Below are 57,007 nucleotides of genomic sequence, written 5' to 3'. Positions count from 1 at the left end.
AACAAATCAGACAATCCTCGCTTTAACCAATGGCGAATATAAGCTTAAATAACATACATTTAAATGTTAATTGAACTTAATTTAATCATTAAAGTGACGAAAAATGCAAAGTCATCAGCAATTAATGCACTGTCAACCATTCTGACAAGAAAAACATCAACAAAAGTGGCCTTTTTTACGTTTTAAATTCTTACATTTTTGCTATCATCGCGTTCCAATTTACAGGAGCCGTCGAACGTGAACCAAACTCAAGATTTCAAACTGATCGCCATTGAAGGCAACATTGGCGTAGGCAAATCCACCCTACTCCCCAAACTGGCTGACCGGTTAAGCAATCTTGATGACAGGCCGTGGCGATTGATCATCGAAGAGGTGGACACCGATCCGGAATTTCAACGTCTGCTGAAGGCGTTCACCAACGATCCGTCGCAGCGAATCAACTTCCAGCGCTACATCACCAACAAGCGTGCCGAGACCTGCCAGGATCTGGATCCGGGCTTTAATTACATCATCGAACGCTCTCTGTTTTCCGACCTGGTTTTCTGTCAGGCCAACCTGGCCGAGGCCTGCCGCCCCGACGGCAAAGACCTGGATTACTACTACGACATTCAGGACAAGCTGGAAGACTACCCTCAGGTCAGCGCCGTGGTGTACCTGAAATCCGATCCTATCGTCTCCTACGAGCGCATGCTGAGCCGAGGTCGCGACGCCGAAGTGGGTACCCCACAAAGCTACATTCAGTTGATTTCTGACTGTCACAACACCTTCCTGCCGCACATCTGCGACAAGTACAACACCCAGCTGCTGACTGTTGACTGGACCCATTTCGGCTGCCCGGAAGGTTTGGCAGAGCAAGTGATTGAGGTGTGTCAGGTATTGAACGCCGATTAGAATGCATTTTCTAAGACGTTCGCGTCTACTGGGGGTGTTGACCGTTTAAGTCAATCCTTCCCGATGAAATTCAGCCGCCTTCTGTCAGGCGGCTTTTTTTATGCCTGACGGCTGATCACCAGTTTCAGCTGATGGGCCTTGCCCGGTGCCAGGGTGATGCCATCGCTGCCCAGTGCCGCGGTCTCGACACACAGCATCGACGCGGCGGTGGCCGCCCCCATGTCCTGCGGCAGTTGCTGGCCGGGATGCCACACCACCACCGAGTCCATGCCGGTCTGATCCAACAAGATACTGTGCTGGGCCGCCGCCATCACCACCTGAGGCTGGGCTCCCGGATAGATGCGATCCAGAGGGGGACAGACCTGCAGCGGACCGGTATCGATGACACTCTGGCCGCTGAGCTTGTCCCGGTAGCGATCGCCGACACCGTATACCGTGGTTTTACTCACCTCCCCCACATTAAAGTAGCTGTGCAATGCGGTGGAGAAGCGCCAATGATGATGATCACAATTGTGGCCGGTGAGGGACAGCTCCAACTGGTGGCCGATGGTCACGTCCAGTTGCAGTTCAAACGCAAACGGCCAGTAATCCGGACTGACGTCATCGTCAGACAGAAACAGCGACAAGGTGGTGCCGCGACTGGTGTCGGACACCGCGTCCAGCTGCCACATCTGAGTTCGAGCAAACCCATGGGATGGCGCCCCCGGTATCTGCGGGTGTTGGCCGAACCACGGCCAGCAGATGGGTATGCCCCCGCGTATCGGCCGTGTCTGGTCCAGGCGCGCGGCATCGCTCAGCCACAACCACTCACTGCCGCCACGGGGGCGGTAACTGAGTAGCTGGGCCCCGAACAGGCTGATGATGGCATCGGCAAACGGGTTGCGAATGATCAACACCGGCAGGCCTCCCTTCAGGAAGGCCTTAGAAACCGAATCGGTGATCTGCTGTTCTGAGACTGGGTATAGCGCAGCTTGCATGGGTACCTCTTCAATGCCGCCCAAGCACTGAGGATAGACCCAGTCGCCCTATCCCGCTAAACCTCAACCTGCCCGGATGCCGGTTACGCCGCTGTCCATCACGCCGGTCAGCGAGGCAGTCAATCCCTTGATGGTGGTAACTTGATTGGCCAGTTGCGCCCCTTGCTGTGCCACCTCCTCCGCCACTCTGTTGGTGTCCACCACGCCGGAGGACACCTCGGCACTGGCGGTATACAGCTCTTCCACGGCCTGGGCCTGGTGCTTAATAATGTCGGTCAACTGGGTCACTTCCTGCTGGGTATTGCTCACCTGAGCGATGATGCCGGAGATCTCCGAGGTGGTGGACTGCATCACCTGCTGGCCATGATTGACCTCCTTGCGACTCTCTTCGAGGATAGTGCGAATCTCCAGGGCCGCGCCGTTGCTCTTGGCCGACAACTCCCGCACCTGTTCCGCCACCACCGCAAACCCCCGACCTTGTTCTCCGGCGCGGGCGGCTTCGATGGCAGCGTTCAGCGCCAACAGGTTGGTCTGCTCCGCGACCGAAGTAATCAAATCCGCCACGCTGGTGATCTTCTCGTTGGCGGTGAGGATGCGATCGATGGCATCGGTGGACGCCTGCAAGCTGGAAGAGCTGCGCTGGGCCTGCTGGTTGATGGTGTCACTGTGGTGCTGCAAATCGGAGACGAACTGATCAGAGCGGTTCATATCTTCGGTGAGCTGCTGTAACTGGGCAGTCATCTGCTCAGAGGCACAGGATTGACCGCTGCAGTTTTCATTCAAGGTGTCCACATGCTCATGCAAAGAGTGGGACTGGCCATCCAGATCCGCGGCTAACTCCATCAACTGATTGACGTTAACCTTCACCTGCTGCATCACCTCATTAAGCTGCTGCTGGCCTTGACGGGCTTGCTCCGCCGCCGCCGACATCTCCAGCTGTGCCTGCTCGGAGTCGATCAACGCCTTGCGACGCAACCTGGCGGTAAACCCCTGAGCGGTGGCGATCACCAACAGTGGCACCACCACACCAGAGAGCATCTCTATGGTTTGTGCCCGCCCCGTCAGCGCCATGTCGGGAAAGGCCGTCCCCTCCAGAAAACCCACCACCATCGCCAGGGTGACACCGCCGATCAGCAACGACCACAGCGACGCCATCAGCGACGATGCGCACAGATAAAACGCAATGATCATCACCGGCACCCACAGGCTCTGACTGGAACCGATAAAGCCACCGGTCTGATAGATCATATTCAGGCAATGCAGGCTCATGCCAAAGAAACCCAAATTCAGGGCCAGCACCGGCGCACGGAAAAAGCGGATGGTCAGCCCCGCCGCCAACTCGACAATAATCAGCAATATCGAGGTTTGAGTCAGCACTTCATGGCCATTGGCGGACCATTTGATGAGGCTGTACACGCCGGTTAGAAAAGAGAGAAACAGGAAAAAAAGGGCGGTATCAACGTAGCGTGCTTGTTCGTTGGTCCATTGAGCGTCTTGAGGTTGAAAACAGTGACGCCACAGCGTTACAGGGTTCATGATGTTTTTCCTTATCAGTCTGTTACCCCACCTCCTCAGAGTAATCAAATCAAACCAAAAGAAATAGAGTAAAAACTCTATTCAAATTCATCCGATGATAAAACTTCTTTGTTGATCACACTTTGATTACTTTTCATTGCGTTACTGAATCAAAGCCACAAAAAAAGCGGGCCGAAGCCCGCTTAGTGTGATGCTTGCCACACCCTTTACATGCGATAACTCAAAGTCAGCATGATCAGGTGAGCGTTGTAGTTCTGGCTCAGCTGGCCCAGAGTCGTCAGGCCGGTTACCCCTTGGCCCGGATAGTTTTCCACCGGAATCTCGGCATAGTCACTGTCCTGGTAACGCTCATACTGGTAGCGCAAGCCCACGGTGGCGGCGGCGCTGATGGCATAGCCGGCGTTCACCGACACGCTGTGACTGTCGGACTCATAGTCATCCTCAAACGGCTGACCACTGGTATCGACATCACTGCCGGAGTAGCTGTACTGGTAATCCACGGACAATTGAATGCCCTGAGCCTGCAAACCGGTGTAGGCCAACGACACGCCCGCATAGCCAAATTCATCGTGATTCTCGGTGGCCCAGGTGGCGTAGCTGCCACTGTCGCTGCCCAGTTGTTCGTTATCAATCCACTGCATGCCGCCAAAGGCGGTGATCGATACGCTGGACAACGCTTGCCAGTGGCCGCTGAGATCCCAGCCATAATCCTCGGACTCGGTCAGGCCGATGTCGGTATCGGTGTAGTCGTCCATGGCGTAGTAAGTGCTGAAGTCCAGAGACACAGTGTCCAGTGGCGTATGGCTGATCTCCAGCTCCAATTTGGTTCGGTCTCGATCCGCCAGGTAATACTTGCGCATCAGCTCATTGCTTTCGGTCGAGGTGGCTGCCCCGGCCTGATAGCGAGAGCCGTCACGTTGACCGAAGCTGGCTTTCACCCGCATGTCCCAACGGGCCGCAGCTGACCAGTGATAGCGTGCCCAGGCCGTCAGCTCATCGGTGTCCTCGCGGTCGCCGGCACTGCGCTCGGTTTGCTTGTAGTCCACACCACCGCTGAGTTTGTGACCGGAGGCCAAACGGTAATCGCTCGCGACCTTGTAGGTGGCGTAAGTGCGATCCACAGCCTGAGTCTGCTCTACGGTGCCGCTGAGGGCATCGAAGCGCAGCTGATCAAACTCATACAAGGTGGAGGCGTTATCGCGGTCGTTGTAGATCATCGATGCCCGCAGCGTCGATTTCGACGACAACCGGCTTACCAGCGCCAACTGCCCATCCAGAGTATCGACCTGAAGATCCGCCGCGGTCACTCCGGCCGGTACTCCGGTCAGAGTCACCAGGTCCTGATCCTGAGTCTGTCTGCCGCTGGCCACTCGGCCACTCACCTGAGTGGCCCCAAGACGATAGCGGCCCTTAAGGTACACAGAGTAAGCCTCATTGTCCGGCGCCCCGGCCTGAGACGGAATGGCAGCGCCTTCGAGAGACAGGCTGTCGATGTCGTTGTCAAACCAGCTGCCTTTGACGCCGGCTTCCGCCAACCAGGCGTCTCCACTCACATGCACTGCCGCCGTCAGGTTCTGGGTGGAGCTGTCGATGGGGGCCACAATGTTCTGCGCTTCAACACCGCCATTACTGATGCTGCTGCGCTGGCTGCCTTTGCGGGATTCGCTGGTCATCGACAGGTAGCTGCCCCAATGACTGCCCATGTACTTGGCATTGAAACCCAGCTGCTGGCGCTCTTTGTCCAGTTGCTGCTGTACCGGCGCCGACTGACGTACCAGGGTGTCACCACTGGCCAACAGATCACTGTGGGCGCTGGTCGAATCGACACTGTATTTCTGATCCAGGCTGGCACCCAGTTGCCATTGACCGGCTCGGCCCGCGGTGACCGCCAGATCGCCGCGTTTGCTGCCCAGTTCCTTGGCCTCGACGCTAGTACGAATACCAGACTCGCTGCGATGCAGCAGATCCGCGTCTACCGAGGCGGCAAAGCCATCTTCATACCCCAGGGCGTTGGCGGCATGATCGTCGTTGCTGATGGCACTGCCCAGGCCAAGGCCGACGCTGCCTTGAATGCTGTCGCTGCTGACGCACTTTTTGCATGCCCAGGAGTCGGTTTTGGCCTTGCTGGTGTTGGCCGCTGGCACACCAAAATCGAAGGCGTTCGCCTGGCCACACAAGGCCAGCAAGGTGGCAGCCACTACACTGATTTGAGTTTTCATTTTAGTTCTCCCTTAAAACTGAAACGCCTGACCGGACGGATGGTTCGAGCCGTGGATCTGGCTATGACAGTTCAGGCAACCCTGGCCAGCAGTCTGAATGCTGCCATTGCCACCGGGAACGGTGCTTGGGTGGTTGGACTCGGCGTGACACTGTTTGCACAGCATCGGTACCCGGGTCTTCAGCATGCCTTCGTTGACGCTGCCGTGAGCATCGTGGCAGTTAGCGCAATTTTCCATTACCGGCGCGTGCTCCCACAGGAAAGGACCGCGCTTGTCGGCGTGGCACTGATAGCAGGTGTCGTTCAGCATCGGTTCATTCAACGCCGATTCCGCCATGGAGCCATGAGGGTTGTGGCAATCGCTGCAGCTCATCTCATCCCACTTGATCGGGTGGGCAGAACGTTTGTGGCTGTCCGCTTTTACCTTGGTGTGGCATTGCTGACAGGTGTCGTTCTGACCGCTACGGCTGAGCACCGGGTCTTTGGCGATGTGCAGCTGATGACAATCGGTACAGGCCACTTCCTCCGAGACGTGGGCGGAGCCATGCCAGTCCATCCGCTGGCTGTCATCGTGACACCCCAGGCACACACTGTTCTGCATGTCGGCGGTTAATGGCGAGTCTTTACCGAACGTCAGCATCGGCTCATTCTTACCCCGGTGTTTACCCTGAGGCCCGTGGCAGGCTTCACACTGCAGACCGGCCATGGGGCCAGCGACGGTGTTGGGATCGCCATGGACACCATCAAAAATGGCATCCACACCCTCGGTTTTGCGATGGCACATCATGCAACCATCGGCCCCTTTTTTGGAGTATTTGCCCTGTTCAAATTTCTGTTGCAGTTGCAACAGCACATCCTGTTGCTGAGCCTGGGCCGCGCCAGCGGTACCCAATGCCACCAGTATCATCGCTCCAAAAGCGGTCACTGTTTTCATCATCATCTCTGCCAAGCTGTTTTTATCGAAATTAAGGCGATTGAACATCATCGATCCTGCCGCCCATTGCCCAAGACGGTAATGGGTTAGAGACGTAAATACTCTGGGGCTTTTCACAGTGATCGCGGTTTTGCCAACGGGCTAACACAATTTTTTCGGCCTGATGTCACTCGGCGGTTGCCCTGGTTAGATATGCACTAGCAAGCGACAGGAGTTTGAGCTAGTTAACTGATCTTGAAGAAATTATTATCGTAGACTCGCATATGACAATGACGATATAGTCATTCGCACACTCAAGAGGAGAAGCCTGTGGCCTGGGTATGCAACAACTGTAATGTTCTGATCGACGACGACGCGTTTTCCCAATGCTGGCACTGCTGCACCGCCCGCAGCCATGACACCGAACGGCCAGACGTCGCCACCATGCCTTTATGCCTGCGCTGTGACATCCCGCTGCAGGCGATGCCAGTTACCCCATCGCCGGCGCTGCAGACTCTGCTGCAAGCCCTGAGCCTGAAGCAGCCACTGCAGTTGTACGCCTGTCGTCGCTGCGGCAAGGTGGAGCAGTTTCTGTCGGAAGAAGACCGGGATAACCTGGTGGTAACCGGCGACTAACCGCCGTGAATCGCCTCGGCCAATAACCGTGCGGCCCGCGGAATGCTGGGACCGGCCTGTTTGGTCACCGCCGAATCGATGTAACGCACCTGATCCAAGCGCACCGCATCCACCTTTTCGGCCTGCTCTCTGGCCCGAACCTCTGCCACCGTGGTGGTGCCACTGCCCGCCTGAGGCCCGTCAAAAATCGGGCCGCCGGCATCGGGCCACAGTGGCATCAACATCACCTGAGGGTTGGCCGCCACCACCTCACTCCAGCTCACCGCCGGAGCGATGCCCGGCCGCTCAGCAAACACCGGCTCACCACCCACCAATCGAATCAGTTCGGTCATGTAGGAATCGGCACCCGGCACACATTTATACAGGTAGTTGATTTCATAATAGACACGCACCGGCGGCTGATTGGCATACTGGCGCGCAACCTCGTCTAACTGTGATTGAATCTGCTCGACCATGGCATCGGCCGCCTGGGGCACGTCCAGGGCCTGACCCAGGGCCCGAATCTTTTCATAGACCTCATCCAGGCTGCGCTCCTGCATGTGAATGACCCGCACCCCTTGTTGCTGCAATGCCTGCTGCAACTTTCGTTGTAATCCCGTTGCCGTGAGCACCAGGTCCGGTTTCAGCGCCAGCACCGCCGCCACATCGATGTCGGTAAAACCGCCTACCACCGCCAGTTCTCCACGAGCCACACGCTGAGGAATGCTATCGGGAAAACGGGCATAACGGGTCACGCCCACCAGACTTTGCTCCTGGCCCAACTCGGCCACCGTATGGCTCCAGTTCGGCGCCAGCGACACCACCCTTAACTGAGCCCACACACTGGCCGGCGCAACCAGCACCAGCAATAACAACAGGCGACCACGCCATCGATTCACAAACATATCAGGCTCCCGATTTTCCAAGCGTCAGCATACTCCGCCGACACCGCAGACCGCAGCGTCGAAACGGCAAAGTCAGAGCCATTGCACAGTTCCGGCAACCGGCACAAAACTCTGTTAAAACCCACAGTGATTGCATAACGAAAGGCTCGGACAATGAGCCATTGAATTGCATTTAGGTAAAAGGGCATTCCGTTGAGCACCCTGATACATGCCCAGGCTTTGAGCAAACGCTACGGCGACAAATTGGCAGTAGACCACATCGATCTGGCCATCGAACAAGGCAGCTGCTTCGGACTACTGGGCCCCAATGGCGCCGGTAAGTCCACCACCCTGGAGATGCTGGAAGGCATCACCCCGCCGGACTCGGGCACCATCCTGTTTAATGGCCAGCCTCTGAGCCGGGCGTACCAGCACGCCATCGGCATTCAGTTTCAATCCACCGCCCTGCCCGACTACCTGAGCGTGCGTGACTGCCTGAAACTGTTTGCCAGCTTCTACCCCAAGCCGGTAGCGCTGGAGCCATTGCTGGAGCAGTGTCAGCTCACCGAGGTAGCGGATCAGCTGCATTTCCACCTGTCCGGAGGCCAACGTCAGCGACTGCTGCTGGCCATGAGTCTGGTCAACGACCCGCAATTGCTGTTTCTCGATGAACCCACAACCGGCCTGGATCCCAATGCCCGCCAGGCGTTTTGGGCCCTGCTGCAGAAAGTCAAAGCCCAGGGCAAAACCATCTTGATGACCACCCACTACATGGAGGAAGCGGAGCAACTTTGCGATCGCATTGCCATCATGGATCGGGGGCAGATCATCGCCGAACAGAGCCCACTGGCTTTGATTGAGGATCACTTCTTTCCCCACCTGGTGTCGCTGCCTTCGGATCGCCGTTTGCCGGAACCGCCCGCCGCAGAAATTCGAGTCCATCGCCAGGGGCCGCAGTTGTTGCTGGAGTGCAGAGACACCGACGGGGTGCTGAAATGGCTCAGTGGCGCCGGGGTATCGCTGCAAGGACTCAATATTCGTCAGCCCAACCTGGAAGACCTTTTCTTGAAACTCACCGGGAGCACGTTGCAGTCATGAACGCCCTGCTAGCATTGATTCACGCACGAAACCTGGAGTTTGGGCGGGACAAATCCGCCCTCGGCTGGTCGCTGCTGTTTCCTCTGGTGTTGGTCATCGCCCTTACCCTGGTGTTTGATGACAACGACAAGCCTCTTTATCAGATCGGCGTCGTCGGTCCGGCCAGCACCGTCTCGGCGCTGCGGGATCTGCGCCACATTGAGCTGATTCCCTACGCCGACAGTGCATTAGCTAAACACAAGGTGGCCCGCCACCTGGTGGATCTCGCCATCGAAGGCGACCATTACTGGGTCAACCCCGATTCTGCCCGGGGCTACATCGTCGAACAGCTGTTGCTGGCCCGGGCGCCCCATTTGACCAAACAAACGATTCAGGGCCAGGCCGTGCGTCATGTCGAGTGGTTGCTGCCGGGCATCATCGGCATGAACATGATGTTTTCCGCCCTCTATGGCGTCGGCTACGTCGTGGTCCGCTATCGGCGCACCGGCGTGCTCAGGCGGATGCAGGTCACCCCACTCAAACCCTGGCAGTTTCTGACGTCGCAACTGCTTAGCCGGCTCGGCACCATCGTCGCCACCTCGGCGGTGGTGTTTACCCTGGTGTGCCTGCTGTTCTCGATCCCCATCGTTGGTAATCCGTTGCTGCTGCTGCTCACCACCACCCTGGGATCGGCGGCGATGATCAGCCTCGGTCTGCTGGTGGCCAGCAAAACCCGCTCCGAGGAGTTCAGTAATGGCATGTTGAACCTGTTCTCCTGGCCGATGATGCTGCTGTCCGGAATCTGGTTCAGCCTCGAGGGTAGCCAGCCCTGGGTTCGGGCCCTGGCCGATCTGCTGCCACTGACGCACATGAATGACGCCAACCGGGCGGTGATCATCGACGGCGCCGGCCTCGGAGCCATCGCCCATCACTTGTGGCCACTGGCGCTGTTTACCCTGCTGGCAATGGCGCTGGCCAGTTGGCGCTTCCGCTGGAACTGACCCCCTAATCCACAGCGGGAGAGCTCGTCTCTCCCGCGCCGCAGCCGCATCTGCCATCTCCCACCCACAGACTGGAACATCACTTACAATCGCTGTCCTTTGTCTCGCCCTCCTGCCCCATTGACGTTCCCGCTGCCGGTGATAGCTTGAACACAGCCAGCCATGGCAAAGAACTAATATTGAAAAGGATTTTCAAATGAAGCATTCAGGAACCGGTCACATTTACCGCCCTTACGCCCGCCATTATGGTTCGGTGCTCCCCCTCCTGAACACCACACCGCCCACCACCTGCTGCGCCACGCAATCAGCCACGGCATGAGAGTCGCCATGAAATCATCCCTGCTTCATTACGCAAAAGAGAGTGCCAGCCTGGTGCTGATGGTGGTCATCGGTCTGGGGATCGGCATCGGCGCCAAAGCCGGCTGGGATCGCTACCAGCGCGGCCCCGAATTTATCATTACCGATACCAGTGCCCATTTTAAGGACGTTAACGCCCCTATTGTGGTTTACACCACCCAATGGTGCCCCTACTGTAAGCAAACCAAGGAGTATTTGACCGCTAACGGCATTGGATTTTTGGAACGGGATGTCGAGGCCGGCAACGCCACCACCGATGCGCTGTACGCCTCACTGGACTCCAGCGGCGTACCCAAGATTGTGGTCGGCGACATGATCATCAACGGCTTCAACCGCCCCCTGTTGCAACGGCAACTTCAGAAACACCACCTGCTCAGGCAGTAACACGCACCGCATCGGTGGCCGCATCAACGGCCCTGTTAACCCTGATTTAACCCCGGCGGCCGTACAGTCGAAACCCTAATCATCAATTGGGTTTCAGACCATGAAGTTCTCCACCCTGTGGCTGACGCTGATTGTCGCCGGCTTAAGTGGCTGTCAGGCCCTGTCGCCAAAGGATCATCGCCCGTCGATGGATGCGGCCATCGCCAGCCAGTCACACTGGAATTCGCTCCCACAAGGCCAGGCCAGCACCAGCCTCTATGAACTGGTTCCGCTGCCGCAACTGACCCCACTGATTCAAACCAGCCTCAGTAACAACCCGGACCTGGCTCAGACCCGGTTGACGCTGTCGATTCTCTACGCCAACCGCCGCCAGAGCCTCGGCGCCAGGTTGCCGACGGTGGACTTGAATCTGCAGGGCCAGGACCAGGAGTCTGCCGATACCAGTTATCAAGCCGGCATCACCGTCGGCTGGGAACTGGATATCTGGGGCAAGTTGACAGACGCCGATGCCGCCGCCCGTCTCGACAGCGCCGCCGGTGCTGCCGACCTCCAGGGCGCTCGGGATCTGCTGGCCGCAAACGTAATACGAGGCTACCTGCAACTGGCACTGCAGCAGCAGTTAATGAATGTCGAACGACGGCGCCTAACGGTGCTTGAGCAAAACGAGGCGCTGATCTTAAGTCGTTACGCTCGAGGGCTGGGCAGTCTCTATGAGCTGGACAACGCCCGCAGCAACACCGCCGCCAGCCGGGCCACGCTGACCACCGTCGGTGAACAGCTGGCCCAGGCCCAACGTAACCTGCGTCAACTGCTCGGTGACCGGGATGCAGACCTGCCCACCCCGGAGGCGTTTCCCGATGTGATGCTCCCTCTGGCCAAGTTTCCAGAACAGGACCTGGGGCGCCGTCCCGATCTGATCAGTGCCTACCTCGGCACCCAAGCCGCCAGCAAGCGGGCTTCGGTGGCGTACAAGTCCATGCTGCCGTCGTTGAGCATCAGTGCCACCCTGGCTGATCAGGGCGCCAACCTGTCCGATTCTCTGTTCGCCAGCCCGGTATGGTCTCTGCTCGGGCAGTTGACCGCCCCCCTCTATCGCGGTGGCCAATTAAAAGCCGCCGCCGACATTGCCGAGCTGACCGCTGAACAACAGTACTGGTCTTACCGCTCCACCCTGCTCGATGCCGTACTGGAAGTGGACGCCGCCCTCAGCAAAGAGCGGCAGCTTACCCTCAGCCAGCAGCATCTTGCCGATGCCGTTACCAGTGCCAAACGCAGCAGTGCCAGCTACCAACAGCGCTACCGCCAGGGGTTGGTAACCATGCAGGATTTGCTCAGCATTCAACAACAACAGTTTGATCGCGAAAGTCAGTGGATCACTGAAACCTATAACCGTTTGGTCAACCGAGTAGACCTCGGGCTGGCCCTGGGACTCGGAGTCCAATCATGAAAACAAAACCCGTTACCCTGATCGCCACCTTGATTGGCGCCGCCTCCATCGCTGGCGCCCTGGCGTTCAACAGCACGCCTTCCGATGCCCTGTTGGCGGAACCCTCCGAATCTCCGGTGCTGGTGCCTGATGTGAGCATCACACTGATTCAGCCACAAACGGCCCAAAGCAAGGTCATCGGTTTTGGCGAAGTCCGGGCACATCATCAACTTAGCCTGTCGGCCCAGGTCAGTGGCCAGTTAATGCTCTTGGAAGACGCGCTTGCCAGTGGCAACCGGGTCCGGGCCGGCCAGCTGTTGGCGCAACTGGACGACAGCGACTATCGACAAGCCCTGGCCGCGGCAGAAAAACAGCTGGCAGACGCCGAACTGGCGCTGCTGGAGGAACAGCGCCAGGTCGAGCAGGCCAAGCAGGAGTGGCAGAACTCTGGATTAAAAGGCCAGCCGGATTCGCCATTGGTACTGCGGCAACCGCAATTGAAAGCGGCCCAGGCCAGCGTCAGCCAGGCTCAGTCTTCCGTGGTCGTCGCTCGCCGTGACCTCGAACGAACGCGCATCAGGGCGCCGTTCGACGCCATCGTCGTCGACCGAAACGTCGAACCGGGCAGCCGAGTTCAGGCCGGGGATGTGGTCGCCACCCTGTACAGTACCGATCGGGTGGAAATCCGCCTGCCACTGTCAGAGTCTCAATGGCACAACCTGCCTGTTCAGACACCGAAGAACTGGTCTGTCACCCTCACCAGCGTCGACGGCCAAAGTCAGTGGCAAGGCCGGGTCATTCGTCGCGAGCAACACTACAACAGCGACGATCGCCAACGTTCCCTCATCGTCGCCGTGGACCATCCGCTGGATCAAACGGTTCCCCTGTTAACCGGTACCTTTGTTCAAGCCGCCATCCCCGGTCGTCAACTGCGCAATGTATGGCAGGTCCCCAGCACCGCACTGACCACTCAGGGCCAGATATGGCTGGTTCAGAAAGACAATACACTGCGGCCCCTTGATGCACAGGTTTTGTTTCATCAGGAGGATCTTAGCTATCTGAAAGCCACCTCAGGTCCAGATTCGGTCAAGGTCGTGTCCCGCCCCGTCAATCGCTACCTGAGTGGTATGAGAGTCAATCCGGTTGAGGAGACGTCACTGTGAATCAACCGTCCAGAGGAATCATCGCCTGGTTCGCCTGCAACCCGGTCGCCGCCAACCTGTTGCTCATTGGCATCATTGCCCTGGGGCTGCTGTCACTGACCCAGATTCGTAAAGAGGCGTTCCCGCCGCGCAACCCGGATCGCGTCACCATCAGTGTCAACTACGACAGTGGCGAAGCCGAACAAGCCGAAGAAGGCATCGCCATCAAGGTCGAGGACGCATTGGAAACGCTAGAGGGGATCAAGCGCATCACCTCGACCTCGACGGCCACAGGTAGCACCGTCGTGGTAGAAAAGCGTTCTGACTATGACCTCGATGCTCTGCTCGCCGACATCAAAATCAAAGTCGACGCCATCTACAATTTTCCGGTCGATGCGGAGAAACCGGTGATCGACAAGCAGCGCATGGAGGAACACGCGCTGTGGATAAATTTGTATGGTGAAACCAATCGCTCGGTGTTGCAGCCCCTGACAGAGCAGCTCAGAAAAGAGCTGTTGGCTCAGCCCGCCATTACCAACCTGAAACTCAGTGGCAAAGCAGAGCCGATGCTGGCGATCAACATCGATGAAACCAAGCTCAAGGCCTACGGCCTGTCATTCAGCGACGTCGCCGACGTCGTCAATGCCGAGTCGGGAACCGCCTTTGGCAGCAGTCTCAGAAATCCAAACAAATTGATCCGTCTGAAAGGGGTCGATCAGGCCTATCACAAGGCAGAGTTCGCCGCCCTGCCTCTGCTGACATCCCGCCAGGGCACCTTAGTGACCTTGGGCCAGGTGGCCACCATCGAAGAGACCTATGAAGAGGATCCGTTGGTGCTGTCCCGCTTCAATGGCGTCAACGCGTTGGGCATTCAATTGGTCATGGATGATCGAAGCGACATCTATAACGTGGTCGCCCAGGCCAAACAGGTTATCGAAACCTGGCGCAACTCCGGCCGGCTACCGGCCAATGTCTCCGTAACAACCTGGTACGATCAAAGCTCCATCATCAAAGACCGGTTAAATTTGCTGGTCGACAATGCCCTGACCGGCATCTTCCTGGTGTTCGTCATTCTGGCGCTGTTCCTCAATCTTCGGGTGGCCGTCTGGGTCGCGGCCGGATTGCCATTCGTGTTTTTCGGCACCGTGTATTTCATGTCCGATGCCTGGATGGGCATGACCATCAATGAGATGACCACCTTTGGCTTTATCATGGCACTGGGTATCGTCGTTGATGATGCGGTGGTGGTCGGCGAAAGCATCTACACCGAGCGCCGACAACACGGCGACACCGTCAGCAACACCATCAGCGGCACCCTTAACGTCGCTGTGCCCACCCTGTTCGGTGTGCTGACCACGGTGGCGGCCTTTGTCGCCATCGCCAACGTGTCTGGCGATCTGGGCCAAATCTACGCCCAGTTTGCCACCGTGGTTACCATCTGCCTGTTGTTGTCGATGGTCGAATCCAAGCTGATTCTGCCCTGTCACCTCGCCCACCTAAACACTCAAAAACACCGCCCTCGTGGCATTCTCGGCATCTGGTCTCATATTCAGAATGGCGCAGATTCCGGCCTGCAGTGGTTCATCCGCCACCTCTATACGCCGCTGATTCGCCAGACCATGAAACTCAAATACGCCATCGTGCTGGGGTTCATCGCCCTGTTCATTCTGGTCATCGGTTTGCCACTCAATGGCCGCGTCAAGGTGGCGTTTTTCCCGGAAATTCCCGGAGAAACGGTCTCTGCCAACATCAGCATGGAGCCCGATGCCGGTTATGGCGTGCTGGCGAACAACCTGTTGAATCTGCAACACGCCGCCCAGGAGGCCGACCGGCAGTTGAGCCAGCAAGCGTCTGCCACTACCGGCATCGCACACCTGCAACTGGTGGCAGAAGCCGATGACAGTGGCAGCATCACGGTTGAACTGCGTAACGATGCCCCCTACTCGTCGCCTCAATTCCGCCAAACCTGGCAGGCATTAAGCGGCCTGCCGGAAGGCACCAGAAAGCTGAAGTTCCTTTCAAGCTTTGAGATGGTAGACAGTTTCAAGATGGAGCTTCGTTCCCCGGATCATGCCAGCCTGAGACAGGCGGGCGCCGAAGTTCGACAACTCCTCTCCACCATCAAGGGGGTCAGTGGCATCGACGACAACCTCAACGAAAGTCAGTCTCAGCTGCGCTTTCGCGTCAATGCTCAGGGGTTGGCGATGGGACTGACCTCGTCAGACCTGTCCCGGCAACTGCTTCAAACCTTCGGCGGCGAAATCGTGCAGCGATTCCAGCTGTCCAGGGATGAGGTTAAAGTGCGCATCCGCTACCCCAGGGAACAGCGCCAAAGCCTCAGTGATCTGCACAATGCGTTTGTGCGAACCCCATCCGGTTCTCGAGTGCCGTTAAGCACCGTGGCCACCATTACCAGCGAGCAACAGCTAACAGAAAAAACCCGCATCGACGGCCTCAGTGCCGCGTACCTGACCGCGGTGGTCGATAAGAGCATCATCAGCCCAGAAGCGCTGGTGGCTCAGGTCAACCAAACCCTGGTGCCCAAGTTGCAAACCCAGTTTCCGCAATTGAAAGTGCACTTTGCCGGTGAAGCGGAGCAACAAGCGGAGAGCACCGACTCCATGAGTCAGATGTTCTTGCTGGCGTTATTGGCCATCTACGCCCTGTTGGCCATTCCGCTGAAATCCTACGTGCAGCCACTGCTGATCATGACCGCCATCCCCTTCGGCATCACCGGGGCCATTCTCGGGCACCTGGTGAACGATCTGACCATCAGCATTCTGTCCCTGAACGGCATCCTGGCGTTGTCCGGCGTAGTGGTAAATGACAGCTTGCTGTTGGTGTCTCGCTATAACGAATTACGCCGCGATGGCGTCGAGATTCATGCTGCCATTGAGCAAGCCTGCACCGGACGCCTGCGGGCAGTGATGCTGACCTCGGTGACCACCTTTGCCGGGTTGGCCCCGCTGTTGGGAGAAACCTCCATGCAAGCCCAGTTTTTGATCCCGGCCGCCGCCTCATTGGGCTATGGTATTCTGTTCGCCACCATGATCACTCTGATTTTAATTCCCGCGCTGCTGGCAATACAGGAAGAGTGCAAACGGGTCCTGATGTTGGGCCAACAACGCCTGCTAGGCAGAGAGCAAACCCATGCAATTGCTGTTGATTGAGGACAACCTGGATTTGGCCACCTCCATCGTCGAGTATTTGGAGTTGGAGGGCATTGGCTGCGATCATGCTACCAACGGCATTCAGGCACTGGCGCTGTGCAGCCAGCACCGGTTCGATGCGTTGATACTGGATCTGAACCTACCGAAACTGGATGGCTTGAGCGTGTGTCAACGCCTGCGGCAAGAGGGCAATGACACGCCGGTATTGATGCTGACGGCCCGAGACAGCCTGCAGGACAAGCTGGCCGGGTTTGAAGCCGGCACCGATGATTATCTGGTCAAACCCTTCGCCATCGAAGAGTTGCTGGTCAGGGTGTATGCCCTGGCCAAGCGCCGAAGTGGTCAGGCTCGTCGCCTGACCCGCGGTCCGCTGTGCCTTAACCTCGATACCCGGGAAACCACCCTCAACCACGCCCCCATCCGGCTGTCCCCCACCGGCCTCAAGCTGTTGGAAGTGTTGATGCGCGCCGCCCCCAATCCGGTCAGCCGCATCGAACTCTCTGACAAAGTCTGGGGAGACAACCCACCCGACAGCAACAGCCTGAAAGTGCACATGCATAAGCTACGAAAGGCACTGGGACAAAACGAGCATCTGCTGGAGACCATCGCCGGATTTGGCTTCTGCCTGAAGGTAACTCATGAAGATTAGAGAGAGTATTCACCGCCGAGTGGTGGCCACCGTTATTGTGTTGGCGACGCTGATGGGATTAAGCCTGACCTGGCTCAGTGGCAAAGCCTTCTTCGACGGTATGGATACCATCATGGTCGGATCGATGATCGAAGCCGCGCACTCCACCGAGGTGGCCGATGGCCGTCCAACCAGTCTGATGAACTTTCATGTTGCCAGTCGCTGGCAAGACATGCCTGAGCCCATTCAGCGCCACTTAGACCAACCCATCGAGCCTCTGGAATTGCTGATCAATGTGGACGGTTTACCCCTATTGGAAGATCCCGGTGATGGCTATTTCGCGACCATGGTGATCTTGGCCGATGGTTCAACCCGATACGTTTCCAGAGAGTTTCACGAGTACGACAAACCCAACTATGAGATGAAACGCATCGACCCGCTGCTCATCACCATCGTGTCGGCCATCATCATTCTGGTGCTGTTCATGACATTGATGAAACTCAGCCTCAAGCGAGTGGCGCAACCGGTAGAACGCTTAGGACAATGGGCCGCCAGTCTCGATCAGCAGTCCATTCAACACGAACCGCCGGACTTTCAGTTCATGGAGCTAAATCGTCTGGCTGGGCTCATCCGTACCAGCCTGACCACCATTCATCAAAACGTCGAGCGAAAGCGGGAGTTTCTGCAGAACGCCAGCCATGAACTGCGGACACCGATATCGGTATTGAGAACGTCGTCATCACTGCTACGAAAAATCAGTCCCGACGCCACACCAAAACAGAGTGCCGTACTGGAGCGTATCGAACGCGCCAGCATCACCATGAGCGATCTCACCCACACGCTGCTGTGGCTGGAAAGAGAGTCCACCGAGGCCCTTCCCTGCGCCGATCTTGCTCTGGACCAGCTGATTCAACAATTAGCCGACGAATTGGCGTACCTGCTGAAAGGTAAACAGGTCGAGGTACAACTGACCACCCAATCCGGCACCTGGAAGCTGCCGGAAACCGTCTGTCGCATCATTATCACCAACCTGATTCGCAACGCCTTTCAACACACCGCTTCGGGTCAAATATGGATTGTGCAGCACGGTCTTGATGTGACCATCACCAACCCCGACTCGGAGGTGTATGACAAAGAACTGGGGTTTGGTCTGGGACTCAAGCTGGTTGATCGGCTGGTCGAGCAGTATGGCTGGCAGTGTGACCGTACCGAAGCCAACCAGTTGCACCGGACTCAGATTCGATTTACCGGCCCAATCACGACTGCTGATTCAGCTGGATAAAGGTATCCCGGATCAGATCAATCATCTTACGGGTTTTCTCCGGCAGAAAGGCGCGGGAGGAGTAAATCAGGCTCAATCCCATCTCCATGGCCGAACGCTCCCCAAACAGGCGCTCCAGTTGAAACTCAGACTGGGTGCGCCGCACAAACACCTCCGGCAGCAGACCGATGCCCATGCCCTGGACTGTCAGTTGTTGCACGATATGCAGATCGTCCGAACGCAGACGAAAATTCAGATCCTGCTGCAACGCCGCGGCGATATGGCGACTGGCGATCAACGAGTGCTGCTTGAGCTCGCCCTCGTCCTGAGGGCGGCCATGTTGTCGCAGATACGCCGGCGAGGCCGCCCAACAACAGGGGAACGGCAATAAGGTCTGGCGGACGTAATCGAGATTGATCACCTCAGAATCTGACGGCAACAGCTGAATGTCGATGTTTTGTCGCTGCAAATCGACGCTTTGTTGGTGATAGAACACCTCCAGGTTCACCTGGGGAAACCCCTCGATGTACTGTTGCATCATCGAAATAAAGGTTGGCGACGACGCTACTGCCGCCGGCACCGCCAGTCTCAGTGGTCCCTCCATCTGCATGCGACGTTGCTGCAATCGGCCCATGGCCGTATTGAGGGTATTCAGCGACGCCTGGGTCTGTTCAAACAACATGCGGCCGTTTTCGGTCAGCTCGATATGGCGGGTGGTGCGAATCAACAACTGACACCCCATTGCCTTCTCCAGCTCCTGCAGTCGCCGACTGACCCTTGAACGGGGCATTCCCGCCGCTTTGGCGGCGGCGCTGATCCCCTGGTGGCGAACGGTCATCACAAACAGATTTAAATCATCCAACGCACTCATTATTGTCCCACTAATAGGTCGCATGAGCACCATTATGCTCTCTATTTGCAACCAATAACAATCTCTATACTTGCCCTCCCTTTGTTCGACTGGATCCGTTATGCCCGCCCTGGATGCCGTTTTTAAGCGCTGGACCATCAGCCTGATTGCCATTTTTATTGTTGTTGCCCTGTATGTGATCGTCGCCGATCGCTTTGCGCCGGTTACCACCGAAGGTCGAATTCAAGGTCAGGTGGTGCAGTTGGCGACCGAGGTGTCGGCCACGGTCGCAGCCGTACACGTTGCCAACAACGATCGCGTCGAGGCGGGACAATTGCTGTTCTCTCTGGATGACCGTCGTTTCAAGCTGGCACTGAACCAGGCTGAACTGACGCTGCAGCAGGCTCGAGAACAGCAACAGGTCCTCAAGGCTCAGATTCAGGCGGCTCAGGCACAACTGGCCCGCAGTCAGGCCAATTTCGCCCATGCTTCAAAGGAGTACAACCGCACCCGCAAGATGGGGGAACAGCAACTGGTATCACAGTCGGTGCTGGATAAAAGCCGCACCGAGGTGCTGGCTACCGAAGCCGACCGGGACATGGCCCGGCAACAACTCAACACCTTGAAAGTCCAGCTGGTCAATGGCAGCACTGCGGCGGTGGCTCTGGCTGAAAATGCGCTTAAGCAAGCACGCCTGAACCTCAGCTACACTCAGATTCGGGCCCCGGAGGCCGGCACCGTCTCCAACCTGCAACTGGTCTCCGGCAGCTACGCCAATGCCCATCAACCCTTGCTGTCGTTTGTGCCCGCCAACTCGCTGTGGATCAGTGCCGATTTCCGAGAAAAGGCCTTGGCCGCAATGCCCGACGATGCTCGGGCATTAGTGGCCTACGATGCCCTCCCCGGCGAGGTGTTTTCCGTCTCCGTCGGCAGTCGCGACGTGGGGGTGGCCCAGGCACAGCAGGTCGCCAACGGCACCCTGGCCAGCATTCAAGTCAGCAACCGCTGGGTCAGAGACTCACAGCGGGTTCGTCTTAACCTAACCCCGAATCGCGCGCTGCCGGCGCAGCTGTTTATCGGCTCCCGAGCGTCCATTGCCCTCTACCCGCAAGAGGACAGCCTCTGGAGTGCGGTGGCCCAATTGCAGATCACCCTGATCAGCCTGCTGCACTTCATCTACTGATGGCCGCATTGATGCTCAAACGGTTGTGGCTGGGGGCCTGCCTGGCGTTTGCCCTGTGCACGCTGACCAGCTGGCGCTATGGCGCCATGTTCACGCCGCTGTTTTCGATAGTGTTGCTGTCACGACTGAACCAGTGGCACGGCCTGGTAGCCCGGCAACTCATTCAGTCCATCGTCACCGCCTGCCTGATCGCCAATCTGATTCTGGGGTTTCTGCAACCGTTTCCACTGCTCATGCTGACTGCTGTCGCCCTGTGGATGGCAATCAACTGCTTCAGCATGACCCATCCAGGCAGCTTCATGTTGGGCTTCGTCAACCTGGTGGTCGGCTCGATTCTGCTTAATGTCGGCAGTTTCGACGGCTTCGACCTGCTGGACTTTAGCCTGGACCTGGTGGCCTCGGCATTGGCGGCAATCGCCGTCACCGCGCTGATGTTTCTGCTGTTCCCCGGCCAGGCCGCACCCCAGGCAACCGCCAGCGAGCCGCCGGCAAGCGCCACCCTGCTGCACAACCTCACACTCAGCTGGTGGATGGTGATGCTGCTGTTTGTAGCCTTTCAACTGCTGAATCTGAGCGATAGCCTGTCCGCTCAAGCCGCTGCCGTGATACTGCTGACCCCGATGAACCTCACCGGCAGTGCCATCGCCACTCGAGCGCGCATCGTCGGAACCGTCATCGGCTGCAGCGCCGCGTTGTCTCTGCAGCTGCTGCTGTTTTCCTACATCGACAACCTTGCCCTTTATCTGTTGGGCTTCAGCCTGTTTCTGGGACCGTTCGCCTACTGGGTCTGTCAGGGTGGTGAGTCCAGTGCCATCGGGTTTGCCGGTATCTCATCGCTGGTGGTACTGATGTCTGGCGTCACGCCTGGCCAGCAAGATCTGTTTTTTGCCACCCTGTATCGGTTCAATTCGACCCTGGCATTGGTGATTATGACCGCCCTCGCCTTCGCCCTGCTGCACCGCTGGCGCCCCCTTTCCGCCCCGACCTAAAGATGACCGGTTCCGGACGCTGGGGCAGTGTGATCTGGCTATGGAAAACCGGCTGTGGCAGACCTGTGTTTCCGCATCTCGCCACCACGGCTCAAGATGAATAAAAATTCATCAACGCGGATTTCGCCCGCCATGGTATTCCCGCGCATAATCACGTTACTCATCCTGGCCAACACTGGCCGCACAACCACCAACATCGCGTGATCAAGGTCACTAAAACTTCAAAAAATGTAAACGACGGGTTAAGATCGAACGTTATCCCGATGCCACCAAATAATTATTTATTCAATTTTTTCGCATAACTATTGACTGAAAATTTCTCTCTGTTTATAGTCGCTGCCAATGACGTTTTTCGATACAGAGAGTGCCCCATGAAAAAGACCCTGGCCGCCCTGAGCCTGACCCTGATCGCCCTCACCGGCTGCAATAAAAAAGACGACGTACTGGTGGTTGGTACCAACGCTGCCTTTCCACCGTTTGAGTACATTGGCGGTGCCAGTGGTGATGAAATCAAGGGTTTTGATATCGACATCGTCAAGCAGATTGCCGAAGACAGCGGCAAAACCCTCAAAGTGGAAAACATGAAGTTCGACTCGCTGATCGTGGCACTGAATGCCGGTAAGATCGATATGATCGCCGCCGGCATGACCATCACCCCGGAGCGTCAGGCCAGTGTCGCCTTCTCCGACCCCTACTACGAAGCCACTCAGGTGGTGATCACCCAGAAGCAGGACGATCAGATCCACACCATCGAAGACCTCAAGGGCAAGCACTTTGCGGTGCAACTGGGATCCACCGGCGACATCATGGCCAAGACCTTTACCGAGCAGGTCACCGCCTTTAACACTGGCTTTGAAGCCTTGATGGAACTGAAAAACGGCAAGGTGGACCTGGTGCTGTTTGACAGCGAACCGGCAGCCAACCACCTGCAGAAAAACCCCAACCTGAAACTGCAAAAGCTGGACTTTGATCCTGAGTACTATGGCATTGCCGTGTCCAAGGACAACCCGGAGCTGCTTAAGCAGGTCAACGCCAGCCTCGACGCCATGAAAAGCAACGGCAACTACGACGCTCTGATCACCAAATACATGAAGTAAGTCGATGCAAGCAGTCATAGATTCTCTGTTTACCCCCATCGGCAGCGATGGGCTGATCGGCGGCCTGTTGATCCTCAACGGCCTGAAGGTCACGCTGATGGTGACCTTGTTCGCCATCATCCTCGGCGCCGTGCTCGGGGTGGGGACCACCCTGATGAAGATGTCGGGAAAATGGTACCTGACCTGGCCGGCCAACCTGTACGTGGGCATCATTCGGGGTACCCCGGTGGTGATTCAGCTGGTGATCCTGTACTTCATCGTGTTGTCGTCACTGGACGTGGATAAGATCAGCGCCGCCATCATCGCCTTTGGCCTCAACAGCGGCGCCTACATCTCCGAGATCATTCGCGCCGGCATTCAGGCGGTGGACAAAGGCCAGATGGAGGCGGCTCGCTCGCTGGGGTTGTCCCATGGCCAGACCATGAAAGAGGTGATTCTGCCGCAGGCACTGAAAAATATTCTGCCGGCGCTGGGCAATGAATTCATCGTTTTGCTGAAGGAAACCGCAGTCATTGGCTTCATCGGCGGCGTGGATCTGATGCGGGCCGGCGAGATCATTCGCAGCCGAACCTTTGAAGATGTGGTGCCGCTGTTTACCTGTGCCCTGATCTACCTGATGCTGACCTACACCTTCACCTTTATGTTGTCCCGGTTCGAAAAGAGGCTGAAACAAAGTGATTAAAATTAGAAACCTACGTAAGAGCTATGGCGAGAACGAGGTCTTAACCGGGATCAGTGAGCACATCAAGGCCGGCGAAGTGGTCAGCGTGATTGGCCCCAGTGGCAGCGGTAAAAGCACCTTTTTGCGCTGCATTAACCTGCTGGAACAACCCAGCAGCGGTGACATTGTCATTGAAGGCGAATCCATCACCGCCCCGGGGGCCTGCGTCGACAAACTGCGGCAAAACGTGGGTATGGTGTTTCAGAACTTCAACCTGTTTCCCCACAAAACCGTGCGCCAGAACATCACCCTGGCGCCGGTAAAACTGGGAGTGATGAATCCGCAACAGGCCGATGACGAAGCGGGTAAACTGCTGGCGCTGGTGGGACTGGCCGATAAAGCCGACGTCTACCCTTCCAGCCTCTCCGGTGGTCAGAAACAACGAGTGGCCATCGCCCGGGCACTGGCGATGAAACCGGACATGATGCTGTTCGATGAGCCGACGTCAGCCCTGGATCCGGAGATGGTGGGCGACGTACTGGACGTAATGAAATCCCTGGCCGAACAGGGAATGACCATGGTGATTGTCACCCACGAGATGGGCTTCGCCCGCGAGGTTTCCGATCGGGTGATCTTCATCGACGGCGGTGAAATCGTGGAGAGCAGCGAACCCAAAGCGCTGTTTGACAGCCCGCAACACCCCAGGACTCAAGCCTTTTTAAGTAAGGTGCTGCGCTAATCGGCAACCGCCCCTGGCCTGAGCCAGGGGTTCGTTAACCGCGCCGAATCGCCTGTTGCAGAAACGCGCTCAGGGCCTCATTAACAAAACCGGGATTCTCCAGCGTTGAGATATGTCCGGCATCGGGGATCTCTTTCAGCACACTGGCGCTGATCTCATCTTGCATCAGATAGCTCTCCAGCACCGAACGGGCCTTATCCTGCTGGCCGGTGAGGATCAGTACTGGCAGGGTCAGCTTTGGCAACTGCTCAACCAGATCCCGGCGACCGAAGATCATCCGTCCCAGGGCGACAATTCCCGCAACCCGCTCCGGCGCCAGTCCCAGCAACGCGGCGTTAAACCCCTCGGCCAACTGCGGGTTGTTCTGCTGCACGTCATTGGCAAAAAACAACGGCACGATCTGCTCTGCCATCGGTGCCGGCACGCCGCCGGTTTGCTCTATCATCCGCAACATACCGAAGTACTTCTGGTGGGTCACTTCCGGCTCCAGGCCGACGAAAGTGTTCATCAGCACCAGCGCCTGGACCCGAGCCGGGGCCTTCAGGGCTAACTCGGTACCCCACATGCCCCCCACCGACAACCCCACCACAGCAAAGGATTCAATCTGCAGTGCATCCATCAATGCCAGCATGGTGTCCGCCACGCCAGCCAAGTTGCGACACCCTTGCGGACGAGGGCCGGACTGGCCATGATCCCAAAGGTCTGGAACGATGCAGCGGTAGTGCTGACTGAGCGCTTCAATCTGTGGAGCCCACATGGCGCTGTCCCACAAATAGCTGTGGCCAAACAGCAGCACCGGCCCCTGACCGACGTCCAAATAGGCCAATCTGCTGCCCTGAATCTCTATGCTGTGCATCGTTTCTATCCTGTCGAAAACTAAATGTGACACCAAAGCCGACTACTTTACCCCATTTACAGAATCCACTTCATCATCTAAATGAATCACTTACGCAGCCTTGGCTCGGTAAAGGCGCCACAGCAAGCTAGGGCAACTGCTCTGACCACAACGCCACTCGAAACGGCAGCAACTCCATGCGCATCACCGCTTCGCTGACCACAGGATCCGCCAGCATCAACGCCCGGGCCTGGGCCTCGTTGGCGGCCTTTAGGATCACCAGCCCCTGCGCCCGTTCATCGGCCACCAGGGTTCGACCCGCCATCAGCACACTGCCCTGCTCGGACAACTCGCTCAGATAGTGAAAGTGCGCGTCGATGGCAGCCGCTTCTTGAGGTGTGGGCCCCTGGGCCAACATGTCAGTTCGAATCGGGGTTAGTTGGCAGAGAAACTGTTCCATGATGAATTGATACTCCCTTATAGTGCGGCCATTGCGCCGATGTCATCAGCTTAGCGGCCCCGGCGCGTTCAAAAAAGGGCAATTTTGTCCAAACCCTGGCGGCGGTGTTTTAGTATGATGCTCCCTCCCCTTTCATCAGGAGCCTCATGGCAACGACAGAACAGGCCGATTACCAGTACGCCAACGAGCTTGGCGGGGTAGAACTGCTGCGCGCCCGTTACCACCGACAGAACTTTTCTCGTCATAGCCATGAGGGCTACACCGTCGGCGTTATCGATACCGGAGCTCAGCGTTTCTATCGCAGCGGCGGCGATCACATCGCCCCCCAGCACAGCATCATTTTGGTGAATGCCGATGATGTGCACAACGGCTGCGCCGCCACCGAAGGGGGTTGGTCCTACCGGGCCATGTACCCGCGGCCCGAGCAGTTTGAACAGCTCAACCTGGAGTTGGGGCGAAGCGCCGATGCCCCCTACTTCAGCGAGCCGGTGGTGCACGACTTGGCCCTGGCCCGGCAACTCACCCTGACGTTCGACACCCTCAGCCACTCTGACAATCCGCTGCTGCGGGAATCGCTGATGTTCTCGTCATTGATTCGACTGATGACCCGTCATGGTGGCCAGAGGCCGGTTTCCCTGACCCGGGCCCGACCGCAACTGTTGAAGGTTAAGCAATTCCTCGATCAGCAATGCGATGCCGATGTCTCCCTGCAGCAATTGGCCGACTACGTCGGGTTAAGCCCGTTTCATCTGCTGCGCCAGTTTCAGCGCGAGTTCGGACTGGCCCCCCACGCTTATCAGATTCAGGCGCGGGTTCGGCTGGCCAAACGGCTCATCCGCCAGGGATTGCCTCTGCTTCAGGTGGCCCAGGAATGCGGCTTTTACGACCAAAGCCACCTGAGCCGTCACTTCAAAAAAGCCATCGGGCTGCCGCCCGGTCGCTACGCCAGGGAGATGGGCAAAGCTCGGCGGATAAAGTGAAATTTTGCTCCGCTACCGGCGCGATTTTGCGCTGAACCCGGCCCTTTACCCGGCTCTGTGACCCCCCTTATAGAATTGGCACTTGCTCCAACAGCACCATCAAAACGCGCCTTTGTTCTCACATCATTTTCAATCACTTGAGTAACCTAATCCCATGACTTGCGCGCTTTTGCGGCCCACCGCAAAAGTCGGTAGAGCGACCGCGACAGCGGCCATCGCCCTACCCTAAAAACGGAGAAACTCGTGGTGAAAAAACCCAACATTGGTAACCGCATCGTGATCGGCATCTGTGCCATGCTGGTGGTGGTAATGGCGGTGGTGATTCCGCTGGTACTGTCTCAACTGTCCAAGGTGATCGACAACGCCGAAGAGCGGGAGTTAACCAAGCTGTTTGAAACCGCCAGCGCCCAGATCGACGCCTCAGGCAAGTTGGCCGAAGCCCTGGCGACCGTGGTGGCGCGCACGCCAGAGATTCAGTCGGCGTTTGCCAGCCGCGATCGTGACGGCCTGCTCAACCGTACCCTGCCGGTGTTCAACAAGATGAAATCCGACTTTGCCGTGCGTCAGTTCCAGTTTCATGCCGCCCCTGCCACTTCGTTCCTGCGAGTGCACAAACCGGCCAAGTTCGGCGATGACCTGTCCTCTTTCCGGCAAACCGTGGTCCAGACCAACCGCGATCAGCAACCGATTCGTGGCCTGGAAAAAGGGGTGGCCGGCATCGGCATTCGCGGCGTGGTCCCCGTGGCATACCAGCAACAACCCATCGGCTCGGTGGAATTTGGCATCTCTTTCGGCCAGGCCTTCTTCGATGAATTTAAACAGGCTTACCAGGTAGAGATCGCCCTGTATACCCAACAAGATTCCCAGTTCAGCGCCTTCGGTTCGACCCTCAATGGCCAGATGCTGTCGTCGGCCGAGGTGCTGCAACAGGCCATTAGCGGTCAGCCCAGCACCGAGCAAGTGCTGCTCAACGACCGGCCTTACGCCGTGTACCGCCACGCAGTGAACGATTTCTCCGGGCGTCCCATCGGGGTACTGGAAATTGCCATGGACCGAAGCCACAACGCCGCGGCGCTGGCCGACGTTCGCAACCGGGTACTGTTAACCGGACTGATGGCACTGATTCTGGGCGCCGGCATCGCCTGGGGCATTGGCCGCGGGATCTCCCGTCCCATCGTCGAAACCACCCACACCATGAACAACATCGCCGAAGGCGACGGCGATCTGACCCTGCGTCTGGACGACTCCGGCAGCGACGAGTTGGCGGATCTGGCCCGCGCCTTTAACCGCTTTGCGATAAAGGTACACCACACCATCTCACAAGTGGCTGGTGCCAGTGATCAACTGGCCAGTTCTGCCGAGCAGATGGCGTCGATCACCGATGGCGCCCGGGTAGGCATGGAGCGGCAACAGCAGGAAACCGAGCAGGCGGCCACCGCCATGAACCAGATGAGTGCCACGGTTCAGGAAGTGGCCCAGAATGCCACCCTGGCCGCCGATGCCGCCCAAAAGGCCAATGATTCGACTGCCGAGGGCAAGCAGGTGGTGGACGCGGTATCAGGATCCATCAATCAACTGGCACAGGAGATTGAGCAAGCCTCGCAGGTGATCAGTCAACTGGAAACCGAAACCAGCCACATCGACAGCGTGCTGGAGGTGATTCGCAACATTGCCGATCAGACCAACCTGCTGGCCCTCAACGCCGCCATCGAAGCGGCTCGGGCCGGAGAGCAGGGGCGCGGCTTTGCGGTCGTGGCCGACGAGGTTCGTACCCTGGCCAGCCGCACCCAAGCGTCAACCCAGGAGATTCAGCAGATGATTGAGCAGCTGCAGGCGGGCTCCGCCAAGGCGGTCAACGTCATGCAGCGCAGCAAATCCACCACGGCAGCCTGCGTAGACCAGGCCGACAACGCCGATGTGGCCCTCGATGGCATTAATCAGGCGGTTAACCGCATCACCGAGATGAACATGCAGATCGCCAGCGCCGCCAATGAACAATCGGCGGTATCGGCGGAGATCAATCAAAACGTCAACAACATCAACGATATTGTTGCCGAAACCACCGAAGGGGCTGCCCAGGCCGCCGCCTCCGGAGAGCATCTGGCCCAGCTGTCGGTGCAGCTGCAACATCAGATTGGCCAATTCAAGCTTTGACCCTCTGGCCCACCGCTTAGGCGGTGGGCCCCTCCTCCTTGGCAATTGCCGCCGTTAGCCAGCGCCAACCTGTGAACAGGGGCCGCCCCGTTACCTCCTACCACTGCGATTGCCGCACTTCAGAGTGCGGACGCCGAACATCCAGGCCTGCGCAATATCGTCCAATCTTCGCCGCCGGCATTGACCTACTCTGAGCCTTCGTACTTGCTCAGTTCCACGGAGACCTTAATGCCTCACACCGATTGCCCCGCTGGCCCATCACAACTGCCCAGAAGGACCGCGCTGATGCGGGGGGCCCTCGCCATGCTTCCGCTGACCCTGGCGGTGATTCCCTGGGGCTTTCTGGCCGGCTCGGCCGCCATTGAGGCCGGCCTGTCCCCGCTTCAGAGTCAGGCCATGTCAGCGGTGGTGTTTGCCGGGGCTGCCCAAATCGCCGCCATCGGCATGATCAAAGCCGGCGTCGGCCTGGGCAGTCTATTGCTGACCACCGCCCTGATCACCAGCCGACATTTACTGTACGCCATGGCGATGCGACCGGCCGTGGCACCGTTACCCATTGGCTGGCGAGCCTCATTGGGGTTTCTGCTGACCGATGAACTGTTTGCCATTGCCCACCCAGGCAAACAGGCTCGCTTCGACCCCTGGTATGCGTTGGGAGGCGGACTCAGTTTCTATCTCGGTTGGAACTTGTCGACCTTTGGCGGCATTGTGCTTGGCCGTTCCGTCGAACAGCTGGACCAACTGGGGCTGGATTTTGCCATTGCCGCCACCTTCATCGCCCTGGTGGTGCCCACGGTTCGCAATTGGCCAGTGCTGTTGTGCACCGTCACTTCGGCCGCACTGGCGGTATTCTCTGCGCTGATGCATTGGCAAACTGGCTTACTGATCGCGGCGTTAGGGGGGATGGCGGTGGGGGCGCTGTCCGAGTCCTGGCTGTCAGCCCGTCAAACCAACAAAGAGGCAGTATCATCATGATAACTCTGACTCTGCTGACCATGGCGCTGCTGGTGTTTGCCAGTCGCTACCTGCTATTGGATCCGCGGCTGCCGCTGAGGCTGGGGACTGCCAGCCAACGCTGGCTTGGATACAGTGCTCCAGCAGTCATGACGGCTCTGGCAGCCCCCATTGTGTTTGTTGCGGACTCAAGTCTGAATCTGACTGTGGCTAACCCCTACCTCGGCTGCGCGCTGCTGGTGGTGGTAACGGCCCGGCTGACCGCTAACACCCTGCTCTCGGTGGTGATCGGCATGGGAACCTTTTTCAGCTGGACCCAGTGGCTGAGCTAACGGTCAGTGACAGTGCCGCTGTAGTCAGTCGCAGTAGAAGGTATGGGTCAGCGCCCGCCAGTCGGTGTCGTTGCCGGCCAGTGCCGACTCGGGCAGGCTCAACAAGCTGCTTCCATGTTCCGTATGAAGCACCTGAAACAGCGGCACATGCCCCTTGGGCAACCACTGGGCGTCATACTGGCTCAGCTGAGGCATCAAGCCGCTGTCATAACTGCCTCTCTCCCGGTCAAGCTCCTCGGACGAAGGCCGAGTGTTCACAGGGAGTGTTGACAACACATGGTCGAGGCACTCACCGGTCGGCAGTTGCTGATAGGGGCGCCATTGCAGAGCCTGGGCCTGGATTTCCATCCCGATGCTCAGGCTCAGTGCCTGCAGCCGATACTCAGGGATAACACGCCAACCGGTGGCATCGGCAGGTACCCGGGGCCAGTACAGTGCCACTGACTTGCCACTGGGCATCTCATCCAATTGTTCATCCGGTTGCTCCAGATACACTTGCAGCAGCCCCTGAGTAGGTAGACGACGCGCCCAGCCTCGGTTCTGCAGCTCCTCGAAGTTCAGCTGCAATGCCAAAACCAGTTTCGGATTGGCCACCAACTCCGCCGGCAGCGTCTTCTGCGGCAACCAGGCGGCCCCACCCCAATGACTCTGCCAGGGATGTATCCGCGGCTGTGAGGCCTGCCAGAATCCGGTTTTTAGCTCGGAAAACTGTGACTTGAGCGCATCGATACGTCGACGGGATGCCAGTGCCTTAAGGTATTTTTGGGCGTAATAATCGCTGCTGGCCACCTCATCGTCGACCCCCTGACGGGCCTCCATGGCGGCCAGAATCATCAGGTAAGGCGCAGCGCGGTATTGTTTGTCGAGAAGTTCGGCGCCACTGTCGGTCGGCTCAGGATACAGCTCGCCGAGCTGGCCACGCACGTCACGGCATCGAAAAGGATCGGCGCCACGCTGCAGTAGCCACTGAATGGCCAGGGTGCTGGGTGCCGGCTTGGCCATGATCAGTTGCAACGCCGTTCTGCCCTGGGGGTCGCAGTCATCGATGGTCGCCCCTTGCTGCAGCCAAGCCGACAAGGTCTCAGCCAGCTCAACAAACTGAACATCGTTTTTGACCTTTTTGAAACACTGAAACCAGGTATCAGCCATACTCTTTCCATACTAATCAGTTAATTACGCATGATTGTAGGCAGGAGCAAATCCGAAAAGAAAGGCCGTCGGCGCCGGTTGATTACAAACTGAGCCGTTTTAACAGTTCGGTGACCGCAAACTCCGACAAATCACTAATCAAACAACACTTTAGCCATATCATTTACCTGAGCTTGGATGGCTTGCCTTAAGGCCAGCGGCGCCTGGCGGGGATCGCCGCTGGCAAACGGCGGCTGCGGATCGTACTCGAGCAATAACTCCATCGCCGCCCCCTCGGCGGGCCCGCCTAGCTCACCGATCAAGTACAGCGCGAAATCCAGGCCAGCAGTAATGCCGCCGCCACTGATTCGATTGCAGTCATGCACCAGGCGCCTGTCGTCATGAATCACCTTGGGAAATCGCTTCAGAGCCTCGGAATACGCCCAGTGCACCGTAGTCCGGTACCCGTCTAGCAGACCGGTCTGCGCCAAAATGAGCGAACCGGTGCAGACCGAGGTCACGTATTGGGCTCTCTGACCCAATTGACGCAATACCGACTGCACCCCGGGATCCTGCATCTGGGTTTCGGGATTGGCGCCTCCAGGCACCATCAACACATCCACTTCAGGCAGGTTGGCAAAGTCATATTGAGGAATCAGCATTACGCCGGCATCGCAAGGCAGCGGCGCACTGGTCGCGGCAAAGGTAAACACGTTAACCAGGTCGCTTAACGCCAACACTTGCAATGGCGCGTAGGCATCGATCATGGTCATTCCGGGGAATAAAAAGATACCAACATTCACCGGGTTGGCTGGGGTGTTAAGGCGTTCAGAAGTGGGGGCCATAGGAAGATCCTGACAGTAAAAAACGGCCCCAATATGACAAGCACCACGGTTTCATCACAGGCACACCCCCTTCACCTAGGTTCCAAACGGAACCATTTCCCTAAAGCGTTCCGATTTTATTGGCAATTGGCTCTGAGCACTTGCCAGGCCGCACCAGACCATTACTCTGTGCCTACACCCAATTGCCTGGCCAGTTCATGCTTACCCCTCCCAATCGAAGTAAAAAGCGAATCCTAATGGCATTTCAATCCCTGCTACGCCACCGGGATTACTGTGATATTACGGTTGCCGACCTCATCGAGCAGGCCAACGTCGGTAAGACCACCTTCTACCGCCATTACTCGCGAAAACTCGATGTGTTTGTGGAGTTGCATCAACAGGTGTTTTCAAGGCTGTTGGAGGCGTATGCAACGCCAGAGCAATGGCTGAATAGCCACCCGCCACCGGCGCTGGTGTCTATGCTTGAAATCATCAACCACGACAGTGGCTTCAGACGCTCCCTCCCCTACCAGCTCGGCAACGATTGGAATCAAGCGTCAAAGTTGTTGAAAGGCGACCTGGCGAAACAGATTGCCAGAAAACTGACCGTAGCGTTCAAAACACAGCGGTTTGATATTGAGATTACTGAGCTCTCCGGCACCCTTGCCGCTCTGATAATCGAGGTGCTGGCCCAGGTAGTGGAAGGCCCGAAGCGATCTTCGGTTAACGATAAAGCCGCCACCCTGCAGCGACTGATTCAGGCTCTGGTGCGCGCCGCCATCACTCCGTGAAGCTGCGCCCATGTTCTGCAACCGTCAGTCCGCCAGCAGGGAGATAAAGATACGCTCTGAATCCCATAACTCGATGATCTTTCTGGTTTTGCTTCGATTCCAAAAGCACTTGCCATACAAAATCAACCCCGCGCCTTCCACATCACGCCGGTCGGTGATGCCGAAACGGCTGAGGATCGCCTTCTGATAACGAATGATGGGGATGCCGACATCGTCGCAGTCTGACGGATTCAACCAATTGAGATCCGCATCACTGTGAGAGATGGTTCCCCAAAACATCTTCGGTTTTGCATCGGCAGCAGACGCTTGCGGCTCGGCGTCGGCAAAATTCACGAACAGGTTCTTGGCTTTGAAATTGAAACGGCCGTCCAGCTGAATCACCGTATTCGAGCTGTCCAAGCCACTGCCACGCATCAAACTGGCCAGCGCCTTTTCCATGCCGAGAGTGGCCGTTTTGGCTGTGCGGTTCGCGGTAGTCGAGGATGAACGTCGACCGGTTTTTGCCTGAGTTGCCGAGTCGGCGGTCTTTGCGCTGGGCTTGGCTTTGACGACCACCGGGCTGAAATCAAATACAACCTCACCGGCTTTAGCCAGAATCTGACTTACTTCCTGGGCCTGCTGCTCTTCCCGGCTGCCCTGCTCCGACGAACGGCCCTCATCGCACTCCGTGATGTGATAGCGGGAACCAAAACAAGCCGCCTTGCCATCAACGCTGGCGCGGCGATAATAGGCCTTGCCGTTACAGTCGGGATTCGGACACTGAAGATGTTGCCGCTTCAACTCAATGACAGCCGGATCCAGCTTCTGAAAATCAAAGATGTTGTAAGTACGCACCTCGCCGCCATGGGTACAGACCGCATCCAGCATGACCGCCTCCTCATTCTGGTGTTAACTCATTGATGACAGTCGCAACATTCTATCAGAACCCCAAAAACAATCCCCTCCCCTTATCCAGACACCCATTTTAGTAAACACGGTCACTGCACAATCCCAGGTCCTCATCTCTTATCTAGACACCCAGCTCATTTCATCAATCCCTTACGTAGACAGCCATTCGATTTCTCTTACCAGCTAATCCAGGCATCCTTTAAAAAACGCTCTCCTCATCGACTACACTCAACTCTTACCCTCTTATCTAGACACCCAGCTCATTTCATCAATCCCTTACGTAGATAGCCATTCGATTTCTCTTACCAGCTAATCCAGGCATCCTTTAAAAAACGCTCTCCCCATCAACTACACTCAACTCTTACCAGTTTCAAGGATGAGACTATGCCTACCGCCAGAAAGCAGCTGGTATCGCTGCAAGATACCCCTTACTACCACTGCGTCAGTCGTTGCGTTCGCCGCAGCTTCCTTTGCGGCACCGATGTCTACACCGGTATCAGCTATGAGCACCGACGCCACTGGGTCGAAAAACGGTTACTCGAATTAAGTCAGGCGTTTGCCATCGATATCTGTGCCTTCGCCGTGATGACCAACCACACCCATGTGGTGCTCCATGTCGATGCAGACAAGGCCAATGCCTGGAACACACTGGAGGTGCTCACGCGTTGGCACTGCCTGTTCGGAGGAACCGAACTCACCCGCCGCTATTGCGACGACCAACAGCGCGACGACCTCACTCGCGTCGAACTTCATCTGATTGAAAGTAAAGCGGAGCTCTATCGCAATCGACTGGCCGATTTGAGCTGGTACATGCGCTCCCTCAACGAATTCATTGCTCGGGAAGCCAACAAAGAGGACCAGTGCACTGGCCGGTTCTGGGAGGGGCGATTTAAGTCTCAAGCCTTGCTCGATGAACAGGCTCTACTGGCCTGCATGGCCTACGTCGACCTTAACCCCATTCGCTCAGGCATGGCCAAAACCCCTGAACAATCCGATTTCACCAGCATTCAGATGCGCATTCGCGCCGCTCTACAAGGCACACAACCTGAGCGACTAAAACCTTTTGATGCCAAACAGTTGGGGCTTCACACCCTGCCCTGTCACCTTAACGATTACCTCGAACTGGTGGAGTTTACCGGCCGGGTTATCCGAGCAGACAAAGCCGCTGCCATTCCTGCTTCCAGCGACACATTACTGCAACGCCTCGGCATCGATTTGGACAACTGGATGGAGCTTACCCAGGGCTTTGAGTACCAGTTTTGTCATCTGGCTGGTCGACTGCACAGCCTGCAACACTGCCACCAAACCAACGGCATGCATCGAATTCGAGGGTCTGGCAACGCCAAACGGTTGCTCGGCGCCTAGCCAAGCTTCAGCTCCCCTCTCTATCCTTTGGTCTTAAGGCGTCGACACCCAACGCGAATCGCAAACGGTGGTTTCCGCGATGCGCGTCATACCCAGTTCAATCAACACTATCGCTCCATCTTTCCTTGAAAAGTTGCCCTGCCACGCTTAGTTACGGCGGAAAAAGCTAATTCGCCGGCGGCAAAGAGAATAAGGCACCGAGTAACTTCCAATTATGGATGTCTGCTAAAGGGCTTCTGCTCAAGGGATTAAGATGGGTGTCTGCCCAAGGAGGAACAAGATGGTGACAAGTTTGTCACCGGCTGGCAAAAAGTCTTGATTATGCACAACAGTATTGGTCATACTTAGGTAGAGCAAATACTCTAACCAGGTTGCCGAGAATCGATTGGCTGCCGAATGATCAGCCGAAACTGGCGATCTCGGCAAGTTCATTGCCGTTTTTAACCAGAACAGCGATTGCACATCAAGGAACAAGACCAATGACAGCAAAGGATATCCGATGAAAAAGCCCGTAGTCATCACTCTATTAGTCATACTGACACTGCTTTCTCCCGTTCTCTATCTGGTTTACTCATTCAGCATGAACGGTCCGATGCCCGACGAGGAGTTTAATCAAAAGCTGCCTGACATCGTCAGCAACCTGGAATACCAGGTCGAAGGCCAGGGCGACGAAACTCTGGTACTGATCCATGGCTACCCGGACAGCCTGGAGATGTGGGACAAACAGGTGGAGTACCTGAAAGACTATTACACCATCGTCCGTTTCACCCTGCCGGGGTTCGAACTCCACGACGACGGCAGTCGGCCTCACTATGACATGCAACAGATCCGCACTATCATCGATCACTTCATTCAGGGACTGGGAAAAGACAAAGTCACGGTCCTAGCCCACGACTGGGGCGCGGTGTTTGCGTTTAAGTACCTGGAAAAAAATGACCTGGTCGATCGCGTGGTGCTGTTCGACATCGGCAGCTTCGGTAAGGAAGAGCGGCCCAAAATCAACGTCAAATACACCTTTGCACTAGCCGTTGCCTGGACCTTGCCCGAGTCTTTGGGGGAAAAACTGACCCGCTACACCGCCGCCGACATTTTGCATATCGAGGACGTCGACCCCAATAAAACCGTCGATGACCTGCGCGCCGACCCGCGCATGACCTACCCCTACTGGCATCTGTGGAAATCAGTGCTGTCAAAGAACCTGCCAAAATCACTGGAAGTGGAAGAGTACGGTACGCCGTTCCTGTTCATCTACGGCGAAGATAAGAAGGTGTGGTTCCATGCCGACAGCTGGGTAGAGAAAGTCAAAAGCCTGAATAAGGGCCAGGTAGAATCGGTTCCGGGTGGCCATTGGTTTATGCACTCCGAGCCCGATCTGGCTAACCAAAAGGTACACCACTGGCTGCAGAGCCATTAATACCCCCAACTGGGAGGCCGACCTTTCGGCCTCCCACTCTGCCATCACCGATGCTGCGGGTGCATCAGGGTGATCTACCCGAGATTCGGAATACCCGCTTGCTCTGAGCCAGAGATAAAACCGAGGCTTCTCAGTCCATCATCCAGGCAGTTGGATAAGCCACTCAGCACACTGCCAACGGGGCTTTCGTTTGTAGAGATGCAGGGCAGTCGTACCCGGTTAGCGACCGAACAACAGAGACTCGCCGTCGGAGGGCTGCCACACCTGCCTATTCAGCAGGGCATAACGGGTAATTACCCAACCACCGGGCAACAGCACAAACGCCGATGCCAAGGTCGTGGCGCTGGCCAGATAGGCCTGAGGGCCAGAATAGAGAAACAGAAACGCCGCCAGTAAGCACAGGAACAGCTCATACAGCACAAACAATACCAGCACCGCCTGCCACAACCAGCGCCACCCCAGCGGACGACGGTAATAAGTTGCCATCTGAGCCACCAGGATCAACAAGGCAAATGCCAAGGGGCCCAGCTTGGCGCCAAAACCACCACTGCCGGCGTCAAACCGGTGCAGGGTATGGGCCAGCGCATACGCTAACAATAGCAAAGCATACGCCCCCCACAATCGCGCCGCCATCAGCGGTCTCCCCCAGCCTGGTTCAGCCATCGCTGCCTCTGCGGCTCAAGCACCTCATTGGAATCTAACCAGGCATCTTCAAACTCACCAAGGGTAACAATGCCGATATCAGGCCGCGTCAGGGTTGTCATGACGGCCAAACCTCGAACCACAGCCTCTGCGCCGCTTTGTTTTAAAAGTGCCATCACGCACTCCTAAATCATCTTCAATAGCTACCAAGCTACCTGTTTTTATTGATTTAAACCAGAATCTTAATTCAACACCTTGATGTGACTTCTATTGGCTTAATCCTCGGGATCGCGATCAAGAACATCACTACCGGAGAAGGCGCTCGAGTGCACCGACAATTCCGAATCCAGCCACAGACAAAAGGGCCCGGGCTGACGCTCACCGGTCAGCAATCCAAGTTGCCGTACCCGTTTAAATTGCAGCGGCAGCTGACCGTTCAGGGCTCGTCCCCGAAACTTGGGCTCGAATGCCGCTTGAGTAAACCGGGCCTCACTCCAGCGCCCGGCAGGGGGAATCCACTCAGCCACGTAGATCACGCCATCGAACTCGCTGTCCATCTTCAGCCGCAACTGGTATCGGCGACCGTCCCCCAACACCCGCAAGTGCAGTTGAGCCGACTCTGCTGGCAACCTGAAGGGACGTCTCACCGAAGCAAAGCCACCTCCGCCAGCCAGGGAGATGCTGCCCCGAAAACAGAGTTGATTGCCTGCCCGACTGATGCCGCTTTTGGACTGGCCCCCCATCACCCCGTCATTAAGTGCTTGCCACGGACTCACGTCATCACTCCATAAAGGCATCGAAATGCCCTGCCGGTCTTCACTGGGTGTCTGCTTCATCGCTCCTCCGCCCTTCTGCCCCCTAAAAGCACCTACTAATGACTACGCAGACGCCATCAAAAAACGTCGAAAATTGGCAGTTCGATGGCCGAAAACCTGGCCTGACCAGCACTAACATTTCTCGAATAAAACGTTGGTTTATTGCAGTAAGCCTGAAAATTCGTACGAAACAGCCATTAAGGCCATAAACCGTTCACGGCCTGGGCAACGATGATGCTGCGAAACCAACAGACCAATACGTTAACGAATGTTTACGGTTCTCATTTGCCCTTGCTGCAGCGCCAACCCTGCCACCCTCAGCTCGAATTCGAGCGATAGAAACTAACGCATTGAAAATATTAAAAAAACCTAATGTACAATCGCTTAGTTGCTGTTTAATAAGATTAAAATCACAAAGTTGACAAACAAATGTTCACCCCGGCTGAAGATTCGTCGCCAACACCGACTTCAACACGCCAGCCATAGGTCCCGCTTTTTCCGCAACTGAGAATTTGTGGGGTATCGGTGTCGAACGGGACTCACTCGACGACAGAATTACAATTCATTATCAAAATCAACATTTCCGCAGCACCCACGGACTGTGCGTTTTCTCATCAACAACAAGGCGTTGCACATGAAACTAAATTACGAAATTCTAATTTTAGCCCACGAGCAAACTTAGAGCTTCAGTGTTTCAATCTAAGCAAGTTTAATAATGCAAAATCTGAAAAGATGCGCGAAATCTGCATTTTTAAAGGGGTTGCGAGGTGTGAAGCGCAGATAAAAAAAGGCAGCGCTGATGAGACGCCGCCTTTTGCAGGGAAATGATAACGAACCTAACACCGTAGAATTGTAATTAAGTTCGAAGCTGATAATACCGATTACGAACTCGAATGAAACTGGCATTTGTCACAGAATTCGTGAAACAGTCACTCGAATGTTCATTTTGCAGTCGAAATCGTTAACTGGAGCACAACAACAGGGCCAAACTCACGAAAACCCGGCCTCTGTGAATGTCGTCACGCGCAATTAGTCATTGCAGTAATTGCAATTCAAAGGCGATTCAATCAGGCCCGTCGCGGGTTACAGCCGTATTTGCAAAATCACAATACCCTGTTGCTTCTCACATTGTTTTCCAGGTGCAAGATCGCTTTACTATGTCGACGAATACAGAGTGGTTTTCTCTATGCCCATCTACCTATGCCGCCATGGCCAAACTCGCTGGAATCAGCTTGGAATTCTGCAGGGACACCTGGACAGTGAACTGACTGAATTGGGCCAGCAACAGGCCCGAATTCTGGGGCAGCAAGCCCAAGCACTGTCATTGGATTTTATCCTCTGCAGCGACCTCGATCGCGCCCAGCAAACCGCCATCATCGCCAATCAGACACTCAAGTTGCCAATACAGATCAGCAGTCAGTTGCGCGAGCGGGATTTCGGCTCATTGCAAGGGCTCGAACGCGGCCAATCGCCGCAGTGGTGGCAGCACTACGACAGCCGTCACCAACAGGATGAGTTGGCCATTCCCGGTGCCGAAAGCGCCAGCAGCGTCTGGCAACGAGCCCATGGCGCCCTGTGCCAATTGCTGAACCAACATGCCGACCGCAATGTCCTGCTCATCGGCCACGGCGAATGGCAGCGCATCGTCCAAAATGGCTTGCTCAGCTATCCGCTGCACTCGGCCTACCACCCTATCCCCGACAACGGCGACATCTGGTGCCTGGACGATTTACTGGTGGAACCCGCCTAACCTCGTTGCAGTGAAACCGCACCAGCCACCTGAAACTCAGGACATAAAAAAAGGGGCCGCTGGCCCCTTTTGCTTAACCCTGACTCAGGCGGCCTGGCGCCTGAGCTTCAGTGCACTTACCAGCGCCGTGGCATCATCGACCCACTGACAGTGATGCCCCTGAGCCTGCAGGTAGCGCTCAACCTCGCGATTCTGAGTCAACACCACCGCATCACTGCTCAGCAACTGCTGGGCAATCAAATAGCGCACTACCGCCATCTCATCCACCAGACACAGTGACACCGCCGATAATGGAAACTGCGGTGCGACCACCTGCAGGTGGCGACCACACAGGGCCCCGGGCCGAGGCTGCGCCGCCACCACCAGAGCCGATTGTGACGGCTGCGCGGTGGCGATTGCGGTTAAGTTATAGCGGCCCAGGTAAGCGCAGGCTTGGTCGCTGCCACTGAGGGACCAGGGCCAGTCGCGACAGTCCAGGCATTGCTGCTTCGCCTGTTCGATCACACTGGCGGCCGCCTCGGCGGAGTCCAGCCACAACTCCGGCGCCCGCATCAGCTGCTGCCAATCCTCCTCGCTGAAGGCCACCTTGGTCTCCACCTTGACAGCTTCCACTACGGCGGCGCCCAGGTCGCGACACTGTGCCAACAATTCAGGGTTGCGGCTGCTGGCCAAAATGCGAACGCCGCTGAGTGGCAGCCTGGTGCGCCAGTCCAGTTCGTCGGCGAGGGAAACCACTTCACCCATGATCACCAGCATCGGGTCACCGTTGTCAAAATGCCCTATCTGCTCTCCTACCCGCTCCAAGGTGGTGGTCAACACCCGTTGAGACGCGGTGGTGGCCGCCGCCACCACCGCCACCGGTGTCGTAGGCGCTTTGCCCTCCTGAATCAGCCGCTGGGCGTGCAGGGCCAGCTTTTTCGCCCCCATGTACAACACCAGGGTGCCAGAGCTTTGCCCCATGGCAGCCCAGCTGCTCAGCGTGGAGGACGCCCGGTGACCACTGGCAAAGGTTACGTCCGAGGCCAGTCCATTGCTGGTCAAAGGGAAGCCAGCGTACGCCGCCGCCCCCAGGGCGGAGCTGATCCCGGGCACCACCTCATAGTCGATGCCATGATGAGTCAGGCAGCGGCACTCCTCGGTGGCCCGGCCAAAAATCAGCGGATCACCGGCCTTGAGGCGCAACACAGTGTGGCCCGCCAGCGCCTGTTCGACCACGTCCGGATGCATGCCGTATTCGATGCTGGTGCCACAATAGCCGCGGTAGCCCACCGCCATCATGCGGGTCGATGCCGGCACCATGGCCAGCACTGCCTCATCGATCAGCAGGTCGTAACACACCACATCGCACTCGTGCATCAGTTGCACCGCCCGCTGGGTCAACAACCCGGGATCTCCGGGCCCGGCACCGACCAGGTACACCTTGCCAGGCCGGGTCATGAGGTGCTCTCCTCGCTTTGTCGGGCTTTTCGAAAGCCGTGAGAGAACTCGGCGGCATACAGGCGGGAATCTCGAAACTCATTGTGATCCAGCACCTTGGAAACGATGATCATCGCCGTTGCTCGAATGCCCGCCCCCTCGACCTGGTCGACTATGGTATCCAGGGTGCCACGAAGAATCCGCTGCTGCGGGTGCGAGGCCTTCTCCACCACCGCCACTGGCCAGTGACCCGGGTACACCTCTTTCAGCTCCCGGGCCACCTTGCGGATCAGGCTGGCTGACAGGAACAAGCACAGGGTGGCTTCGTGCTCGGCCAGGGATTTGAGGTTTTCTTTCTCCGGCACCGGCGTTCGACCGGAAGCACGGCTGAGAATGATGGTCTGGCAGGTCTCCGGCAGGGTCAACTCCTGACCCAGCGCCGCCGCCGACGCCTGAAACGAGCTAACTCCGGGTACCACTTTCCAGTCAATGCCGAGGGGGTCCAGGCGACGGGTGGTCTCTGCCAGCGAGCTGTAAATGGACAGATCACCGGTCTGCACTCGAGCGACGTCCTTGCCCTCTTTATGAGCCTGTTCGCACACTTCAATGATCTCATCCAGATCCATGTCTTCAGAGCTCAGCACCAGCGCGTCTTCCCGGGCCCGGGCCACCACCTCTTTGGGCACCAGGGAGCCGGTGTACAGCACCACGGGGCAGGTTTCTACCAGGCGAGCGCCCTTGACGGTAATCAGATCCGGGTCACCAGGGCCGGCACCAATAAAATAGACGGTCATTCTGCAGTCTCCTGTTGAGATTCAATAAGGGAGCGGCCTCGTTTCTGGCCCGCTTTAACCTCGCCATTTTCGAGGTCGTATTTTTTGCTGTAGCCCCGGGGGGTAATGATGTGTTGCTCAAAAAGGAAGCTTTGGCTGTTGCCTACCACTACCGCCGCCGTCATGCCGAACTCCAGCGAGGTAAATTGCTCCAATGTCGACAACTGAATCGATTGTTCCGGTCGATAGGCGTTGTCCACCACCGCCACCGGCGTATTCGAATGGCGGTGCGCCAGCAGAATCTGCTGCGCCTCCAGAATCTGATTGGTTCGACGACGGGAACGCGGGTTATAGAAGGTAATGGCAAAGTCGGCTTCGGCGGCCGCGGCAATCCGAGTCTTAATCAGGCTCCATGGCGTCAACAGATCCGACAGGGATATGGTGCAGCTGTCATGGCCCAGGGGCACACCCACCAAAGAGGCACAGGCGTTGGCGGCAGTAATCCCCGGCACCATCTGAACCGGCACGCCGGTGTGCTGCTGCCAGCCTTTCTTGGCCAGCAACTCGTACACCAAGGGGCCCATGGCGTACATACCGGCATCGCCACTGGAGATGATGGCAACCCGGCGACCGGCCAGGGCCTGGGTCACCGCCAGATCGGCCCGGTCCACTTCCCGGGTCATGCCGCTGGCGCTTTGCTCCTTGCCGCCCAGCAAGGGGGCAACCATCTCCAGGTAAGGCTTATAGCCCACTACCAGTTCTGCATTTTCAATGGCGATTCGCGCCATCGGGGTCATCAGCTCCAAAGAGCCTGGGCCTATGCCCACAATACTCAGGTGGCCACTCATGGTGGTCTCTCCTCAGGTCGTCGTGATCTAAAGCAGTGGCTGAGTCAGCCGCTGCAGGGAATCGGTTAGTTTCTGGGTCAGGCTGCGAGTTCGCCGCGGATCGCTGTAATCGCAGCTGAGCGACAGTACGTGCTCGCCGACCCGTCGGGAACAGGGGTTAATAACGTTGCCCAGTTGCGGCTTGCAGCTGACGCACACCAATTTGCCATTGGCTTTTAGTGTGTCAGCCAACCGTTCGATGTAACGTCGTCGCCCCGAGGTCGCCGGCCACGGCATCGCCAGGTAGATCAGCTGATAGCCGGCAAATTCCTCCGGCCGCATCTGGTAGACGTCACCGTCGATGCGCTCGCAGGGCAAGCCAAGACACTGATCGTTAAACTGGGTCGAGATCAGGGTCACCCGCTGCTGATAACGCAGCACACTGGTGGCCTTGATCGCCGCAGCGCGGCCACCGCCAATAATCAGTACCGGCATGGCATCGGTGAACATCAACGGCATCATGGCGCCGCCTCCTGCTCGGCAATGCACTCTGGCGGCAACACTTGGGACAACGGCACCCCTAGGGACATCGCCGCAAACAGCGCCTGCCACTGTGCTTGAGTCAATGTCTCGAGGCTCTGCAACCACAGGCCGTGATTGGCGTCCGGCTTACGGGCATAGATCACCGCCGTCGCCCGCTGCCGACAGGCTCCGGCACAATGGCTGCGGGTCACCTTGATGCGGTCTGGCCCCCGGTGCAGTGACAGCTGTTTCAGCTGTTGCCGCAGCTGGTGGGCCAGCCCCTCAGCACCGGAGCGCTGGCAACGGCCGCCTTCACACACCACCAGGTGGTGACGGTAATGGCGAATCGGCCGGGCTTCCCCGCTGGTTTTCAGGCCGCGGTGACCACCTGCGGTGACCGGTATTGGCGCCTGACCGACAAAGCGTTTGCGGCTGCGGCTCATCAGCGGCTCCTCAAACGGCAGCTCGCAAGCGGCCAGAGTCATGTTGAACCCCTCGCCCGCCGACTTGTGTTTTGGCACCAACAAGGCTTTGGCACCGCTGGCATGCAGACACGCCGCCTCGGCGACCGACGACACGCCGATGCATCTACGCACCGTCTCCGAAGGATTTTCGATGCCCTCGACCCGATCCAAGGTGGGGGCATCGAAGCAGTCAAACGGCCGCTGTAACTCGGCGGCTAACTGGACGATTCCGGCCTCATCGACCTTAAGATCGATGGACACCAACCGGGCGACCGAGGCCAGATGCAGGTTGTGCTGCTGCAAAAACGCCGTTAACCCCTGGCGCAATACCGACAAGGGTGTATTGCGATCGCAGCCGATGCCAATCACCAGGCTGCGGGGACGCCACACCACCGTGGGAATCGACAGCCTTGGCAGGCGAGCCTGGTGACTGATGATCACCGCCGCCTGATAATCGGTGCTGTCAGGCAGGGTAGCCGCCTCGCTGACACACAGGTGCCCGGGCATGGCACACTCTGGGTGCCACCACTGTTTTTGCCCGGACTGCTGCCAGATCAACGTCTGCCGACCATTGACTACGGCACTGGCCGCTTGCGTCAAACTGGGTTCACACTCCGGGTCCAACTGCCAGCCAAACGGCACCCCGAGGGTGTCCACCGACAGTGTCTGAGAGGCATCGGAGGCGGTGGTCAGCACTGCCGTCGCCGACAACAGCCTGGCCACTTCGGCGGCCATGGCATTGGCGCCGCCCCGGTGGCCGCTGAGCACCGGCACCGCAAACGCGCCCTGCTCATCGATGCACACCACCCCCGGATCGCGGCGCTTGTCTTGCAGCAGCGGCGCTAGCAATCGAGTGGCAATGCCGACGCTGAACAGGCACAGGTGCTGATCGAAGCGGCCAAACTGGGCCGCCAGATGGTCGGCCAAGGGCACTGACAACGCCGACGCGCCGCCCCAGTCTCCCTGACGGTCGACCACAAACAGCTGCGCATCGGGAAGCTCGGCAGCCAACCGCTGCGCCAATTCCGCCCCCTTGCGGGTAATGGCGTGAATGGCGATGCGGGTCATGACTGCCCCCGGCGCAGCACCCCTTTACGACGACGAATCGACAGCTGAACCATGGCGAAGTAGCGGTGTTCATCCGGCACCTGGCGCAGATCGGTGTACACCTGCTGGTTGGCCCCACTGGCATGGGACACGTAGGTGGCACAATGCAGCAGCCCCATGGGCTCGAGCATCTCGATCAGCGGCTGTACCATGCGACCGGCCTTGATCAGGATGATGGTGTCAAACTCTTCAACCAGGGTCGGCAGCATGGCAATGCCATAGGTGGCCGGCACCACGCAGAAACGCTCCTCGCCGTCGGCCAAGGGAATGGTGGTTGCTGCCGGTACTGCGGTGATGGAGCTGACCGCTGGCACCACTTCAACCTCCAGCTCAGGCAGGCGCTCGGCCAACTCCTCCTGCAGGTAGGCCCAGGTGCTGAAGACCGACGGGTCGCCTTCGGTGATGAAGCCGACGTCTTTACCCGCCTGCAACTGCGCCACCAGTGATTCGGCCGCTTGCTCCCAGGCTGGCACGGTGATGGCCGGGTCCCGGCTCATGGGGAACCACAGGTACAGCGGCTCGCCTTTCATGTCGGCTAAGTCCAGTTCCTGACGGGCAATGGCCCAGGCGAAGGAGTCGGCCTGTCCCTGAGTTTTTTCCGGCACCGCAATCACATCCAGCGACTGCATCAATCTCAGGCTTCGCAGTGTCATCAAGTCGCCTGCGCCGGGGCCAACGCCAATGGCATAGATTTTTCCGATTTTATTCATTGGCTTTTTGCCTTCTTTTCAATAATAAACAGATGGATAGGGTTATCACTCTGATAACGGGTGTAGTGCGCCAGAGGTTGGCTCTGGGCGCAGTTGATCATCAATATGCGTGGATCTAGCTGACGGCTCTGACACAGGCGGTGGATCTCGGCCACACTCTCCAGGGTGACCGCCGATAACACGAAACGGCCGCCGGGTTTCAGGCGGGCCATCACCGCGTCGACAATGGGTTCCATTTCGCCGCGACTGCCGCCGCAGAACACCGCATCCGGTGCCGGCAATTCCGTCAACGCCTGTGGCGCTCGCCCCTGGATCACGGTCAGGTGATCCACTCGGTGGGCCAACCGGTTGCCTTCGAGCTGGAAAAAGCACTCCGGGTTGCACTCGATGGCAAAGCTGCGCCCTTTCCAGGCCTGCTTAGCGGCTTCGATGCCCACCGAGCCAGAGCCGGCGCCGATGTCCCACACTACCGCATCGGCATGCAGGTTCAGGTTGGCCACCGCCACCGCCCGCACCGGCGCCTTGGTGATCAGCCCCCGCTGCGGAGTGCGTTTAAGGAAATCGTCATCCTGGCTGTGCAAACCGAGCCCCCCCCAGCGAGCCGGCTCACTGCGCTTTAGCAGCAGCAGGTTCAGCGGCGCGGTGTCACCGGCATCGCCGCGGGCCAAGGCGGCCACAGAGAATTCACGCACCCGCTGCGCCGGCCCCCCCATGGCTTCGCACAGGTGCAGTTGCCAGTGGCCCTCATCAAACTCGAGCAGGTGGCGGGCGATGACGGTGGGACTGTTGTCCCTGTCGGTTAATAGCGCAAACTGGTCTCCCTGTTGCAGCTGCGCCACCAGACCGTCCAGCGGCCGGCCATGAACCGACAACAGCTGGGTCTGCTGCGAAGTCCAGCCCAGGTGAGCACAGGCCAGCTGCACCGAACTCAGCGACGGAATGCACTCCAACTCCGGCGCTGTTGGCAGGGCGTCGGCATAGGCATGCAGGCGGGTACCGATGCCGTACAGCAGCGGATCGCCGGAAGCCAGAACGCACACCTCCTGTTCCTCGGCGGCGGCAAATATCGCCTCCAGGTACCCCTCCAGCGGAGTAGTCAGGGACAATTTTTGCCCCTGGAACTGAGGAAAAAAGGCCAGATGCCGCTGACTGCCGGCCAACACTTCGGCTTCGGCGATGGCGTTGATGGCCCGGCTGGTGAGGCTCAGGCAACCATCGTCACCGATTCCAATGAGGCGAATCCGGCCTGTCATTTGGCCGCCTCCACCATCAAGGCATGCAGACTGGAAACCACCAACGGACTGCCGCCTTTGCGGCCCAGCGAGCTGATAAACGGCACCTTAGCCTGACCGACCAACTGGGTTTTCGACTCATCGGCGCGAACAAAACCCACCGGAATACCGATGATCAGCGCCGGCATCGCCTCGCCAGCCTCGACCATTCTCAGCACCTCAAACAACGCCGTCGGCGCATTGCCAATGGCAACAATGCCGCCATCCAACAACCCTTTGTCCCGGGCCAGCCGCATCGATTCGATGGCGCGGGTAATGCCCGATGCCTTGGCCCGTTCAATCACCTCGGGATCGCTGATAAAACAGTGACCTTCAACACCAAACGGGCGACAACGACTGGGACTGAGGCCGGCGGTGATCATGGTGACGTCCGACACGATGGGCGCCCCACGTCGCAACGCCTCCATGCCCGCTTCCATTGCCGACGGGCTGAAGCGAAACAGGCGGGCAAATTCGAAATCACCGCTGGTATGGATCGCCCGCCGCACCACCGGCCACTGCAGATCGCTGAACAGGTGCCCGCCGTGATGCAGTTCGATCTCCCGATCGATGATGGCGAAAGAATCGGTTTCAATCTGACGCCCCTGGGCCGTCAGTTGGGACATGGGGTTCATACATGGTCTCCATAGTGACCCTGGGCCAGAGTGGACCCGTCAAAGTCCACCAGCCGCACAACCACAGAAAAGGAATGGTGGGCGTAGTCAGCGCAATGGCGCGCCGCTTCGGTACAAAGAAGTTGCCAGTAGTCGTCTGGCAGGTGCTGACGGCCAAGTTCGAGCAGATGGCGGCCGGTATTGGCCGACCGAATCTGTTGCAGCAGCTCGGCGTCGTCAGTAAAGCCGCTGGCATGGTCAGCCAGCAGCGAAAAATTGATTGGCCGTCCGGTCACGTGGGTCATCAGGGTGCCCCCGACCATCTTGCACAGCTTGCCGATCATGGTGACCAGTTCCACCTGGGCCATGTCTTGCCGGGCCGACGCCCTGAGGCCGACGCCACTGAAATCCCCCACTTGAATGAAGGCGCATTGGGGTAAGCTGGCGTGCAGCGCCATGGCGGCTTTTTCGGTGCGGCTGCCGGTAGTCAGCACCACTTGTCGCTGCCCCTGGGCCCGAGCCACCTCGATGCTTTGGCGTACCGAGGCGGCGTAAGCGGAGGTGGAGTACGGATGCACGGTGCCGCGAGTACCAAGAATGGACAGGCCGCCGATCAAGCCCAGGCGACGGCCGATGGTCTGCTCCGCCAGTTGTTCACCACCGGGGATCGACACCGTCACTCGAGCGCCAACATGGCCATGACGTTGCAGCAGGGGCAACAGGTGCTCGCGAATCATCTTTCTGGGTACCGGGTTGATGGCCGGCTCCCCTACCGCCAGCTCCAGCCCCGGCAAGGTCACCGTGGCTACGCCTTCTCCGGCGGCAAACACAATGCCCGGCTCGTCAGTCAGGGCCAGGGTCACGGTGATGGCGGCGCCATGAGTGCAATCGGGGTCGTCGCCGGCATCCTTGATCACCGCGCAACAGCGTTCCCCTTCGGCGGCGGGGCGGGCCAGCACCGCAAACTCGGCTTGCTCGCCAATGGGCAGGGTGATCACCACGGTGTCCGGGTGGCGACCGCTAACAACAGCCTCTAGCGCCGCCAGGGCGGCCGCCGTGGCGCAGGCGCCGGTGGTATAGCCTGTTCGCAGCTCGCCTCGATGGCGACTGCGCTTAATCCGGGTAACGCCGGTGTCGGCCGGAGCTCGGGTGTTCGGGTATTTCGGGTCTGTCACATCGGCATCCAAACAGTAGCAGGAAGCTGAGACAAGACGGGCAGGAGCAATGACTATGCACTACTACCGGGTAAGCCCGCCCGGTGTTCAGCGTCTGGAGATTAAGGTGGGTATCCTGGCTTCCGTTTTCGGTCCACTCCCCCTTCCCGGCGTTTGCCAGTGGCATTGGAAGCAACCCTGCCTGTCGGCACAAACGGTTACAGTTGCGGGTACAGCCCGGAATTCACATCCGGTTCCCCGGCCCCGTGACGGCCCTGCCGCCCACGGAACCCCTCAAATCGAGGAGCCTTAATCTGGAGTCAGTGTAGAGGCAGCCTGAGCCTGAAACACTGTGGAAAGTTGAAGTGTTTGTGAGCACAAGTCATCAATGTGACCTTGGTCCGCCACTTCACTTAAATACCTTTTAAATCAACGGTTATCTCCTTGATGCAAAAAGACCTGATTCAGGTCCAGGGCCACGGAAAATGAATCGCCATTGGCGCGGGAGAAGCGCAGCTGATCCACCTTGATCGCCTCGGCATTGAGATGACGGTAGTGGGGACGACGCAGCGGCGGCGTCGGCGACGGGTTCATCGGCCCCTGTTGGTACAGGTAGTAATCCGGCTGGCTCATCAATACCCCTTCAACATTGAACTTCACCAGCTTGCGAGTCGACGGGGTCACCAGCTCGCCTCCGGCGGCAGCGACAATGTCGGCGGCGATGTTGCCCTGCCCGGCCAGAGTCAGCGGCATTTCGGTCACCTCGTAGACCACCTTGGGCCGGTCGGACAACGGCTGCAGCCGCAAACGCAGCTGTTGCAGTTCTTCGGCCACCGCCTCGGCCTGTGGCTGGCAGTCCAGCGCCGTTCCCAGCCGCGCCAGCTCAGTCAAAACCCCATCCAGAGTCACCGGCTGGTACCAAAACACCTCGGCCCCCACCAGGCGGGCCATTTCGGCGCTGAAAAAACGCTCACTGGCCACCACGATCAGATCCGGATCGAGGGATTTAATCAGCTCGAGATTGGGCTTGATGTGACTGCCAACCTGCAGCGCCTCGGGAAAGTCGTCGTTGGAGCGGGTCACGCCCACCACTTTATGGGCCTGCCCCAGTCGCTGGAACAGATCCCCGGCCGCCGGAGCCAACAACACCACTCTGTCGTAGGCGGCGGCCTTAGCAGCAAAAACGAAAGCTATCAGTACCCACAGAGACCGATACATCATAAACCTCGGATAACAGTTGTGGCGTGACCTGATGGCGCTGCACGTCGTGCAGCAGTCGCCCCGCCTTAAAAAACAGAAAACGATCAAAATGCGCATGAGCCAGGTTGATGTCGTGCACCGAGGTCACCACGGTGGCCTCCAGTTGCGCCAGGTGGCCGAAAATCTGCAGCGTATGACGCACATCCAGGCTGGAGTTCGGCTCATCCAAATAGACGATGGGGGTGGCCTGGTTCAGCACCCGGGCCATCATCACCCGCCGCTGTTCGCCTCCAGACAGTTCGCCATAGCTGCGATCCTGGTATCTCAGCACATCCAGCAAGGCCAGCAGTTCCCGAGTCTGGCGCCGGTCCTCATCGCTGTACTGACCGCCCTTGAGGTGAGCAAAACGCCCCATCAGGGCCACTTCGGCCACGGTGAAAGGAAACGCAATGTCTGAAAACTGCGACAACAGGGAAAACAGCCGCGATCGCTGTGGAAACCCCAGTTGCGCCAAAGACTGGTTGCCGTACTTTATGTCGCCACTCGCGGGCGTCAGCAGCCCGGTCAGCAAGCCCAGCAAGGTACTCTTGCCGCAGCCGTTCTCGCCCATCAATGCCACTTTTTCCCCCGGTGCAATCAGCAGCTGATCGACCTTGAGGGAAAACGCATCGCGCTGGTAGACCAACTGATCCACTCGTATCTCAGCCATTCCACAAACTTCCTCTGCGAGTGTGAAGCAAATAAAAGAAGAAGCCGCCACCGAGCACCGCGGTAATGATCCCCACCGGCAACTCCGCACCTCCCGGGATCACCACTCGGGAGACCGCATCGGACACCACCAACAGGCCACTGCCCATCACGGCGGAATAGAACAGGTTACTGCGCATGTCACTGCCAAACAGGCTGCGTGCCACGTGAGGCACAATCAGGCCCACGAAGCCGATGATGCCGGAAAAGCTCACCGCTACCGCCACCAACAGGGTCGACAGCACAAAGGCACTGGCCCTAAGCCGCTGCACATTGACCCCCAGGCTCTGGGCCGAGGCCTCATCCAGAGCCAGCAAGTTCAGGGCCACCGCCCGTCGGCTTAAGAACAGATAGGTCAACGCCAGCAGGCCGGCACACAGGGCCAACCTGTCCCAGCTAACCAGGAAGATGCCGCCCATCAGCCAGTAGACAATGGCGTTTAAAGAGTCTTCGAAGTAATACTTGGCGAAACTGATCACCGCCGAGGCGATGATGTTCATCACCACCCCGGCCAGAATCATGGTCACCGGGTTGATGCGGCCCCGGTGCTGGGACATGCGGTACACCAGCACCAGCCCCGCCATGCCGGTGGCAAAGGCGCACACCGACACCCAATAACCGGGCACGCCCAGGGCGATGGCCAGCACCGCCCCCAGCGCCGACGACGACGCCGCGCCGGTGGTAAAGCTGTCCGCCAGCGGATTTTTCAGGGTCAGCTGATAGACGCTGCCGCTGATCCCAAGCATGGCGCCAATCAACGCCGCAAACAGCACCCTGGGCAGCCTCAGTTCGGTAAGAATATCCCGCTGCAGCGGCGACAACGACCAGGGCTCCAGCCACTGCGGGCCCGCCAGCATCGCCACCGCGCCCGCCAGCACCAGGGCAACAACGGCCAGACTCCTCATGGTTCCAGCCTGTTAAGGGTGCGCAGGGCCAGCCCCAGCAAAATCAGGTTCAACACCACCATCATCAGCAGCGACAGTTGGCTTAATGGCTGACCCAACAAGGCCGATCGCAGCAGTTCGGCGCTATAGGTCAGCGGCGAGGCCATCGCCAGCCCCTGAATCACCCAGGGCATCTGTTCCACCGGGAAAAAGGTGCCGGACAGAAACATCATCGGCGTGATCACAAAGGCGGTCATCGACGCCTGATCGCGGTGGTTTTTCATCTTCAGCGCCACGATAAAACCAATCAGAGAAAACGCCATCAGGTGCAAAGGCAACACCAGCCACAGCGCCGGGCCAAAGTTGAGGCCGACACCACACAGGAGTGCGTACAAGGCGATGATCGCCACTGGGATCAAGCCGCGAGTCATGCCGTACATCACTTCACCGGCGACGATCTGCCAGCGCTGATTGGGCGCCAGCAGAAACTCTTCAAAGATCTTCAGGTAGAAACGGCTGATGTTGATCTCGGTGGCGATGTTGTAGCTCTGATTCATGCTGGCCATCGCCAGCAGCCCCGGCAGCAGGAAGGTGAGGTAATCGACGCCGTTGACCTGGGTGTCGTTGCCGACCCCAAAGCCGAAGGCCATCAAATACAGAAACGGCGGTACCGCGGCCGCCAACACCACCCGCAGCAGTTTTTTCCGTAGCACCAGGGTCTCGCGATAATAGATGCCGGTGATGGTACTCAGGGACGCCTTAGCCATGGTTCACCAACCTGGTTCCGGTCATCTGTAAGAAGGCGTCTTCCAGGCTGGTTTCCCGAATCACTGCCGCCTCCTCAATCTGCGCCAATCTGGCCAACGCCAGAGACCGGCTGTCGAAGAATTCCTGTTTCGGCTCTGTGGTTCCCGTCTCCACCACATAGGCTCCTAATGCTTGTTTCAGCGACTGACAACTGCCATCGGCAATGACTCGCCCCTGTTCGATGAACACCACCCGCGACGCCAGTCGCTCCGCCTCTTCGAGGTAGTGAGTGGTCAGAAAGATGGTGCAGCCCTGCTGCTGATTGATTTTGCCGAGAAACGACCACATGGTGCGGCGACTGTGGGGGTCAAGGCCCACGGTCGGCTCATCCAGAAACAGAATCTTGGGTTTGTGCATCAGCGCCCGGGCGATCACCAACCGCCGCTTCATGCCACCGGACAACTTCTCTGCCGGTGTGGTCCGGTGCGCTTCCAGGCCGGCAAACACCAGGCTGTCTTCGATGGCTTGAGTCAGCTCTGCGCCGCGCATCTGATACAGCAGGCCGTGTACCCGCAAGTTCTCTTCTGGAGTCAGTTCCCGATCGATGTTGTTGTGCTGGGGCACCAGGCCAATCAGCTTTTTCAGCGCCAGTCGATTGGGATGATAGGCTTCGCCCTGATAATGGATCTCGCCGTCATCCGGAGTTAACAGGCCGGTTAGCATCTTGATCAGAGTGGTTTTTCCGGCGCCATTAGGGCCGAGAAAAGCGCAAATTTCACCGGCCTTAAGTTCAAAGCTGATGTCGGCGACCGCCTGACGGGCCCCAAAGGCTCGCTTCAGGCCCCGCCCCTGCAGGACGACCTGCGTCGATTGAGTCATTGTTATCGCTTACCTCAAAAACACGGGGCGCATCGGCGCCCCGATTGTTACTTCAGAACAATGCCTGCCGCAGCGGCAGCGTCATTGAGGTGAGTGAGGTAACGCTGGCGAACCTGAGGGTTGTTGCCCAGTCCCGACAGAACCGGCTCCACCTCCATGCCCAGCTGTTGCAGCTGAATCTTCCAGGAGTCCGGCTCATCACCTGCCATGTCGTTGCTGGCGTGATCGCCGGCCACCACCATCAGCGGACGCAGTTGTACCTTGGTCACCCCATCCTGCTGCAGCCTGGCGCTTAAGCGATCGAAATCCGGATGGCCCTCTACCAAGCCCACGTACACCGGCACATCGGGGTAGTGCTGATTCATCAACTCATCCAGCTCGTAGTACAAACCGGTTGAGAGGTGATCGTTGCCGTGGCCCATGTACACCAGCGCGGCGCCACTCTTGCGAGCCTGCTCCACGTCGGCGGCCAGGGCCAGTGTCAGGGCCTCGAGGTCATGGCGATATTCCTGCTGCGCCCCCCAGGTGCCCATCAAGGGGCGGCCAACGGCAATACGCTGGAACGGTTTCCACTTGGCCTTGAGGGTGTCGATGCCAGCCAGGGCGTCGGTGTAGGCCAACAGATCGGTGAACTCTTCGCCGTGAGTCAGCAGTGTGGTCTGCACCACGATGTCGCGATAGCCGTCGTTTTGCAGATCCGCCAGGGTACCCAGCACGTTTTTCACCTGGTACAGCTCCGCCGGAATGTCGGGGTGGGCCGCCTGATAGGCCTGATCGCCCTGGCGCTGGTGCCAACGCTTGCGAATGATGTTGGAGGTAAAGGCAAAGCGAACCGGGGTGTCGGGGTACGCCTGTTGAACGTCCTGCTGAATCTGAAGCAGCGAGTCCACGGCCGAATCGTAGGTGGTGCCAAACGCGGCCAATACAATGGCGGAAGGTTCAGGTTGCACAGGCGCAGGCGCCGCTGCCAGATGGGTACTTAATACCGTTGCCGCCAAGGCGGCAGAAAGGCGTTTCATAGGTCAACATTCCATGGGTGCCAAACAGGCACTCTGGACGGCCAAAGTCCGTAACTGCTTTGCTGGTTCTGTCGTTTTTGGGTTGCCCAAAAGCGCCCGGTCTCATCCAGGATGAAACGGGTTAATACGACATCAATGAGTTCGGGTAGGCCCGCCCGAATTCCAGCACGTCAGCTTAGGCAGGTCTCCTGACTCCTGACTGTCGCTCCGCCGGCCTTCCCAGCTTTCGCCAGTGGCATAGACATTGGAGCACTACCCTGGGTAGCGTCAGTTACAGTTGCGGGTACAGTCCGGGCATTTCACCCGGTTCCCTCACCAATCGTGGTGGCCTCTCAGCACCGTAAGCTGGAGCCAGTGTATACGCACAGTATTCGGGAAACACTGTGGAAAGTTGAAGTGAATTGAACGCGTTACTCACTCTGTGATCCAGCGCTAATTTGCTTGAATCGTTACTTTTTTCTTAAAGCCGTATCAGGGCGTAACTGCGAATCGCCTTCTCCAGATCGGCAAAGTCGTTGATCTGCTCTGAGACCACCAACAGCGGCCGATGCATGGCATCCTCCACCACCACGGTCTGCGACACCGCGTCGTAGCGGGCGTCTTCGACCTCCTGCCACAGGTGGCGGGTATAGTTGCCGTCGCTGCCGGTAATGGTGAAACCGACCCGATCGATCTGAATCTCACTGTCGAGAAACGGCATCAAGCGTAGGATGTGGTAGCTCATCTTCATGCAGCCGGCACTGATGGCCAGGCAGAACAGAAACAGCCCCCAGTGGGAACTGTCTACCCAAAATGGAAAGGCAAAGGTCAATAATCCGGCACCGGCGAGCAGCGGCAACTCCAGTTGAGTGCGGTTTTTTACCTCATTCGGATGGCAAAAGATGTGGGTCATGATCCGTATCCCTGTCAGCGCGAGAGCCCCAAAAAGAACGGCGCCGTCCGGCGCGGTTCGCTAACTACAAATCAACTACTTAAATAAGAGTACAACATTTAACCAAAATGTCACAACTCGATTGGCAGCGACCAGAATGTGGCCATAGGCCCACCGCATCAGTCAGTAAAAAACCCTCACGACAGAGGGCTTTACCTACTTAGGAGTAGCCCGGTCGTGACTCGGATCACAGCGCGATGGATAGGCGCTACTATTGCTTGTGTATACCAGAGTAATTCACTAAGGTTTAAACCATCATATTGAATGCAACTTATGAGCCGTTCGAGTTAGCGCTGAACACCGTCTCATCAGGTTGCATTCACTATGGACCTGCAACGGCAACCCTGTGAGATCGAGCGCATGCTGAACATTGACGACCCCAACCACATCGAGACCACCCCTGCCCTGTTACGACTGGGATTCCGGCCGCTGTTTCTCGGCGGTGCCGCCGTCGCCTGTATTCTGATCCCAATCTGGCTGCTGGCCTGGTACAGCCCCCAGAACTCGCCGGTACTGACCAACGCCTTCTTCAGCCCGGTAATCCCCATCTGGTGGCACCCCCATGAGATGCTGTTCGGCTTTGCCATGGCCATCGTCGCCGGTTTCCTGTTAACCGCGGTACAGAACTGGACCAATCAACCTGGCCTTAAGGGCATGCCGCTGGCCGTGGTGGTGGCCTGCTGGCTCAGCGCCCGCATTCTGCTGCTGTTGCCGATGGCAATTCCACTGTGGCTGCCAGCGCTGGCGGACACCGCGTTCCTGCTGCTGACCGCCGCCAAACTGGCCCACAGCATCATTAAGGTAAAACAGTGGCGCAACGTGGCGTTCCCGGTGCTGCTGACCATCGCCGCCGCTGCCAACCTGTTCAGCTACTACGCCCTGGCCCAGCGCGACATGGTGACCGCCTCCACCCTGTGGCAGGCCATGATCTGGTGGATGGCACTGATGATCAGTTTCGTCGGTGGCCGGGTGGTGCCGTTTTTCACCGCCCTCCGACTCAAAGTGGACAAGGCCCAGCCTCTGGCGTGGCTCGACTGGCCGGTGTTTATTGGCCTGGCGCTGATCGCCGTCAACTCGGTGGCCCATGTGATCAGCGGCGCAGCCCTGTCGCTGCTGCTGGGCGCCACCGGTCTGCTGCAACTGGTGCGCCAGGCACGCTGGTCGGCCCACAAAACCGCCAAAGAGCCGCTGCTGTGGTCCTTGCACTTAAGCTACCTGTGCATCGCCCTGGCGCTTATCGGCATGGCGCTGTTTCCCAATGATCCCCACGCCGAACGGCAACTGCTGCACCTGGTGGGTGTCGGCGCCATCGGCGGCATGTGCCTGGCGATGATCTCCCGGGTCACGCTGGGCCATACCGGCCGCAACATCTACCAGGGCCCGTGGATGTCACCGGCGTTTGCCGCCATTATTGTCGCTGCCGTGGTCCGCGCCCTGTTCCCCATTCTCTGGCCCCAGTCCACCCAGTTATGGCACTGGCTGGCCGGCAGCCTGTGGAGCTTCGCCTTTGGCTTGTTCCTGTGGCATTACACCGCCTTCCTGTGTCGCCCTCGACTCGACGGACGCCCGGGATAGCCTGCCAGCGGCCCGCTTTGAATGCGGGCCGCCGACTTTGTTTTTATACTGAACCCAAGACCCATAATGAGAATCGGCACCATGCTCACACCCAAACCCCTGGCCGCGCTGGCCCTGTCTTCGCTGCTACTGAGCGCCTGCTCCCCTGCCCCCGAGGTACAGGGTAATAAAAAGTGGCAAGACAGCGCCCCACTGCAATACCAGTCCTGGCTGACTACAGAAGAAACCGTCGAGCGGGAAGACATGCTGGAGCAGCGTCCGCAGATGGTCGTCTTGTGGGCCGGCAGTGCCTACGCCAAGGAGTTCCATAGCCCCCGCGGCCACCGCTTTGCCATCAGCGACGTCAGCAACACCCTGCGCACCGGCGTGGCACCGGCTTCGGCCGATGAAAAGGGCATGTCGGCCAGCTGCTGGACCTGTAAAGGCCCGGACGTGCCGAGGATGATGAACGAGATGGGTGAACTGGCGTTTGCCGGCAGCAACTTTACCGATCTCGGCCCGGAGATGGCCAACACCATCGGCTGCGCCGACTGCCACCAGGAAGGCACCAATGCCCTGACCCTGACCCGGCCTCACGCCCAAAAGGCCATGGCCAAGGTGAGCCTGCCGTTCGATGAACAGAACAGCAACATGCAGGGCGCCCAGACCTGTGGCCAATGTCACGTGACCTATTACTTCCAGCCGGAATCGAGCAATCGGGTCAACATTCCGTGGATCTTCGGCAGCAGCGCCGACGAGATTGAGCGCTACTACGACACCCGCCGCTACTACGAGTGGCTGCACCCGATTTCGCGCACGCCAATGCTCAAAGCCCGTCACCCGGAGTTTGAACACTG

56 protein-coding genes and 2 riboswitches (1 of these 58 running past the window's edge) are annotated in these 57,007 nt (G+C 58.1%); of the genes, 26 read left to right on the top strand and 30 right to left on the bottom strand.

Going from position 1 to position 57,007, the window contains the following annotated elements:
• Positions 1–237: 237 nt before the first annotated feature.
• Positions 238–891, top strand: a complete 654-nt coding sequence (locus H598_RS0107645) for a deoxynucleoside kinase (protein WP_028112499.1) — start codon at positions 238–240, stop codon at positions 889–891.
• Positions 892–989: 98 nt separating this feature from the next.
• Here the strand turns inward: H598_RS0107645 and H598_RS0107640 are convergent, their stop codons facing one another.
• The 4 genes from H598_RS0107640 to H598_RS0107625 form a co-directional block, all read right to left on the bottom strand.
• Complete coding sequence (locus H598_RS0107640) at positions 990–1,868, bottom strand: D-hexose-6-phosphate mutarotase (protein ID WP_051252562.1); 879 nt, start codon at positions 1,866–1,868, stop codon at positions 990–992.
• A 63-nt stretch (positions 1,869–1,931) separates the two neighbouring features.
• On the bottom strand, positions 1,932–3,404 hold the full coding sequence (locus tag H598_RS0107635; protein ID WP_028112497.1) for a methyl-accepting chemotaxis protein: 1,473 nt from the start codon (positions 3,402–3,404) through the stop codon (positions 1,932–1,934).
• A gap of 206 nt (positions 3,405–3,610) precedes the next feature.
• Positions 3,611–5,623: an MtrB/PioB family decaheme-associated outer membrane protein gene (locus H598_RS0107630; protein ID WP_028112496.1), complete on the bottom strand. Its 2,013-nt coding sequence runs from the start codon at positions 5,621–5,623 to the stop codon at positions 3,611–3,613.
• 12 nt (positions 5,624–5,635) lie between these two features.
• Complete coding sequence (locus H598_RS0107625; RefSeq protein ID WP_156896973.1) at positions 5,636–6,604, bottom strand: DmsE family decaheme c-type cytochrome; 969 nt, start codon at positions 6,602–6,604, stop codon at positions 5,636–5,638.
• Between the two features lie 261 nt (positions 6,605–6,865).
• Between H598_RS0107625 and H598_RS0107620 the strand changes: the two genes are divergently transcribed.
• Entirely contained in the window at positions 6,866–7,171 is a 306-nt protein-coding gene (locus H598_RS0107620) for a hypothetical protein (protein WP_028112494.1), read from the top strand.
• On the opposite strand, the gene H598_RS0107615 is transcribed toward H598_RS0107620, so the two are convergent.
• Positions 7,168–8,055: an ABC transporter substrate-binding protein gene (locus tag H598_RS0107615; protein ID WP_028112493.1), complete on the bottom strand. Its 888-nt coding sequence runs from the start codon at positions 8,053–8,055 to the stop codon at positions 7,168–7,170. The two genes, H598_RS0107620 and H598_RS0107615, sit on opposite strands and share 4 nt — an antisense overlap.
• Positions 8,056–8,247: 192 nt before the next feature.
• Here H598_RS0107615 and H598_RS0107610 point away from each other — a divergent pair, with 192 nt between their 5' ends.
• From H598_RS0107610 to H598_RS23655, 8 genes are all read left to right on the top strand, one after another.
• Positions 8,248–9,132: an ABC transporter ATP-binding protein gene (locus H598_RS0107610; protein ID WP_051252561.1), complete on the top strand. Its 885-nt coding sequence runs from the start codon at positions 8,248–8,250 to the stop codon at positions 9,130–9,132.
• Positions 9,129–10,112 carry an ABC transporter permease gene (locus H598_RS0107605; RefSeq protein WP_028112491.1) on the top strand — a complete coding sequence of 328 codons (984 nt, stop codon included), beginning with the start codon at positions 9,129–9,131 and terminating at the stop codon, positions 10,110–10,112. The genes H598_RS0107610 and H598_RS0107605 overlap by 4 nt, the downstream gene beginning before the upstream one ends.
• A gap of 327 nt (positions 10,113–10,439) precedes the next feature.
• Entirely contained in the window at positions 10,440–10,853 is a 414-nt protein-coding gene (locus H598_RS25495; RefSeq protein WP_051252560.1) for a glutaredoxin domain-containing protein, read from the top strand.
• A gap of 100 nt (positions 10,854–10,953) precedes the next feature.
• Positions 10,954–12,300, top strand: coding sequence for a TolC family protein (locus H598_RS0107595; protein WP_028112490.1), 1,347 nt, complete (start codon positions 10,954–10,956; stop codon positions 12,298–12,300).
• Positions 12,297–13,442, top strand: coding sequence for an efflux RND transporter periplasmic adaptor subunit (locus H598_RS0107590; RefSeq protein WP_028112489.1), 1,146 nt, complete (start codon positions 12,297–12,299; stop codon positions 13,440–13,442). The genes H598_RS0107595 and H598_RS0107590 overlap by 4 nt, the downstream gene beginning before the upstream one ends.
• Complete coding sequence (locus H598_RS0107585; protein WP_028112488.1) at positions 13,439–16,591, top strand: efflux RND transporter permease subunit; 3,153 nt, start codon at positions 13,439–13,441, stop codon at positions 16,589–16,591. The genes H598_RS0107590 and H598_RS0107585 overlap by 4 nt, the downstream gene beginning before the upstream one ends.
• Positions 16,572–17,240: a response regulator transcription factor gene (locus H598_RS0107580; RefSeq protein ID WP_028112487.1), complete on the top strand. Its 669-nt coding sequence runs from the start codon at positions 16,572–16,574 to the stop codon at positions 17,238–17,240. Before H598_RS0107585 ends, H598_RS0107580 begins: the two co-directional genes overlap by 20 nt.
• A complete protein-coding gene (locus tag H598_RS23655; protein WP_051252559.1) occupies positions 17,230–18,501 on the top strand; it encodes a sensor histidine kinase in 1,272 nt (423 codons plus the stop codon). Before H598_RS0107580 ends, H598_RS23655 begins: the two co-directional genes overlap by 11 nt.
• Here H598_RS23655 and H598_RS0107570 read toward each other — a convergent pair.
• Positions 18,476–19,342 carry a LysR family transcriptional regulator gene (locus tag H598_RS0107570; RefSeq protein ID WP_051252558.1) on the bottom strand — a complete coding sequence of 289 codons (867 nt, stop codon included), beginning with the start codon at positions 19,340–19,342 and terminating at the stop codon, positions 18,476–18,478. The two genes, H598_RS23655 and H598_RS0107570, sit on opposite strands and share 26 nt — an antisense overlap.
• A 109-nt stretch (positions 19,343–19,451) precedes the next feature.
• On the opposite strand from H598_RS0107570, the gene H598_RS0107565 reads away from it, so the two are divergent.
• The 5 genes from H598_RS0107565 to H598_RS0107540 all read left to right on the top strand — a co-directional run bounded on the left by H598_RS0107565 (position 19,452) and on the right by H598_RS0107540 (position 23,999).
• Complete coding sequence (locus tag H598_RS0107565) at positions 19,452–20,513, top strand: HlyD family secretion protein (RefSeq protein ID WP_028112485.1); 1,062 nt, start codon at positions 19,452–19,454, stop codon at positions 20,511–20,513.
• A gap of 11 nt (positions 20,514–20,524) precedes the next feature.
• Positions 20,525–21,502: a DUF2955 domain-containing protein gene (locus H598_RS0107560; protein ID WP_169629235.1), complete on the top strand. Its 978-nt coding sequence runs from the start codon at positions 20,525–20,527 to the stop codon at positions 21,500–21,502.
• 371 nt (positions 21,503–21,873) lie between these two features.
• Complete coding sequence (locus tag H598_RS0107550) at positions 21,874–22,599, top strand: basic amino acid ABC transporter substrate-binding protein (RefSeq protein ID WP_028112483.1); 726 nt, start codon at positions 21,874–21,876, stop codon at positions 22,597–22,599.
• Between the two features lie 4 nt (positions 22,600–22,603).
• Positions 22,604–23,281 carry an amino acid ABC transporter permease gene (locus H598_RS0107545; protein ID WP_028112482.1) on the top strand — a complete coding sequence of 226 codons (678 nt, stop codon included), beginning with the start codon at positions 22,604–22,606 and terminating at the stop codon, positions 23,279–23,281.
• The gene (locus tag H598_RS0107540; RefSeq protein WP_028112481.1) at positions 23,274–23,999 is read left to right on the top strand and encodes an amino acid ABC transporter ATP-binding protein; all 726 of its coding nucleotides are present in this window, start codon (positions 23,274–23,276) and stop codon (positions 23,997–23,999) included. Before H598_RS0107545 ends, H598_RS0107540 begins: the two co-directional genes overlap by 8 nt.
• Positions 24,000–24,033: 34 nt before the next feature.
• Here H598_RS0107540 and H598_RS0107535 read toward each other — a convergent pair whose 3' ends face one another.
• Positions 24,034–24,855 carry an alpha/beta fold hydrolase gene (locus H598_RS0107535; RefSeq protein ID WP_028112480.1) on the bottom strand — a complete coding sequence of 274 codons (822 nt, stop codon included), beginning with the start codon at positions 24,853–24,855 and terminating at the stop codon, positions 24,034–24,036.
• A 127-nt stretch (positions 24,856–24,982) separates the two neighbouring features.
• Positions 24,983–25,294 (bottom strand): YciI family protein, encoded by a 312-nt coding sequence (locus H598_RS0107530; protein ID WP_028112479.1) that lies wholly within the window; start codon positions 25,292–25,294, stop codon positions 24,983–24,985.
• Between the two features lie 146 nt (positions 25,295–25,440).
• On the opposite strand from H598_RS0107530, the gene H598_RS0107525 reads away from it, so the two are divergent.
• From H598_RS0107525 to H598_RS0107510, 4 genes are all read left to right on the top strand, one after another.
• Positions 25,441–26,274, top strand: a complete 834-nt coding sequence (locus tag H598_RS0107525; protein ID WP_028112478.1) for an AraC family transcriptional regulator — start codon at positions 25,441–25,443, stop codon at positions 26,272–26,274.
• A gap of 243 nt (positions 26,275–26,517) precedes the next feature.
• Entirely contained in the window at positions 26,518–28,428 is a 1,911-nt protein-coding gene (locus H598_RS0107520) for a cache domain-containing protein (RefSeq protein ID WP_028112477.1), read from the top strand.
• A 228-nt stretch (positions 28,429–28,656) separates the two neighbouring features.
• The gene (locus tag H598_RS0107515) at positions 28,657–29,403 is read left to right on the top strand and encodes an AzlC family ABC transporter permease (RefSeq protein ID WP_051252556.1); all 747 of its coding nucleotides are present in this window, start codon (positions 28,657–28,659) and stop codon (positions 29,401–29,403) included.
• Positions 29,400–29,714 carry an AzlD domain-containing protein gene (locus H598_RS0107510; RefSeq protein WP_028112475.1) on the top strand — a complete coding sequence of 105 codons (315 nt, stop codon included), beginning with the start codon at positions 29,400–29,402 and terminating at the stop codon, positions 29,712–29,714. The genes H598_RS0107515 and H598_RS0107510 overlap by 4 nt, the downstream gene beginning before the upstream one ends.
• A 24-nt stretch (positions 29,715–29,738) precedes the next feature.
• Here H598_RS0107510 and H598_RS0107505 read toward each other — a convergent pair whose 3' ends face one another.
• Positions 29,739–30,863 carry a YwqG family protein gene (locus tag H598_RS0107505; RefSeq protein WP_028112474.1) on the bottom strand — a complete coding sequence of 375 codons (1,125 nt, stop codon included), beginning with the start codon at positions 30,861–30,863 and terminating at the stop codon, positions 29,739–29,741.
• 134 nt (positions 30,864–30,997) lie between these two features.
• Positions 30,998–31,687 carry a DJ-1/PfpI family protein gene (locus H598_RS0107500; RefSeq protein WP_028112473.1) on the bottom strand — a complete coding sequence of 230 codons (690 nt, stop codon included), beginning with the start codon at positions 31,685–31,687 and terminating at the stop codon, positions 30,998–31,000.
• A gap of 236 nt (positions 31,688–31,923) precedes the next feature.
• Between H598_RS0107500 and H598_RS0107495 the strand changes: the two genes are divergently transcribed.
• Entirely contained in the window at positions 31,924–32,457 is a 534-nt protein-coding gene (locus H598_RS0107495; protein ID WP_028112472.1) for a TetR/AcrR family transcriptional regulator, read from the top strand.
• A gap of 24 nt (positions 32,458–32,481) precedes the next feature.
• Here H598_RS0107495 and H598_RS0107490 read toward each other — a convergent pair whose 3' ends face one another.
• Positions 32,482–33,324, bottom strand: a complete 843-nt coding sequence (locus tag H598_RS0107490; RefSeq protein WP_028112471.1) for a hypothetical protein — start codon at positions 33,322–33,324, stop codon at positions 32,482–32,484.
• Between the two features lie 405 nt (positions 33,325–33,729).
• Between H598_RS0107490 and H598_RS0107485 the strand changes: the two genes are divergently transcribed.
• Positions 33,730–34,710, top strand: a complete 981-nt coding sequence (locus tag H598_RS0107485; protein ID WP_028112470.1) for a transposase — start codon at positions 33,730–33,732, stop codon at positions 34,708–34,710.
• Positions 34,711–35,209: 499 nt separating this feature from the next.
• Positions 35,210–36,124: an alpha/beta fold hydrolase gene (locus H598_RS0107475; protein ID WP_028112468.1), complete on the top strand. Its 915-nt coding sequence runs from the start codon at positions 35,210–35,212 to the stop codon at positions 36,122–36,124.
• A gap of 219 nt (positions 36,125–36,343) precedes the next feature.
• Here the strand turns inward: H598_RS0107475 and H598_RS0107470 are convergent, their stop codons facing one another.
• From H598_RS0107470 to H598_RS23650, 3 genes are all read right to left on the bottom strand, one after another.
• On the bottom strand, positions 36,344–36,757 hold the full coding sequence (locus H598_RS0107470) for a hypothetical protein (RefSeq protein ID WP_028112467.1): 414 nt from the start codon (positions 36,755–36,757) through the stop codon (positions 36,344–36,346).
• Positions 36,757–36,942: a hypothetical protein gene (locus H598_RS0107465; protein ID WP_028112466.1), complete on the bottom strand. Its 186-nt coding sequence runs from the start codon at positions 36,940–36,942 to the stop codon at positions 36,757–36,759. The genes H598_RS0107470 and H598_RS0107465 overlap by 1 nt, the downstream gene beginning before the upstream one ends.
• A gap of 99 nt (positions 36,943–37,041) precedes the next feature.
• Positions 37,042–37,602 carry a CIA30 family protein gene (locus H598_RS23650; RefSeq protein WP_084144370.1) on the bottom strand — a complete coding sequence of 187 codons (561 nt, stop codon included), beginning with the start codon at positions 37,600–37,602 and terminating at the stop codon, positions 37,042–37,044.
• Between the two features lie 504 nt (positions 37,603–38,106).
• Here H598_RS23650 and H598_RS26455 point away from each other — a divergent pair.
• Both H598_RS26455 and H598_RS23645 read left to right on the top strand, forming a co-directional pair.
• Positions 38,107–38,409 (top strand): hypothetical protein, encoded by a 303-nt coding sequence (locus tag H598_RS26455; RefSeq protein WP_156896966.1) that lies wholly within the window; start codon positions 38,107–38,109, stop codon positions 38,407–38,409.
• Between the two features lie 358 nt (positions 38,410–38,767).
• Positions 38,768–39,331, top strand: coding sequence for a histidine phosphatase family protein (locus tag H598_RS23645; protein WP_051252554.1), 564 nt, complete (start codon positions 38,768–38,770; stop codon positions 39,329–39,331).
• An 84-nt stretch (positions 39,332–39,415) separates the two neighbouring features.
• Here the strand turns inward: H598_RS23645 and cobA are convergent, their stop codons facing one another.
• The 16 genes from cobA to H598_RS0107375 all read right to left on the bottom strand — a co-directional run bounded on the left by cobA (position 39,416) and on the right by H598_RS0107375 (position 54,557).
• Positions 39,416–40,768, bottom strand: a complete 1,353-nt coding sequence (gene cobA / locus H598_RS25490) for a uroporphyrinogen-III C-methyltransferase (RefSeq protein WP_051252553.1) — start codon at positions 40,766–40,768, stop codon at positions 39,416–39,418.
• Entirely contained in the window at positions 40,765–41,541 is a 777-nt protein-coding gene (gene cobM, locus H598_RS0107445) for a precorrin-4 C(11)-methyltransferase (protein ID WP_028112465.1), read from the bottom strand. Before cobM ends, cobA begins: the two co-directional genes overlap by 4 nt.
• The gene (gene cobJ / locus H598_RS0107440; RefSeq protein WP_028112464.1) at positions 41,538–42,368 is read right to left on the bottom strand and encodes a precorrin-3B C(17)-methyltransferase; all 831 of its coding nucleotides are present in this window, start codon (positions 42,366–42,368) and stop codon (positions 41,538–41,540) included. Before cobJ ends, cobM begins: the two co-directional genes overlap by 4 nt.
• Before the next feature lie 27 nt (positions 42,369–42,395).
• Positions 42,396–42,869: an NAD(P)-dependent oxidoreductase gene (locus H598_RS0107435; protein WP_028112463.1), complete on the bottom strand. Its 474-nt coding sequence runs from the start codon at positions 42,867–42,869 to the stop codon at positions 42,396–42,398.
• Positions 42,866–44,401 carry a cobalamin biosynthesis protein gene (locus tag H598_RS23635; protein WP_035415641.1) on the bottom strand — a complete coding sequence of 512 codons (1,536 nt, stop codon included), beginning with the start codon at positions 44,399–44,401 and terminating at the stop codon, positions 42,866–42,868. The genes H598_RS0107435 and H598_RS23635 overlap by 4 nt, the downstream gene beginning before the upstream one ends.
• Entirely contained in the window at positions 44,398–45,150 is a 753-nt protein-coding gene (gene cobI / locus H598_RS0107425; protein WP_028112462.1) for a precorrin-2 C(20)-methyltransferase, read from the bottom strand. Before cobI ends, H598_RS23635 begins: the two co-directional genes overlap by 4 nt.
• Positions 45,147–46,403 (bottom strand): bifunctional cobalt-precorrin-7 (C(5))-methyltransferase/cobalt-precorrin-6B (C(15))-methyltransferase, encoded by a 1,257-nt coding sequence (locus tag H598_RS0107420; protein WP_028112461.1) that lies wholly within the window; start codon positions 46,401–46,403, stop codon positions 45,147–45,149. Before H598_RS0107420 ends, cobI begins: the two co-directional genes overlap by 4 nt.
• Positions 46,400–47,056: a precorrin-8X methylmutase gene (locus H598_RS0107415; protein WP_028112460.1), complete on the bottom strand. Its 657-nt coding sequence runs from the start codon at positions 47,054–47,056 to the stop codon at positions 46,400–46,402. The genes H598_RS0107420 and H598_RS0107415 overlap by 4 nt, the downstream gene beginning before the upstream one ends.
• Complete coding sequence (locus H598_RS0107410) at positions 47,053–48,210, bottom strand: cobalt-precorrin-5B (C(1))-methyltransferase (RefSeq protein ID WP_051252552.1); 1,158 nt, start codon at positions 48,208–48,210, stop codon at positions 47,053–47,055. The genes H598_RS0107415 and H598_RS0107410 overlap by 4 nt, the downstream gene beginning before the upstream one ends.
• 88 nt (positions 48,211–48,298) lie before the next feature.
• Positions 48,299–48,500, bottom strand: a riboswitch (cobalamin riboswitch).
• A gap of 118 nt (positions 48,501–48,618) precedes the next feature.
• On the bottom strand, positions 48,619–49,410 hold the full coding sequence (locus H598_RS0107405; protein ID WP_169629233.1) for an ABC transporter substrate-binding protein: 792 nt from the start codon (positions 49,408–49,410) through the stop codon (positions 48,619–48,621).
• Entirely contained in the window at positions 49,361–50,098 is a 738-nt protein-coding gene (locus H598_RS23630; protein WP_051252551.1) for an ABC transporter ATP-binding protein, read from the bottom strand. The genes H598_RS0107405 and H598_RS23630 overlap by 50 nt, the downstream gene beginning before the upstream one ends.
• Positions 50,091–51,041 (bottom strand): FecCD family ABC transporter permease, encoded by a 951-nt coding sequence (locus tag H598_RS0107395; RefSeq protein WP_028112457.1) that lies wholly within the window; start codon positions 51,039–51,041, stop codon positions 50,091–50,093. The genes H598_RS23630 and H598_RS0107395 overlap by 8 nt, the downstream gene beginning before the upstream one ends.
• Positions 51,038–51,787 (bottom strand): ABC transporter permease, encoded by a 750-nt coding sequence (locus H598_RS0107390; RefSeq protein WP_035415640.1) that lies wholly within the window; start codon positions 51,785–51,787, stop codon positions 51,038–51,040. Before H598_RS0107390 ends, H598_RS0107395 begins: the two co-directional genes overlap by 4 nt.
• A complete protein-coding gene (locus H598_RS0107385; protein WP_035415639.1) occupies positions 51,780–52,646 on the bottom strand; it encodes an ABC transporter ATP-binding protein in 867 nt (288 codons plus the stop codon). Before H598_RS0107385 ends, H598_RS0107390 begins: the two co-directional genes overlap by 8 nt.
• A 47-nt stretch (positions 52,647–52,693) precedes the next feature.
• On the bottom strand, positions 52,694–53,665 hold the full coding sequence (locus tag H598_RS0107380) for a sirohydrochlorin cobaltochelatase (RefSeq protein WP_028112454.1): 972 nt from the start codon (positions 53,663–53,665) through the stop codon (positions 52,694–52,696).
• 161 nt (positions 53,666–53,826) lie between these two features.
• A riboswitch (cobalamin riboswitch) is annotated at positions 53,827–54,024 on the bottom strand.
• A 101-nt stretch (positions 54,025–54,125) separates the two neighbouring features.
• Entirely contained in the window at positions 54,126–54,557 is a 432-nt protein-coding gene (locus H598_RS0107375) for a hypothetical protein (RefSeq protein ID WP_028112453.1), read from the bottom strand.
• A 399-nt stretch (positions 54,558–54,956) separates the two neighbouring features.
• On the opposite strand from H598_RS0107375, the gene H598_RS0107370 reads away from it, so the two are divergent.
• Both H598_RS0107370 and H598_RS0107365 read left to right on the top strand, forming a co-directional pair.
• Positions 54,957–56,171 (top strand): NnrS family protein, encoded by a 1,215-nt coding sequence (locus H598_RS0107370; RefSeq protein ID WP_028112452.1) that lies wholly within the window; start codon positions 54,957–54,959, stop codon positions 56,169–56,171.
• Positions 56,172–56,252: 81 nt separating this feature from the next.
• A protein-coding gene (locus H598_RS0107365; protein WP_035415637.1) for an ammonia-forming cytochrome c nitrite reductase subunit c552 crosses the window boundary here: on the top strand, positions 56,253–57,007 show its 5' portion. The gene runs 625 nt beyond the window's last position; 755 of the gene's 1,380 nt are visible here — the first part of the coding sequence; it begins with the start codon at positions 56,253–56,255; the stop codon falls past the right edge of the window.

Origin of the sequence: Ferrimonas kyonanensis DSM 18153 (genome assembly GCF_000425405.1) — a bacterium.
GTDB classification, from domain to species: Bacteria; Pseudomonadota; Gammaproteobacteria; order Enterobacterales; family Shewanellaceae; genus Ferrimonas; species Ferrimonas kyonanensis.
The sequence above is the reverse complement of the archived record's forward strand: the minus strand, read 5'-3'. Positions and strand labels throughout refer to the sequence as shown.

Bases quoted from the DNA above. Each gene is read 5' to 3' on its own strand.
- H598_RS0107490 (WP_028112471.1), bottom strand. From the start codon at position 33,324: ATGCTGGATGCGGTCTGTACCCATGGCGGCGAGGTGCGTACTTACAAC.
- H598_RS0107475 (WP_028112468.1), top strand. From the start codon at position 35,210: ATGAAAAAGCCCGTAGTCATCACTCTATTAGTCATACTGACACTGCTT.
- H598_RS23630 (WP_051252551.1), bottom strand. From the start codon at position 50,098: ATGGCTGAGATACGAGTGGATCAGTTGGTCTACCAGCGCGATGCGTTT.
- H598_RS23655 (WP_051252559.1), top strand. From the start codon at position 17,230: ATGAAGATTAGAGAGAGTATTCACCGCCGAGTGGTGGCCACCGTTATT.
- H598_RS0107525 (WP_028112478.1), top strand. From the start codon at position 25,441: ATGGCAACGACAGAACAGGCCGATTACCAGTACGCCAACGAGCTTGGC.
- H598_RS0107625 (WP_156896973.1), bottom strand. From the start codon at position 6,604: ATGTTCAATCGCCTTAATTTCGATAAAAACAGCTTGGCAGAGATGATG.
- H598_RS23645 (WP_051252554.1), top strand. From the start codon at position 38,768: ATGCCCATCTACCTATGCCGCCATGGCCAAACTCGCTGGAATCAGCTT.
- H598_RS0107605 (WP_028112491.1), top strand. From the start codon at position 9,129: ATGAACGCCCTGCTAGCATTGATTCACGCACGAAACCTGGAGTTTGGG.
- H598_RS0107375 (WP_028112453.1), bottom strand. From the start codon at position 54,557: ATGACCCACATCTTTTGCCATCCGAATGAGGTAAAAAACCGCACTCAA.
- H598_RS0107435 (WP_028112463.1), bottom strand. From the start codon at position 42,869: ATGATGCCGTTGATGTTCACCGATGCCATGCCGGTACTGATTATTGGC.
- H598_RS0107385 (WP_035415639.1), bottom strand. From the start codon at position 52,646: ATGACTCAATCGACGCAGGTCGTCCTGCAGGGGCGGGGCCTGAAGCGA.
- H598_RS23635 (WP_035415641.1), bottom strand. From the start codon at position 44,401: ATGACCCGCATCGCCATTCACGCCATTACCCGCAAGGGGGCGGAATTG.
- H598_RS0107495 (WP_028112472.1), top strand. From the start codon at position 31,924: ATGGCATTTCAATCCCTGCTACGCCACCGGGATTACTGTGATATTACG.
- H598_RS0107535 (WP_028112480.1), bottom strand. From the start codon at position 24,855: ATGCACAGCATAGAGATTCAGGGCAGCAGATTGGCCTATTTGGACGTC.
- H598_RS0107550 (WP_028112483.1), top strand. From the start codon at position 21,874: ATGAAAAAGACCCTGGCCGCCCTGAGCCTGACCCTGATCGCCCTCACC.
- cobI (WP_028112462.1), bottom strand. From the start codon at position 45,150: ATGAATAAAATCGGAAAAATCTATGCCATTGGCGTTGGCCCCGGCGCA.
- cobA (WP_051252553.1), bottom strand. From the start codon at position 40,768: ATGACCCGGCCTGGCAAGGTGTACCTGGTCGGTGCCGGGCCCGGAGAT.
- H598_RS0107635 (WP_028112497.1), bottom strand. From the start codon at position 3,404: ATGAACCCTGTAACGCTGTGGCGTCACTGTTTTCAACCTCAAGACGCT.
- H598_RS0107640 (WP_051252562.1), bottom strand. From the start codon at position 1,868: ATGCAAGCTGCGCTATACCCAGTCTCAGAACAGCAGATCACCGATTCG.
- H598_RS0107465 (WP_028112466.1), bottom strand. From the start codon at position 36,942: ATGGCACTTTTAAAACAAAGCGGCGCAGAGGCTGTGGTTCGAGGTTTG.
- H598_RS0107560 (WP_169629235.1), top strand. From the start codon at position 20,525: ATGCTCAAACGGTTGTGGCTGGGGGCCTGCCTGGCGTTTGCCCTGTGC.
- H598_RS0107485 (WP_028112470.1), top strand. From the start codon at position 33,730: ATGCCTACCGCCAGAAAGCAGCTGGTATCGCTGCAAGATACCCCTTAC.
- H598_RS0107515 (WP_051252556.1), top strand. From the start codon at position 28,657: ATGCCTCACACCGATTGCCCCGCTGGCCCATCACAACTGCCCAGAAGG.
- H598_RS0107595 (WP_028112490.1), top strand. From the start codon at position 10,954: ATGAAGTTCTCCACCCTGTGGCTGACGCTGATTGTCGCCGGCTTAAGT.
- H598_RS0107630 (WP_028112496.1), bottom strand. From the start codon at position 5,623: ATGAAAACTCAAATCAGTGTAGTGGCTGCCACCTTGCTGGCCTTGTGT.
- H598_RS0107370 (WP_028112452.1), top strand. From the start codon at position 54,957: ATGCTGAACATTGACGACCCCAACCACATCGAGACCACCCCTGCCCTG.
- H598_RS0107565 (WP_028112485.1), top strand. From the start codon at position 19,452: ATGCCCGCCCTGGATGCCGTTTTTAAGCGCTGGACCATCAGCCTGATT.
- H598_RS0107390 (WP_035415640.1), bottom strand. From the start codon at position 51,787: ATGGCTAAGGCGTCCCTGAGTACCATCACCGGCATCTATTATCGCGAG.
- H598_RS0107420 (WP_028112461.1), bottom strand. From the start codon at position 46,403: ATGACAGGCCGGATTCGCCTCATTGGAATCGGTGACGATGGTTGCCTG.
- H598_RS0107510 (WP_028112475.1), top strand. From the start codon at position 29,400: ATGATAACTCTGACTCTGCTGACCATGGCGCTGCTGGTGTTTGCCAGT.
- H598_RS0107505 (WP_028112474.1), bottom strand. From the start codon at position 30,863: ATGGCTGATACCTGGTTTCAGTGTTTCAAAAAGGTCAAAAACGATGTT.
- cobM (WP_028112465.1), bottom strand. From the start codon at position 41,541: ATGACCGTCTATTTTATTGGTGCCGGCCCTGGTGACCCGGATCTGATT.
- H598_RS0107530 (WP_028112479.1), bottom strand. From the start codon at position 25,294: ATGGAACAGTTTCTCTGCCAACTAACCCCGATTCGAACTGACATGTTG.
- H598_RS0107615 (WP_028112493.1), bottom strand. From the start codon at position 8,055: ATGTTTGTGAATCGATGGCGTGGTCGCCTGTTGTTATTGCTGGTGCTG.
- H598_RS0107415 (WP_028112460.1), bottom strand. From the start codon at position 47,056: ATGAACCCCATGTCCCAACTGACGGCCCAGGGGCGTCAGATTGAAACC.
- H598_RS0107405 (WP_169629233.1), bottom strand. From the start codon at position 49,410: ATGATGTATCGGTCTCTGTGGGTACTGATAGCTTTCGTTTTTGCTGCT.
- H598_RS0107545 (WP_028112482.1), top strand. From the start codon at position 22,604: ATGCAAGCAGTCATAGATTCTCTGTTTACCCCCATCGGCAGCGATGGG.
- cobJ (WP_028112464.1), bottom strand. From the start codon at position 42,368: ATGAGTGGCCACCTGAGTATTGTGGGCATAGGCCCAGGCTCTTTGGAG.
- H598_RS25495 (WP_051252560.1), top strand. From the start codon at position 10,440: ATGAAATCATCCCTGCTTCATTACGCAAAAGAGAGTGCCAGCCTGGTG.
- H598_RS0107380 (WP_028112454.1), bottom strand. From the start codon at position 53,665: ATGAAACGCCTTTCTGCCGCCTTGGCGGCAACGGTATTAAGTACCCAT.
- H598_RS23650 (WP_084144370.1), bottom strand. From the start codon at position 37,602: ATGAAGCAGACACCCAGTGAAGACCGGCAGGGCATTTCGATGCCTTTA.
- H598_RS0107500 (WP_028112473.1), bottom strand. From the start codon at position 31,687: ATGGCCCCCACTTCTGAACGCCTTAACACCCCAGCCAACCCGGTGAAT.
- H598_RS0107580 (WP_028112487.1), top strand. From the start codon at position 16,572: ATGCAATTGCTGTTGATTGAGGACAACCTGGATTTGGCCACCTCCATC.
- H598_RS0107470 (WP_028112467.1), bottom strand. From the start codon at position 36,757: ATGGCGGCGCGATTGTGGGGGGCGTATGCTTTGCTATTGTTAGCGTAT.
- H598_RS0107590 (WP_028112489.1), top strand. From the start codon at position 12,297: ATGAAAACAAAACCCGTTACCCTGATCGCCACCTTGATTGGCGCCGCC.
- H598_RS0107395 (WP_028112457.1), bottom strand. From the start codon at position 51,041: ATGAGGAGTCTGGCCGTTGTTGCCCTGGTGCTGGCGGGCGCGGTGGCG.